Genomic DNA, 57,382 nt, shown 5'->3' with positions numbered 1-57,382 from the left:
GTCCACGACGTTCCGGGCCATCAGCTCGCTGGCGCGCGGCGGATAGGTTCCCGCGCTGTCGACCAGCCTGGCCAGGAGAGGCGCGAGGAGGCTGCCCACAGGAGAATCCGCGCCGAGCGGCGAGGCCGTGACGTGGACCGTGTCGGACTCGCTGAGGCCCAGCACATCCTTCGGTACACGCAGGGACTTGGTCCTGAACGCCTGGGACAGGTGCATCCGGACCGGGCGTGCCAAGTCGTAGATGAAGATGTCCCCCGGCCCGAGGGACGCCGTACGGCCATCCTGCTCCAGCTGCGCGGATCCCCTGTCCAGCAGTTTCACGACCACGTAGTCGTCCGCGCCGCCCTGCGCGACGAGCCGGCGGGTCCGCAGGGCGGAAAGGCGGTCGCCGTCCACGGTGACGGCTTGGAGCCGGCCGAGCGATGCCGTGTGTATCGTGCCCGAACGCACCTCGTCAGGAACGGTCATGTCCACGGCGCCGAACGTCCGGGACAGGGCCTCGCGCCAGTGAGCACGCCTCAGGCCGAGGGGCTGCGACTCGGTGGTGTAGTGGGCGCCCGGGAGCTGTCCGGGCTCCGGTCTCGGGGATTGCGGCAACATGGTCTGTGTCCTTCGCTCGGTGTCTTACGCACACCGTGCCACCGGGCCAGAGCTCAGCACATCGCGTGAATCCGCTAGATCCGCCCATGTGGCCGGGCGAGGAGAGGGCGGTGGGTGCCGCTGTCGTGGACGGCTCCTGGCCGGCCCGTGCGGCCATGGGCCGTCGCGCCGGGTTCCGCCTGCCGGCAGCGCGTGGGAGGTCCGATCAGGAGCGGGTCGCGATCCTCTGCCCACGCTCCAGGGCCTCCTGCGGGGTGTTCTCGCCCGTGAGCGCGAGCTGGATCGCGGTGTATATGCCGGTCGCCGCCGCGGGCCACTTCACCCCCAGTCCGCTGGTCCGGGCCCGCGCCGCTTCGACGCTGTGGACGAAGGCCCTCATCGACGGGACCTGTTCGGCGTAGCGGGCGGCGACCTCGGGGCGTGAGGGCACGGTGAAGTGCTGCTCGGCCAGAGTGAGCATGCCGGCGGAGGTGTTCAGGCAGGCGAGGACCTGGGCGGCCTTCTTCTGCCGTGCCCCGGAATCGCTCCTGGGCACGGTCCACACCTCCCCGCCGAGCGGTGTGACGAGGGTCTTCCCTGCCTGCGGGACGGGGATGGGAGCCACTCCCCAGCGCAGGTCCTCGTCCTCGTGCAGGGCGGGAATGCGCCAGGGGCCATTGATCATCATGGCTGTCCTGCCGGCGGCGAACTGGTCGTGCACGTCCGCCTGCGTCCAGTTCAGCACCGACCGCGACATGGACCCGCTCTTCACCAGGTCGACCCACAACTGGAGTGCCTCCGCGGCCTGCGGGGTGTCCAGCCGCTCCTCGCTCCCGCCGTTCGACCACAGGAAGGGCATGAACTGCCAGCTGCCCTCGAAGGTGGCGTTCGCGTCGACCGCCATGCCGTAGCGCCCGTCACCGGTCAGCTCGGCTGCCGCCGCCTTCAGTTCGTCCCACGTCCTCGGCACGGCGACGCCCGCTTCGGCGAGCATGTCCTCGTTGTAGAAGAGCGCGATCGTGCTGACGTTGGGCGCGAGTCCGTAGACCTCGCCCTCATAGGTTCCCGCCGACAGGATGCCCTTGCCGAAGCCGCTGGAGTCGATGCCGAACCGGTCCAGCGGATTCAGCGCGCCGGACCGGGCGATCTGCTGCAGGTCGGGGTTGTCCAGCATCAGCAGGTCGGGCAGGGTGCCCGACGACGCCTGCCGAAGGACCGTGGGTACGAGCGAAGCCCCTGGAACACTCGTGTGCTCGACCCTCGTGCCGGCCTTCCTGCCGCAGGCGGCGAGCAACTCGCCCCACTGGGCGTGCTCCTCGGCGTCGGTGTAGTAGTCGAGGACGGTGATCGAGGTGACCCTGTCCGTGGAGCCGCCGTCCGTCTCGCCGCCGCATCCGGTGGCGGCCAGTACCAACGCCGCGGTACCGGCCCTCCAGAGGCGGGTGAGCCGCGGGGCGCGCGGGATGACTGGCCGGACCATGGTGATGCCCTTACCGAGTGAGTGAGCTGTCGGATGCCGGCTGCGGGGCCGGCGGATCCGTGACCGCCGTCGCGACCCGAGCATCCTAAGCCTTTGAGACGTTCGCCCGGATCGGGGTGTTCCCCCAGCTCAGGAGGCTCGTCGCGGCCCGTCGCCGTCGCGGTCGTCGGTGGCGGCGCCGTGCGCGGCGGCTTCCCGGATCATTCCCGCCACGGCACCGGGCTGGGACAGAAGGACGGCGTGCGAGCCGTCCAGGAGGTATTCGGCGGCTGCCATGCGCTGTGCCATGAAACGCTGCGCGGTGGGGTTGAGCACCTGGTCGGCGGACGCGATGGCGTACCAGGACGGCTTGACGGCCCATGCGGGCGGACCTGACACGCCGGTCAGCGCGCTCGACGCGATCGGGCGTTGCGTCACGGACAGCACACCGCTGACCCGGGGCGGCAGATCGGCCGCGAACACGTCCGCGAACTGGGTCCTCCGGATGTACAGCTCGCTCTCCGGACCGTTGGGGGACCGGGCGGACAGCGGGGCGGTGACGGTCGCGTGGGCCGAGGGCATCGGGGCGAAACGGCGCGTGATGTCCAGGACGCACTCGCGGGCGTCGAGGCCGAACGCCGCCACGTAGCACAGCGCCACGACGTTGTCGTTGTCGGCGGCGGCGTGCGTGATCACCGCGCCACCGTAGCCGTGTCCGACGAGCACGACGGGGACGGCGATGGCGCGCACCACGCTCCTGACGTAGGCGGCGTCCTGGCGCAGACCGCGCAGCGGGTTCGCCGGGGCGCGCACGCGCAGCCCGGCGCCGTGAAGGAGCCCGACGACTCCCGCCCAGGACGAGGCGTCGGCGAACGCCCCGTGCACGAGCACGACGGTCGGCGGTACGGGGGTGGGCACGTGCATGTCGGTGACCTCTGACTGGAATCGGGCTACCAGCCAAGCGCACCCAGGCGCCGGGTGGCATCGCGTGAACGTACCAACCGGCGCGGACGGACCCTCCCCGCTCAGCTGTCGGGCAGGGACATGACCACGTTCGCGAGCTGGACCCGGGAATTGATCGCCAGCTTGCGGAAGACGGACGTCAGATGCGTGTTGACCGTGTGCGGGGAGACGACGAGCAGGTCGGCGGCCGAACGGTTGGTGTGGCCGGCGGAGACCAGCCGCGCGATCTTCTTCTCCGAGGCCGTGAGGGCCTGCCAGCCCTGGACCGGGCGCTGCGTGGCCGCCGTCCCGCGGCTGCCGCCTCCCGCGCGGTCCAGGTCACGCCGTACGCGTGCGGCGGCGCCAGGGGCACCTGACGCGGTGAACGCGCCATGGGCCCGGGTCAGGGCGGCCACGGCCCGGGGCTTCCGGCCCGCGGCCAGGAGCGCCTGTCCGAGGTCGGCGTGGGCGAAGGCCCGGACCAGCGGGCGAGGGCTCTCGTCGAGCAGTGCCACGGCGCTTTCCAGCAGGGAGAGGTCGTTCCTCACCAGGCCGAGGGCCAGCGCCGCCATGCCTGTGGCGGTGGGGACGGCCGGGTTGCGTTCGGCGTGCGCCGCGGCCTGTACGGCCAGATCCTCGGCGAGCTCGGCGTCCCCGTCGCGCAGGGCCATGCGTATCGCGGAGTCGACCCAGTCGCGCAGCAGCCGCCAGCGCATGAAGGGCCCCGTCCGCTGCACCTCCCGGATCTTGGCGGTGGCCTGCCGTATGTCCCCTTCGGCCTCGGCGTGGAGTGCTTCCAGGAAACGCACCGCGGCGGTGTTGCCCGGGTTCGGTCTGGCTGTCAGCGCTTCCCGCGCCGCGACCAGGTGCTGCCGTGCCGCGTCCCGGTCGTCGCGCAGGAGGGCGATCCGGGAGCGGATCACGCGGGAGTTCACCTTCTGGACGAAGACCTGTACGTCGTCCTCCAGGCGCTCCAGCGTCGTGAATCCGGCGTCGGCGTCGTCGAGCCTGCCGAGCCCCAGATGGTGCTGGGCCTGTGCCCACAGCAGCATCGCGGGGCGCAACGACCCCGCGCCCTCCGCCGCCTGAAGGAGCAGCCGTTTGCTGGAGTCGAAGTCGTCCGTGTGCTGGTGCGCGACGATCTCCTCCGGGAGGAAGACGGCGTCGACGGCGCTGAGCGCGGCGAAGTGCCCCCGTGCGACGGTGTTCTCACCGGCGTTCAGCGCTGTCTCGCCGAGCCCGGACAGGGCCAGGACGTGCGCCTCCCGGTCTCGGGTCGACGTGGCGGCACGCAGCGCCGCCATGCCGGCCTCACGCGCCGCGACGAGATCACGGTCCCGGGAGAGGGCCAGCGCGCGCAGAGCGGCCAGCCGCGCCGCGATCTCCGGGGCGGCGCCCCCGATCGCGAGGGTGGCCTCGACCCGACGGCGCAGTTCGTCGGCGAGATCCATGCTCCACAGCGTCCCCCCGAGCGCGGCCTGCAGTCGGCTGAACGCCTGCAGCGGCGGCCTGCCGGCCAGGAGCCGGTCGCCGGTCGACAGCGCCTCTCTGTGCCTGCCGGCCCGCGTCAGGCAGACGATCGCCTGCTCACCCAGGGCGAGGCGCAACGGCCGTGCGGCCGGAACCATGTCGAGGGCACGGGTCATCAGGTCGGCCGCGAGGTCCGGGGTGACCGGGAGCACGTCGTCAGCGGCTCGCCGCAGGAGCGTCACCGCTTCCTCGTCCCCGACTACGGCACCCTTGAGGAGGTGCGGCACCGCGTCGATCGGTGGGTGGCCCGCGGCGACGAGCCGGCCGGCGGCCTCCCGGTGCAGGGCCTTCCGCGCCGACGGCGGGATGTCGACGTAGACGGCCTGGCGCAGCAGGTCGTGCCGGAACACGAGGTGGTCGCCGTCGTCGTCCAGGATGCCCGCTCGCACCGCCTCCTCCAGCGCCGGTATCAGGGCGGTGGACGGCTGGCCGCACAGCGCGGCGGCCTCGTGGAAGCCGAACCGGCGCCCGCACACCGCTCCCATCTGCAGGAAACGCAGGGTGCCGGGCAGCAGGGAGCGGAGTCTGCCGCGCACGCCCACCACGAGCCCCTGCGGGACGAGCTCACCCGAGGCCGCGTCCACGGTCCGCAGTCCCGCGAGCATCTCGACCGCCAGGAACGGGTTCCCGCCGGCTCCGTCGAGCAGGCTGGTCAGCCGCTCGTCAAGGGCCGTCCCCAGGGCGTCCCCGGCCAGCCGGCCGATGGCCGCACCGGACAGCGGTCCCAACGACACTCTCAGGGCCGGGAGTTCGCCGGTCGCCGCCGCGAGGATCTCTTCCGCGGGACCGGCGGGTTCCAGCCGCCCGGTCAGCGCCCAGAGGACCGGCGAGGTGCGCAGGCGTGCCGGGAGCTGCTTCAGGGCGAACCGGCTCAGCGGGTCGCTCCACTGCACGTCGTCCAGGGCGATCATGACCGGCGTCCCGCCGGCCCTCGCCTCGATCGCCTCCGCCAGGCGCTCGACCAGCCAGATCCGCTGGTCGTGACTGCGCGCGAGATCGGCGAAGGCGTCGCCGGACAACAGCGGCTGATCGCCCCGCATGACGCATGCCGCCAACGACGAGAGCGGCACGAGGTGATGCAGCTCGTCGGCTTTCCCGTGACCGACCGAGAACCCCGCCGCCGTGGCCCGGGTGACGGCTTCGGCGAGCAGCGTGCTCTTACCGATGCCGGGCTCCCCCTGGATCAGGGCCAGCCCGCCGCTCCCGGTGCGGGCCACCGAGGTGATCAGTGAGCTCAGTCGTCCGAGCTCCGCCTCGCGACCGCGCAGGCCGCTACGGGACAGGGGCGCGTCCGTACCCACCATTCACGCCTCTCCCTGACCACGCGCGTCGGCCGGAGCCGGGCCCACACCGTGCGCGGCGCGCGGGGACCGGCTGGGTCGGACCGGGCGGGGAAAGCCACGCGCACGAGCCATGCCGGAAACCTCCCTGTCGCTGCTGTCGCACCGGGCGGACCACCTGCCGCCCTGCGACCGTCGACGGAGTTCAGGCGGGCGCGCCTCCTCCTCCACGGTCCCGTGGAGCGAGCGGGCGACAGTGGCCGGCTGCCGACGACGATGTCGGGGCCGGGCCCTTGATCTCCGAGGCAGGGCCGTCGGCCAGGGCTTCCCGGACGCGAGTGTATCCGCCACCGGCCGTGCCACCCACATCGTGTTTTCAGGGGCTATTGCGGGCACCGGACGTCTCGGGGGTGTTCAGTCGTGGTGACGGTGGAGGGCGATGTGGACGGTGTCGAGGGCCTGGACGAGGGCGGCGCGGGCGGCGTGGGTCTCGCGCAGGGGGTCCAGGACCATGAAGCCGTGGATCGTCCCGTGGTAGCGCATGGAGACCACCGCGACGCCGGCCGCCCGGAGCTTCGCCGCGTAGGCCTCGCCCTCGTCGCGCACCACGTCGGCCTCGCCGGTGACCACGAGTGCCGGGGGCAGCCCGGTCAGCTGTTCCAGCGTCGCGCGCAGAGGCGAGGCGGTGACCTCGCCCCGCCGCCGCGCATCGGGCAGGTACTGGTCCCAGAACCAGCGCATGCTCTCGCGGCTCAGGTAGTAGCCGTGAGCGAACTCACGGTAGGACGGGGTGTCGAAGTCGGCATCGGTCACCGGACACAACAACACCTGCTGCACCAGACGCACCTCTCCGCGCTCCTTCGCCAGCAGCGTCAGCGCGGCCACCAGATTCCCGCCCGCGGAATCACCCACGGCCGCCATCCGGCTGCCGTCCAGACCGATCTCACCACCCCGCTCGCACACCCACTTCGCGACCGCGTAACACTGCTCGACCGCCACCGGATACCGCGCCTCGGGAGCACGCTCGTACTCCACGAACACCACCGCCGCGTCCGCACCCGACGCGAACGCCCGCACCACACGCTCATGCGTCGAGGCATCACCCAGCACCCACCCCAGTCCGTGCAGGAACAGCACCACCGGAATCAGGCCGACACTGCCGACGGGCCTGACCACTTGCACCCGCACATGCCCCGTCGGCCCTCCCGGCAACGCCAGCCACTCGGCCCACGTGGCCCCGTCGTCCTGTGCAGGGACCTCGCCCTGTACCTGGGCCAGCGCCAGTCGTGCCCGCTCCAGGGCATGGCTGGGTTCGTCCCCCGCGGACGGGCAGGCGTGCCCTGCCACGAACACGCTGGACGGGCCGTCCAGGACCGGCTGTCGGTCCGACGACGGAAAGGCGCCGGTCACACGGCCTCCTGAAGAGAAGGCCGGAGCGGCCTGAGTGGAGTGGGGGTCCCACGAAGTGCGGTGTACGGCGGTTACTCGTGCGCGAGGGCTGGGGGAGCGACGGCAGGGACGTCCGGCACCGGCCCCCAGGAGACTTCGGCGGACGTACGCAGGCTGCGCCACTCGCGGGGCGACAGGCCGTAGGCGGTACGGAACGCACGACTGAAGTGAGCCGGACTGACGAAGCCCCAGCGCTGGGCGACGGCGGACACCGTGGGGGCCGTCCTGCCGCGACGGGCCAGTTCACGCGCGCATTCCTCCAGGCGGCGCTGCTGGATGAGCCGTCCGATGGTGATCCCCTCGCCTTCGAAGAGCCGGTGCAGATACCGGACGGAGATGTGATGGGCCTTCGCCACGGCCTCCGGGGAGAGAGCCGGGTCACCGAGCCCGCGGTCGATGTGGGTGCGGATGCGCAGGACGAGTTCGCTCCGGGACGTGTCGGTGTCCACGGGAACGCGCCGGGTGCCCTCGGCCACGAGCGTGGCGACGAGGTCGATGACGCTGTCGGCCAGTGTGTCCCCCACGGCGCCGGAGTACGAGTGCGCCGAGCCGGCCAGAGCGCTCAGGAAAGGCCGCAGCACCGCTCCGAAGCCGTCCCCCGGTCCGATGACCGTGCCGGACGCCTGACGGATGCCGGCTTCCGGAACGCCCAGTGCGCGGTGGGGCAGCTGGAAGACGTGGGCCGAGAACCGTTCCGGATAGTCGAAGGAGTACGGCCGCGCGGTGTCGTACATGACGAGGTCGCCCTCGCCCACCTCGGACCGCCGGTCGTCCTGGATGAGGGTCGCGGAGCCCGACACCTGGATGCCGACCGCGACGAGGGGCTCGGGCGAACGTGCGATGAGTTCGGGCGTACGGCTGACGCGCTGAGCGTCGGCCTCCATGGTGGACACCCGCACACAGCCGAGGCGGTCGGTGGTGATCCGGCCGGAGAAGGGGCGGTCTCCGCGCGGGATGACCGTCATCGGTACGAGCTCCCTCCCCACCGCGTCACGCCAGTAGGCGAGTTTGTCCCGGTCAGGAACCGAAGCGGTCGTCAGGACCACACTCAACTGTTTCTCCCCTCCACCTCGCGGTACCGGCGGACGGGCCGCTCTGCCCCGATCCCCCTCCCCGTACAGCCAAGCGGCTGGGCATCCCGGGCTCCAGGCAGAACACAGGCAGAAAGGTGAGCGTGCGAGGGAACGGTCAGGGAGGTGGCGCGAGGGCGGGGTCCGGAAGCGGAGGGCCGCCGAGGCGGGCGAGCTGCTCCCGGGCCTCGGTGGTGCTCCGAGGATTGGCGTCGGCGAGGGAGAGGCAGCGGAGGAAGGCCTGGCGTGCCTGTTCCCGTTGCCCGGCAGCCAGGTGGGCCTTCCCCAGGGACGTCACGTGGAAACTCTCCAGGGCCGTGTTGCCGCTGTCGCGGCTGAGGTTCACGGCGGTCTGCAGGTGGGCGACCGCGTCGTCCCAGCGCTCCAGGAGGCTGTACGCGTGCCCCAGCCTCGAGTGTTCGCTGGTCCGCGTGAACTCGGCGATGTGCGGCTCCAGGCGGCCTTCGGCTTCGTCCAGGAACGTGAGTGTGCGCGTGATGACGTCGATGGCCTCTTCCGCCCGGCCGGCGTGCAGCAGAGCGAGGCCGTGACCCGACTTCGCCTGGAGCGATCCGACAAGGTCGCCGGCGGCTTCGAACAGCCGGGTCGCCCGGCTGTTGTGGTCGACGGCCGGACCGTACTCGCCGAGCAGGCGCAGGGCCCAGGAGATGTACATGTGGGCCCATCCCTCCTGGACCAGGTCGCCGCAGCGTCGCGCGGCGGCGAGGGCCCGGGTGGAGCGGGCGAGGCTGTCATGGTGGCGGCCTTCGCACACGAGCAGGGCCCAGGCGTGGTAGTTGAGGTGGGTGGCTTCCAGGAGCGGGTCGCCGAGGGCCTCGGCGGAGCTCGCCGCGATGCCGAAGACCTCGGGCCAGTGACCCCAGAAGATCCACTGGTCGGAGAACCAGTGCATGGCCTCGGTGACCTCCACGACGGTCCCGTGCTCGCCGGCACCGGCGGCATGGCGCAGCGCGGCCAGCCACTCGGGTCCCTCGGCCTGCAGCCACCGGCGGGCGTTCTCGGCGCTGGACAGGTCGACGGTGCCCCGCCAGGTGGCCGGGGGAGCGCCGTGGCCGGGCTCGAACCAGCGGCCGGCCACCACCGCGGTCTCCAGCAGCCAGCGGTGCATCGCCTCGCGGGCCCGCGAGGCGTCCGCGACGGGCTCGTCCGCCTCCAGCCGGGCGCGGGCGTACAGCCGCAGCAGATCGTGGAAGCGGTAGCGCTCGCCGTCCGCGCCCAGCAGTCCCGCCTCCACCAGTTCCTCGAGGGTGTCCTCGGTGTCGAACAGCGGCTGTCCGATCAACTGGGCGGCGCAGGCCGCGCCGGCGTCCGGGCCGTGGAGGAGGGAGAGCAGCCGGAACAGGCGGGCCGCTGAGGGGGTGAGCTGGCGGTAGGACAGGTCGAAGGCGGCCGACACTCGCACGTCACCGGCCGTCAGGGCGTCCAGGCGCCGTTCCTCCAGGTCGAGTCGGTCGGCGAGGCGGCGCACGCTCCAGCCGGTGCGGGTGGCGAGCCAGTTGCCCGCGACCCGGAGGGCCAGGGGCAGGTGCCCGCACCGCTGGGCGACCTCGGCGAGCCCCATCGGGTCGCTCCCCGCTCGCTCGGGCCCCACCATGGTGGCCAGGAAGGCGGTGGCCTCCTCCGTGCTCAGCTCGCCCAGGGGCAGGCGGTGCACGCTCTCCAGTCCCGTGAGCATGCGCCGGCTGGTCACCACCACCAGGGCGGCGCCGGTGCCGGGCAGGAGCGGGCGGACCTGCGCCTCGTCACGGGCGTTGTCCAGCACCAGGAGGCACCGCCGGTCGGCCAGCGTCTGCCGGTACAGCTCGGAGTGCCCCGACGGCCCGGCTTTCGCCAGGTCCCGGTCGGCCACGCCGAGGGCCCTGAGCACACCGAGGAGCAGCTCGCTCGGCGCGGGCGGAGAGTCGTCCATGCCCCGCAGGTCCACCATCAGCTGCCCGTCGGGGAACAGGCCGGCCAGCTCCCGGGCGGCGTGCAGCGCGAGCGTGGTCTTGCCGGTGCCCGGTGGCCCGGACACGAGTGCCACCACCGGCCGTCCGGCTGTTTCCTGCGTACGTCCCGCGAGCTCCGCCAGCCGGACGAGCTGCTGCTTGCGTCCCACGAAGTCGTCGATCCCGCGCGGGAAGGCGCGTACCCCCGCCGGGCTGTACCCCGGGCTGCGACCCTCCCGGGCGGCAGCCAGCAGCCGCTCCCGTTCCGCGTCACCCAGTCCAAGTCCGACGGCGAGCGCGGCCACGGTCCGCCGCTGGGGAGCCGCTCGCCGGCCGCGCTCCAGATCGCCGATGCCCCGGACACTCACACCCGATGCCTCGGCCAGAGCCTCGATCGTCAGCGACGCCGCCAGCCGCATCCTTCTCAGCAGCGCACCGAACGCCGCGTCCTCACCGGTCACCCTGGCCCCTCGCGCCCCCGGCTCGTGCGGAATGCCCGAGCACGACCGGAATCATCTCAGGACGCGGGCGGTCCGCCCTCGGGTGAGCGGCGGCAGCCGGCCGGGCACGGACGCCCCGGCCCGGGTGACTGGACCGGATGCCCGGCCCGGGTCTCCCGGCCGGGGGAGTGCTCCCACGGTCAACGCCCTGTGCGCTGGGGACACACCACGTACCGCAGCACGTGCTTACGGTGCACTCGTCCCACACCGGCGCGGGCCGGTTCCGCCGAAGACGCCGCCGCCGAGGGGTGAGCCACGTCACCAGCACGCCCCGACCGGGACAGGACGCGGCCCCCGGTTCCGGCCGGCCCCGCTGCTCGTCCACCGGCCGGTGCCGTCCCGGATTCGCACGCCCTCGACGGTTCGGCACGTTCCCGCCCCTGCCACGCACGGCACAGCACACAGAAGAGGTAGACATGAGCCCCAGTCCGCAGCCGAACCCGAAGCAGGCCGAGCAGGCCGAGCAGGCCGAGCAGGCAGTGCCGGCCGAGCCGGCCGAGCCGGCAGGCCGGCACTTCGAGCCGGACCTGCGCCCGATGACCCGCATCAACCTCCGCCCCATCGCCTCCCCGATGCCGGTCGGATTCTTCGCGGTGGCGATCGCCTCCGTCATCGTCGGCAGCATGCAACTGGGCTTCTTCGGCGACGACGCCCACAGGGCGGTGGCTCTGACCATCCTGCCGGCCTTCGTCCTCCAGCTGATCGTCAGCATCCTGGCCTTCGGAGCGAGGGACGTGCTCGCCGCGTCTCTCATGGCCTGCTTCTCCGGTACCTGGCTGGCCAGTTCGCTGGTGCTCGCCCTCGCACCGCCGTCCGGCTCCGAGGTCCTGGGGGTGCTCAACCTGGTGTTCGCGATATTCGCCCTGCTGATGGCGGCGGTCGCCCACCGCAAGCGCGCGATGTGGCTCGTCCTGTGCGTGGCCGTGCCGCGATTCGCGGTGGGGTCGCTCTTCAACCTCACCGGTGTCACCTGGGTCGGATACGTGTCCGGGGCCCTCGGTCTCCTGCTCGGGTGCGTGGCCATGTACGCGGCGTTCGCCCTCATGCTGGAGGACATGCGGGGCGAGGAGGTCCTGCCGATCGGGCGCAGGGGCCCGGCGCGCACGGCCGTGGAAGGTGACCTGGCCGTCCAGCTGCGCGACATCGAACGGCAGGCGGGGGTGCGGCGTACACTGTGAGCCGCTGAGAGGGCCCGGACGGAACCCATCATTTCGGACGACCGCCATCAGCTCGACACGTCCGCTGCCTCACGGCGCAGCGGCTCGTGCCGGGCGGGTGGCGGTTCCCCGTGTGGCTCCGACCGAGGCGCGCACGCACCGCGGTTCCCCGGTTCCGGCACGACTGCGCCCCCTCGCGGACGCGGCGCGTGGTGCGGCGTCCGTGAGGGGGCGGGCCGGCCCCGGCGCGTTCCGGTCCGGGCTCAGTCGAGGCGCAGGTCGGAGAGCTGCTTGCCGTCAGCGGCATGTCCTTGCGCCGGGCCGGTCGCCCCGGCGGCCAGCGCGGAGGCCATCTCCGCGCCCGCCCGCCGCATGCGTGCGGGCAGACTCTGTGTGTACGTGTCGCTGCCGGATCCCCAGTCCTCGGACGCGGCGTAGACCGCGGTGGGGAGCGTGGCGGCCCGCAGGAAGGCGAAGAGCGGGCGCAGCGCGTGTTCCAGCACCAGCGAGTGGCGGCCCGTGCCCCCCGTCGCCGCGAGCAGAACCGGCTTGCCGGTGAGGGCGTCCGGGTCGATCAGGTCGAAGAAGGACTTGAACAGACCGCTGTACGACGCGGAGAACACCGGGGTCACCGCGATCACGCCGTCGGCCTCCGTGAGGGCGGTGATCGCGGTGGCGAGCGGCGGCGGCGGAAAACCGGTCACCAGGTTGTTGGCGATGGCGACGGCCAGCGTCCGCAGCTCGACGACCTCGACTTCGAGCGTGCGGCTCCGGTCACCGAGCCCTTCGCGGACCGCTTCGGTGAGCCGGTCCGCGAGGAGCCGGGTGGAGGACGGGACACTCAGTCCCGCCGATACGGCGACGAGCTTCATGCGGCGGACACCTCTTCGGACGCCGCGTCGGCGGAGAGCAGGGACCGGTGGGTCGGCGCGTCCGGCACCCCGGCGCGCCGTGCCTGGGCGAACTCGGCGCGCAGCACCGGGACGACCTCCTCGCCGAGGATGTCGAGCTGTTCGAGGACCGTCTTGAGCGGCAGCCCTGCGTGGTCCATCAGGAACAACTGGCGCTGGTAGTCGCCCGCGTACTCGCGGAAGGACAGCGTCCGCTCGATGACCTGCTGCGGGGAACCGACCGTCAGCGGAGTCTGCTCGGTGAAGTCCTCCAGCGAGGGGCCGTGGCCGTAGACGGGAGCGTTGTCGAAGTACGGGCGGAACTCGCGCACCGCGTCCTGGGAGTTCTTCCGCATGAAGACCTGGCCGCCGAGGCCGACGATTGCCTGCTCAGGGGTGCCGTGTCCGTGGTGCGCGTACCGCTCGCGGTACAGCTCGACCATCCGCTTCGTGTGGTCGGGCGGCCAGAAGATGTTGTTGTGGAAGAAGCCGTCACCGTAGAAGGCGGCCTGCTCGGCGATCTCGGGGGAGCGGATGGAGCCGTGCCAGACGAACGGCGGCACCCCGTCCAGGGGGCGGGGCGTGGACGTGAACGCCTGCAAGGGGGTACGGAACGTGCCCTCCCAGTCGACGACGTCCTCTCGCCACAATCGGCGCAGCAAGCCGTAGTTCTCCAGGGCGAGGTCGATGCCGTCCCTGATGTCCTTGCCGAACCACGGGTAGACCGGTCCCGTGTTGCCGCGGCCCATGATGAGGTCCACACGGCCGTCAGCCAGGTGCTGGAGCATCGCGTAGTCCTCGGCGATCTTCACCGGGTCGTTGGTGGTGATCAGCGTGGTGGCCGTGGAGAGGATGAGCCTCTCGGTCCGCGCGGCGATGTAGCCGAGCATGGTGGTCGGCGACGACGGCGCGAACGGCGGGTTGTGGTGCTCTCCGGTCGCGAAGACGTCCAGACCGACCTCCTCGGCCTTCAGCGCGATTTCGACCATGGCCTTGATGCGCTCGTGCTCGGTCGGTGTACGGCCCGTGGTCGGGTCCGGTGTGATGTCGCCGACGCTGAAGATCCCGAACTGCAAGGCTCCTCCATCCCTCAGATGTCCGAGTGGTCCTCGAACGTTCCTCGAACGGTAGGAGTGCACTCCGGGGTCGGAATGACTGTGCGTGCACGGGAAGAGGCTCCACAGTGTCCTGCTCCCGTGCCGTGCCCGACGCTCCCGGGCGGGAGGCGCACCGCCCCCCGGAGGTGCCCCGGAGCAACGCGCAGGGCCCGTCCTCGCCGTCCCGGGGCGGGACGGCGAGGACGGGCCCTGCGGCTTCAGGAACGGACCAGCGGGGTGTCCACCAGGTGTTCGGCGAGGAACCACGCCTGGAGTTCACCGGTCCTGATGACCTGCGAGACCAGCACGTCGTTGGTGCCGTCGTCACCCAGCTCCCCGGTGCGGGTGGCGGCGTCGTGGCTGTCGACGAGGATCGCCTCGTGGGCGGCGAGCAGCCGTGACAGCATCGCCGGCACCTCTTCCACGCCGTCCGGTGGCCGCGGGATCGACGTGATCTCGGCGACGTGCCTGGTGTCACCGACCGCGACACCGCCGAGGGACTGGACGCGTTCGGCGAGGGTGTCGACGAGTTCGAGCTGTTCCTTCGCGTGCTTGTCCAGGACCAGGTGCAGTTGGTAGAACGTGGCACCGCGCATCAGCCAGTGATGCTTCTTGTAGAGGCCGTAGAGGATCTGCGTGTCAGCGAGGACCTTGTTCAGGCGCTGGCAGGAGTACATCCGGGCCTCGTAGGACAGTCCGATCGGGAACTGCTTGACGGTGCCGAACTCCTGGATCACCGCACCCTTCTGGTGGAGCCACGGCTGGCTGCCGGTCCTGGGCGCGGAACGTGTGGTCATGGTTGGCCTCCTGCGGTGCCGGGTGGTGTGTACCCCGGTGACGCTATGCAGCCGTGCGGAGGGCGGTTTGCCCATCGGTGCACCGGATGGTGCCCGTCGGCGCACACCACGCGTCGCCGCGCCGGGCCCGCGGGTCGCCGGGGCCGCGTTCGCCCCCACCTGAGGCTCGGGGCCGCGGGAGGGGGCCGCGGCGGTTACGGCGTGTCCGGTCAGTGACCGTGCAGGGCGGTGCGCAGGGTGGCGACGGCCAGCAGGATGGCGGCCTCGGCCGCACGGGTATCCCGCAGCGCGTTGAGCATGACGAAGTCATGGATGACGCCCTGGAAGCGGACGGCGGTGACCGGAACCCCGGCCTCACGCAGCTTGTTGGCGTAGGCCTCCCCCTCGTCGCGGAGCACGTCCGCCTCGCCCGTGATGACCAACGCCGCCGGCAGGCCGGTGAGCTGCTCGGTGGTGGCCCGCAGCGGGGAGGCGGTGATCTGGGCGCGCTCGGCCTCGTCGGTCGTGTACTGGTCCCAGAACCACTGCATCCCGTCGCGGCGCAGGAAGTAGCCCGTGGCGAACTGGTGGTAGGAGCCGGTGTCGAAGTTCGCGTCGGTCACCGGGTAGAACAGCACCTGCTGGACCAGCGGTACGTCGCCGCGCTCCTTGGCCATCAAGGTGAGCGCCGCGGCCATGTTGCCGCCGACCGAGTCGCCGGCCACTGCCAGCCGGGAGGCGTCCAGGTTCATCGACGCGCCCAGCTGGACGATCCAGCGGGCGACCGCGTAGTTCTGCTCGACGGCCACCGGGTAGCGCGCCTCGGGGGACAGGTCGTACTCCGGGAAGACCACGGCGGCGCCGGCGCCCACGGCCAGTTCGCGTACCAGGCGGTCGTGCGTGTGGGCGTTGCCGAAGACCCAGCCGGCGCCGTGTATGTAGAGGATGACCGGCAGCGTTCCCTCGGCACCGGCGGGCCTGACGATGCGGGCCCTGACACTTCCGGTGGGACCACCGGAGACGGTGATCCATTCCTCGTCGATCTCCGGCCCGGCGATGTCACCGGACTGCACCTCGTCGACGGCCTTGCGCCCCTCGGCGGGCGCCAGGTCGAAGAGGTAGGGCGGGTTGGCGGTCGCTTCGGCGAAGGCGGCTGCCGCCGGCTCCAGGACCGGGGGAACCGGCTCGACGGCATGGGACATGGGAGTCTCCAGGTTTCTTCTTGTGCTGTGCCGGGTTCCTCCGGCGGGGGAGGCGGCCCCCGGCTCGGACGCGGAGATCCGCGCGGGCCGCCGCACACACGTTAGAGGCATTCGGGGAGCGGGAATTGACCGTCAGCGCACAGCAACTGACCTGACAGCGCATGCGAAGTGATCCGCAGTGCACTGTGGGAACGAACGCGGTGCACTGCGGGGAAACATGGACTCCGCGGCTCGAAATAGCGTGGCGACCGAGCAGTTGCGAACCTTCGGGTTCCGGGAAAACACCCGGGAGTCCTCCGGAGAACCACGTCGATCGAATGTGGGCGCGGGAATCATCATGTGTGCCTCTTCAGCTCCCATCGCGACTGTCGTGCCGGTCCTAAGTCGATGCAGACGCATGTCGACGCTTTCCACGCCGTAGGAGGTTGTCAAAGGTGTCCACTATGCCGGTCGGTGGGCTTGTTCCCAGCGCCACCGACCATGCCGCGGACCTCGTGGTCCGCAACGCCAAGATCCACACCGGAGACCCGGGCCGCCCGCAGGCTTCGACGATCGCCATACGCGACGGCGTCATCACGGTCGTCGGTGACGACCAGGACGCGGCCCCGCACATCGGCCCCGCCACCAAGGTCGTCGACGCCCTCGGGCGCCGGATGATCCCGGGCCTCAACGACTCCCATCTGCACGTCATCCGGGGCGGACTCAACTACGTCCTGGAGCTGCGGTGGGACGGCGTTCCCACACTGCGCCAGGGCCTGGCGATGCTGCGTGAGCAGGCGGGCCGCACCCCGAAGGGCCAGTGGGTACGGGTGGTGGGGGGCTGGTCCGCCGAGCAGTTCGCCGAACGGCGGCTGCCGACCGTCGCGGAACTGAACGCCGCGGCGCCGGACACCCCGGTGTTCGTCCTGCACCTGTACCAGTCGGCGGTGCTCAACCGGGCGGCGCTCAAGGCCGCCGGCTTCACCAAGGACAGCCCCGACCCCAAGGGCGGTCAGATCGTGAGGGGCAGGGACGGCGAGCCCACGGGCATGCTCCTGGCCGCCCCCGGCGCCCTGATCCTGTACTCGACCCTGGCCAAGGCCCCGGTGCTGGAGGGCGAGGACAGGAAGACCTCCACCCGTCACTTCCTGCGGGAACTGAACAGGTTCGGGCTCACGTCCGCGATCGACGCGGCCGGCGGATTCCAGAACTTCCCCGACAATTACAGTACGGTCATCGAACTGGCCGAAGCCGGTCAATTGTCCCTGCGTATCGCCTATCATCTCTTTCCGCAGACCGCCGGACAGGAGCTGGACGATCTCGCCCGCTGGGTCGAGACGGCCCGGCCCGAGGACGGTGACGAATGGCTGCGCCTCAACGGCGCGGGTGAGAACCTCACCTGGTCCGCGGCCGACTTCGAGAACTTCACCCAGCCGCGTCCGGAACTCGCACCCTATGAAGCGGAATTCGAAAAGGCCGTACGGCTCCTCATGGAGAACGGCTGGGGATTCCGTCTCCACGCCACCTATGACGAGACCATTCGCAGGGATCTCGCGGTATTCGAGAAGCTGGCCGCGGACGGGCTCTTCCCGGCCGGCAACCGGTGGCTGTTCGACCATGCGGAGACCGTCTCGGCGGACAGCCTCGACCGCATCGCGGCCCTCGGCGGCGCCCTGTCCGTGCAGAACCGGCTGTCCTTCCAGGGCGACGCGTTCGTACGCCGCTACGGTCCCGGCGCGGCGGCGGACGCCCCGCCGGTCCGGGCCATGCTGGAGCGCGGCCTGACGGTCGGCGCCGGCACCGACGCCACCCGGGTCTCCACGTACAACCCGTGGGTCGCCCTGCACTGGCTGGTCTCCGGCCGGACGGTCGGTGACCTGGTCCTCCGCCCGCCGCACAACCGCGTCGACCGGGGCACCGCGCTGGCGATGTTCACCGAGGCGGGCGCCGCGCTGACCGGCGAGGAAGACCTCAAGGGCGTACTGCGCCCTGGCTGCCTCGGCGACCTCGCGGTCCTGTCGGAGGACTACTTCTCCGTCCCCGAGCCTGACATCGCGCACATCGAGTCCCTGCTGACGGTCGTCGGCGGCCGGATCGTCTACGCCGCCGCCGAGTACGAGGGGCTCGACGAGGAGCTGCCCCCCGTGAGCCCTGCCTGGAGCCCGGTCGCGCGCTTCGGCGGGTACCAGGCCGCTCCCCGCACGGGTCTGTCGGGCGCACGCCAGGCCGAACTGCTCGGACAGGCCGCTGCCGAGTCGGAGCAGCACCGCCTGTGGCGTGCCCGACGCGGGCTCGCTCCGGAGACCGGAAGCACGTTCGTCGACCCCTGCTTCCTCTGATCTTCCGGGAGGGGCCCGGTCACGCACCGCCCCTCCCGGGACACCACCCCCCCGCGCGCCGTCCCCGGACGGCCGTTCACACAGCGGACACCCGTCCGCGACCACACCACCGATGGAAAGGCTTTCCCATGGTCAACATCTCCGAGGTCACCGCCGCTCCCAGCCCCGACCTGCTGACTCCCGACAACTGCGCGGTGCTGTTCGTGGACCACCAGCCGCAGATGTTCTTCGGCACCGGCAGCGGCGACCGCACCTCGATCATCAACTCGACCGTGGGCCTGGCGAAGTCCGCCAGGGTCTTCGACGTTCCGGTCGTGCTGAGCACCGTCGCCGCCGAGTCCTTCTCGGGACCGATCATGCCGCAGCTGGCCGATGTCTTCCCCGAGCAGGAGATCATCGACCGCACCACCATGAACGCCTGGGAGGACACCGCCTTCGTCGAGGCGGTGAAGGCCACGGGCCGCAAGAAGCTCGTCATCGCCGGTCTGTGGACCGAGGTCTGCGTCGTCCTGCCGGCGCTCTCCGCCATCTCGCAGGGCTACGAGGTCTATGTGGTCACCGACGCGTCCGGCGGCGTCAGCCCGCAGGCGCACGAGCACGCCATCCATCGCATGGTCCAGGGCGGCGCGATCCCGGTCACCTGGGTGCAGGTGCTGCTCGAACTCCAGCGCGACTGGGCGCGTACCGAGACGTACGTCCCCGTCACGGAGGTCGTGAAGGAGCACGGAGGCGCCTACGGCCTCGGGCTCGTCTACGCCCAGGCGGTCATCGGCGCGCACGCCGCCGGCTGACCCCTCCACGCTCACCGACGGAACGTCAGGGACAGGCAACACTGAATGGATACCGGACTGTTGATCCTCCGGCTGGTGGCGGGTCTCCTCGTCGCCGGGCACGGGGTGCAGAAGGTCAGTTTCCTGCTGGGCGGCAACGGCCTGGCAGGCGGAACCGCGGAGTTCCGGCACGACGGGTTCCGTGGCGGCCGGATCACCGCGCTCGCCGCGGGCGGCAGCCAGATCGGGGCCGGCCTGTTCCTGGCGTCCGGACTGCTCACTCCCCTCGCGGCGATGGCCGCCATGGGAGTGATGACGGTCGCCGGAACCGTCAAGTGGCACAACGGGCTCTGGGTGCAGAACGACGGGTACGAGTACCCCTTGGTCCTCGTCGTCGTCGCAGCGGCGCTGGCCCTGACCGGGCCGGGCCGCTGGTCGGCCGACGGCCTCATCGGGCTGCCCCCCTGGCCGCTGTGGATCTGCCTCGCGGTCATCGTCGTCGGCCCGGCCAGCGGGCTGCTCGCCCGAGCGGTACTGCACCGCCGGCCCGCCGGCGGCACGGAGACCGTCCCCGCTCAGGCCGTGGACTGACGCGGCCCGCACGTCGGCCCGTGGAGGGAGAAACCCCCACGGGCCTACGCCGCCCCGGACGACGCCGGTGCTGCTCGCGGCCACCCGTCGCCTTCGGGGCTCCGGCTGCCGTCCGGACCGGAGCGCAGCCGTGAAGCCGGTGCCGCCCCCCGTCCGCCGGCGTGGACGGGGGGCCGGCGCGCGGCTTCGCCCGTACCCGGCAACCACTGCGTCCACAGATCAGAGACCGTGCGTTCCCGGTCAACGGACGACGTCCGAGCGCGCCTACCGTCGCGTTCGAGCACACCCGAACGGCGCCTGGGGCAGTGCCGGATGCATGGCGCCGTCTCCCGAAGCCGGCATGGATCGATATGAGCACGAAACCGTCATCCCGAGACTCTCGCCGAGGGCCCGACTCCACCTGGGCCCCCCTCGCCGGGCGCGTCTTCCGCGCGTTGTGGATCGCGCAACTGGTCTCCAACATCGGCAGCTGGATGCAGACGGTAGGGGCCCAGTGGCTGCTGGTCGGAGAGAGCGCCGCACTGGTGACGCTCGTGCAGACGGCCTCCAGTCTGCCCGTCGTGCTGCTGGCCCTGCCCTCGGGAGTGCTGGCGGACCGCTACGACCGTCGTGGGGTGCTCCTGACCGCGCAGTGCGCGATGCTCGCGGTCTCCACCGTGCTCGCCGTGCTGGCCTTCTCGGACGCACTCACTCCGCACCTGCTCCTCGGCCTCACCTTCCTGCTGGGCTGCGGCACCGCTCTGATGGGCCCCGCCTGGCAGGCGATCCAGCCGGAACTCGTGGAGCGCCGGCACCTGGGCGAGGCGGCTGCTCTCGGAGCCATGAACATGAACCTGGCGCGCGCCGTCGGCCCGGCCATCGGCGGGGCCGTGGTCGCGGCAGCGGGCGCGGGCTGGGTCTTCGCCTTCAACGCGGTGTCCTACCTCGGCATCGCGGCGGTTCTCATGGTCTGGCGGCGGCCTCCGACGCAGTCGCCCCCGGTTCAGCGCGAGCGGCTCCTGACGGCTCTGCAGGCCGGCCGCCGTTACGTGTGGCACGCGCCCGGCGTCCGCCGGGTCCTGCTGCGGACGCTGCTGTTCATCCCCGGCGGCGCCGCGTTGTGGTCCTTGCTGCCTCTGGTCGCGAGCCGCTCCCTCGGTCTGGGCTCGCAAGGGTACGGCGTGTTGCTCGGGGCGGTCGGCGTCGGCGCGGTGGGCGGAGCCTTCCTGCTCCCGGCAGCGCGCCGTTCCCTCGGCGCCAACGGCGTACTCGCCGCAGGTGCGGCCGTCTATGCCGGCGTGCTGGTGGTCCTGGCCACGGTGCGGGTCCCCTGGCTCGCGGTGGTCGTCCTGCTGCCGGCGGGCCTGGCCTGGATCGGTGTGCTGTCGACCCTCAACGCCGCGCTCCAGACGAGGTTGCCGGGCTGGGTGAGGGCCAGGGGACTGGCCGTCTACCTCCTGGTCTTCCAGGGCGGCCAGGCGCTGGCGGCACCGGTATGGGGTGCGCTGGCCGACGGTCCGGGGCTCACCTTCGCCCTCCTGACAGGCAGCGGGCTGCTGCTGGCCGGCGCGGTGAGCGTGCGCCGGTGGCCCCTGCACGGCATGGAGGGCATCGACCCCAGTCCGTCCGATCACTGGCCCGTTCCGCCCCTGGTGTTCGTGCCCGGCCCGGCGGACGGCCCCGTCCTGGTTTCCGCCGAATACCGGGTCGCCGCCGGGGACAGAACCGCCTTCACGGAGTGCATGGACCGGGTGGCCCGTTCACGCCGGCGGACGGGAGCCCTCACCTGGGGGCTCTATCAGGACGGCAACGATGCGGAGAGGTTCGTCGAGCACTACCTGGTCGCCTCGTGGTCGGAGCACCTCGCCCAGCACCACGGCAGGCTCACGGCGACCGACCGGCGTCATGAGGAGCGCGCCCGCCGCCTGCTCGTGGCGGGCACAGCCCCGGTGGTGACCCACGCCTTCGACACCGTCGGGGGGCCGGTGGTGCCCGGAAGGCAGGAGACGACGGTCGCGGAGCAGGCGACGGGCCGCTGACGCCCGGCGGACCGGCGGGGACGGGACGGCCGCGGGGGCGTTGTCAGACGTCAAACGGGGCAACCCAAGGGCCCGACCGCCCGTGGCCGAGGGACGGCCGGGCGGCCGGGCCGCGGAGAACAGCAGCCGCCCCACGTCGGCGGACCAGGAGGATCCGGGGCGACGAGGACGGCTGCCGTCCCGGTGGGCAGTGCCTGACCCTGACGAGCGTCAGGCGGCGTCAGCTCAAGCGGCGGTCGCCCGGACAGCCTCCTCGATCAGGTCGATGACGCGCTCGGGGTGGGCGAGCATCACCAGGTGCGAGGAGTCGACCTCGACGGTGGTCATGCCGGCCCGCTGGTAGCCGAAGCGCTCGACCTCCGGGTTGATGGTGTGGTCGGCCGAGGCGACCAGACCCCAGGAAGGCTTGGTCCTCCATGCGGCGGCCGGGGCCTTCTCCCCGAAGGCCTGTGCGGCCAGCGGACGCTGGGAGACGGCAAGGACGGAGGCGAGGCGGGGGTCGACATCGGCGGCGAAGATCGCGGGGAACGCGTCGGCCCGGACCGACACGTCGGTCCCCGGGGTGGTGGATCCCTCGACCGGGAAGGGGGTGTAGACCAGCGCGCCGGCGAGGTCGGAGTCGGGGAAGCCACCCTGGAGCTCGCCCAGGCTCTCGCCCTCCTCAAGGGCGTAACCGGCCAGATAGACCAGAGCTCTGACGTTGTCCTCCACGCCGGCGACGGTGATGACGGCACCGCCGTAGGAGTGTCCGACCAGCACCACCGGTCCGGGTATCTGGCGGACGACCGAGGCGATGTAGGCCGAGTCACCGAGCAGGCTGCGGTTCGGCACGGCCGGGGCCACGACGTCCAGGCCGCGGGCGGTCAGTTCGGGGATGATCCGGGAGAAGCTGGACGCGTCGGCGAAGGCGCCGTGGACCAGAACGACGGTCGGGCTGTCGGGGCGGGACATGGGACAACTCCTGGTTGAGGTGATGGTGACCGGCCGACGGGCGGCCGGGCAGGCGGGGGGACACACCCCCCTCTGCGGGGGAGGCGGAGCGGCACCCGGAGACACAGACGGCCCCCTGGGGGCGGTTCGTCCGGTGGTGCGCGTGCGCGCGCTCCGGACGGCGATCGGCCGGGTCGCCTCTGCCGGACGGACGACGCAAGCATTTCCGTCCGGCGAGTGGCGTGCTCCGCACACTAGGGCCGCCCAGTGAGGGCACCTTGACTGTCGGTGCACCACGTGTGGCCTGTCCGTGCTTCCGGGGCGGGGACCCCTGCCCGGCGAGCGGCACGCGAGGACCGGCCCCCTCCCGGCACTTGCGGACAACGAGCGGTGCGCGGAGGGTCAACGGGCGACGGGACGCCGCCCTAGCGTGAGGGCATCGCGTGCCATGCGTGCCGCGGATGCCTCGGCGTTCGATGCCGGGGCGCCGAGCCCTGCCTTTCGGCCGGCCCTCGTCGAGAGGGCTGCGGTCACGCGTGTGCCAGTCACTTCCAGTGAAGGAACGAAACCTTGCCGTACATCACCGTGGGTCAGGAAAACTCCACCGCCATCGATCTCTACTACGAGGACCACGGAACCGGGCAGCCGGTCGTCCTGATCCATGGCTTCCCGCTCGACGGCCACTCCTGGGAGCGGCAGAGCGCCGTGCTGCTCGAGGCGGGCTACCGCGTCATCACCTATGACCGCAGGGGCTTCGGGCAGTCCGGCCAGCCGACGGCCGGCTACGACTACGACACCTTCGCGGCGGACCTGAACTCCGTGATGGAGACGCTCGACCTGAACGACGCCGTGCTGGTCGGGTTCTCGATGGGCACCGGTGAGGTCGCCCGGTACGTGTCCGCCTACGGCTCCGCCCGGGTGGCCAAGGTCGCCTTCCTCGCCTCGCTCGAGCCCTGCCTGCTCAAGAGCGACGACAACCCGGACGGCGTCGCGCCCAAGGAGTTCTTCGACGGGGTCGTCGCCGCGGTCAAGGCGGACCGCTACGCCTACTACACCGCGTTCTTCCAGGACTTCTACAACCTCGACGAGAACCTCGGCAGCAGGATCAGCGAGGAAGCGGTCCGCAACAGCTGGGACGTCGCAGCGGGCGGCGGTTTCTTCGCCGCCGCCGCCGCGCCGGCGACCTGGTACACCGACTTCCGGCCCGACATCCGGGCCATCGACGTACCGGCCCTGATCCTGCACGGCACGGCGGACCGTATCCTGCCCGCCGAGGGGACGGCGCGGCCGTTCCACAAGGCACTCCCGTCCGCCGACTACGTGGAGATCGAGGGCGCCCCGCACGGCCTGCTATGGACCCACGCCGAGGAGGTCAACGCGGCACTCCTCGCCTTCCTGGAGAAGTGACGCCGTAGGACCGGATGAGCGCGGGCAGCGCAGCGCGCGGCGGACGCGTCGGCCCCGCTGTGCACCTGCCCGCGGTCCGCGGGGACTCGCCGGGGAAGGGCGGCCTCACGAATCGCCGAGGTCGGTGAACGCCCAGTTCACGTCGTACGGGGCGAGTTGGGTCGTGATTTGGCGGCGCCGGCCGGGACCGGCGGTGGGAGGCAGGGAAACCATTGGGCGGCCGTCTGCCAGTTCGCATCGGATCTGTTCGCAGGCGACGCCTAGGCGGGCCAGGGCTGTGGAGATCCCACGCCGCGTGGAGTCGAGACGCAGAGGGACCTCGGAAGGTTTGCCCACGTCGGTCACAGGCAGCGCCGGCAGAACGATGACGTCCTTGAGGGCCGCGGCTCGCTCGGGTACGTGCTGCGCGGCGTGGGTTGCCTCGGTGCACACCGTGTCCCGAGGACGGGAATCTGATGCCCGCTCACGTCATCGTCCACGTTGATGTGCTCGACGAGGAGGCCGCCCTGGCCTACGTACCCGTGGCCCAGGAGTCCATCCCCAGCCATGGCGGCCGATACCCCACAGGCACTGGCGGCGGGTGCACCCCGGTCCGGGAAAGGACTGTGGACGCGACACGCCACCGTGTTGGATGGGCTTCATGGTGTCCACCGACCGTCTACTGGCTTTCGCGGCCATGTCGTTCCTTCTGATCGTGGTACCCGGTCCCAGTGTGCTGTTCGTGATCGGGCGGGCCCTGTCCCAGGGCCGCCGTGCCGCGTTGGCCACCGTGGCGGGGAACGCGCTGGGTGCCCTGGTACTCGTCGTGGCCGTGGCTCTCGGGGTCGGGGCCGTGGTGGAGCGTTCAGTCCTCGCCTTCACAGCGCTGAAGCTCGTGGGCGCCGCGTACCTGATTCACCTCGGAGTCAAGGCGGTGCGACAACGTGGAGCGCTGTACGCCGAGTTGACAGGTGATCGTCCTGCGCCGGGTGACCTGCGCACGTTCTGGGAGGGGTTCGCGGTCGGTGTGGCCAATCCCAAGACCATCGTGTTCTTCGCCGCCGTACTGCCTCAGTTCGTCGACCGTGGCCAGGGCCATGTGATGCTGCAGATGTTGTTGCTCGGCTTGGTCTTCAACCTCATTGCCGTGGCTTCCGACAGCGTGTGGGGGCTGGCCGCGGCCACCGCGCGGGGCTGGTTCACCGGCTCACCGCGGCGGCTCGCCATGGTCGGCGGCGCCGGTGGGCTCACCATGATCGGCCTCGGCGTGACCGTTGCCGCGACAGGCCGCAAGGATTAGAGACTCGTCCGGACCGGGTTCCCAGCACGACCGCGGGTGGGGTCGTGTACGTGCTCCGGCGAGTGCCGGTCCCAGGTCACCGGAGAGCCCGGATCACTCCCTGGACCCCGGCCGGCGCACGACCGCGGATGCCGCTGAGGGACGTATGCTGCGCGCGGTGATCGCGATGTGAGGAGGACCGTACGCCATGGTGACGGAAGCGGAAATGCCCTACCTGCGCCGCTGCGTGGAGCTGGCAGCCGAGGCGCTGGCGAAGGGGGACGAGCCGTTCGGTTCGGTGCTTGTGAGCGCGGATGGCTCGGTGCTTGCAGAGGGCCACAACGAGGTGGCCTCCGGAGACCACACACGGCACCCCGAGTTCGAGCTCGCCCGATGGTCGGCCGCCCACCTGACGCCCGAGCAGCGGACGGCCGCGACCGTCTACACCTCCGGAGAACACTGCCCGATGTGTGCGGCCGCACATGCCTGGGTCGGTCTCGGCCGCATCGTGTACGTGGCCTCGTCCGCGCAACTCGTGACCTGGTGTGACGAGCTGGGGGTCCCTGAATCCCCGGTACGCGCCTTGCGGGTCAACGAGGTCGCTCCTGGGGTAGTCGTGGAGGGGCCTGTCCCGGAACTGGTCACGGACGTCCGTGACCTGCACCGCAGATTCCACGACGCGAGGCAGCGCGACTAGTGCCGCGTCAGGCAGGGTTTGCCCGGACGACGACTGCGCGCAGGCGCTCGTCCTTGACGTGCTTGGTCCGCCCGATGATGTAGCGGCGGATCATGCTGCCCTGCTCCTTGTGGCCGGCATGGTCGGTGCCGGCCAGCGTGAAGTAGCGCAAGGCGGTGAACCGGGCCTCGGGCTGAGCGACAGCGCGAATAGAAACGCTCGGTGCCGAAGTCGTGATTACGTCCCGGATCCGGTCCGCGCTGGTGGACGTGACCTCGGCGATCTTCGCCAAGGCATGCCCTGGGCGGACAGCAGCACCATCTGGGCCCCGCCGCCAGGTCACCACCGACCCGGTTCCCCTGCGGATGATCCGCAGCAGCCGTCCGCCCTCGGCGTCACCGATCTCGCGGACCCGCACTCACTGTGCCATCGGCCCAGCCTGGCGCACGCGCGCCGTCCGAAGGGGCACCCGGACGGCGCGTCACATCTGCGACCGAGCAACAGGATCTGCCTGCTCCGGTCAGCCTGGCGCCTCGACGTCGTGGGTGAAGGCGCGCAGCAGATGCTGTGCCGGCAGCGCCAGGCCGCCGAGTACGCCGAGGTGCCACGGGCCCAGCCCGTTCACGGGGCGCGCCTTAGCTCACCGCCTGCTTCACGAGCGCACCGATCCGCGCCTCCACCTCGGCCGTCACCTCGGTCATGGCGAAACCGGCCGCCCACATCGTGCCCTCGTCCAGCTTCGCCTGGTCGCTGAACCCGAGCGTCGCGTAGCGCGCCTTGAACTTCTCCGCGCTCTGGAAGAAGCACACGACCTTCCCGTCCAGCGCGTAGGCGGGCATCCCGTACCAGAGCTTCGGTGCGAGGGCCGGGGCGCTGGCTGTGATGACTGCATGGACCCGCTCAGCCATGATCCGGTCCGAGTCCCGCATCTCGGTGATCTTCGCGAGCACGTCCCGCTCCGCCTCCGCCGCCTTGTCAGCGCGCGAGCTGCGGCGGGCCGCCGTCTTCAGCTCTTGGGCGTGGTCCTTCATCGCGGCCCGCTCCTCGGCCGTGAATCCTTCGTGCGTGCTGCTTTCGGTGCTGCTCATGGCAGATCTCCCTTTGAGGGTCTGATGTTCTGGATCTTGGGCGCGTGGGTGGCGACGTGCCGCCACATCCGGCATCGGCACGCGGCGTGCCGATCTAGGCTGAATGCTGCGCGCAGCCCTCGACATTGTCAACGGCACGCCATGTGCCGTTAGGATGGCGGCATGACCGACACGCCCGCCACGCCGAGGCGCCGAGGCGCCGCGCGCACCGAAGAGCTGCTGCAGGTAACCCTCGATCTGGCTGCGGAGGTCGGATACGCGGGCCTGAGTATCGAGGCGGTCGGCCGAAGGGCCGGGGTCGGAAAGCACACGATCTACCGGCGCTGGCCGTCCATGTCGGCGCTGCTGCTCGACGCGCTCAGCCGCGTGTGGACCAGCGACCTGGACTACCGCGACACCGGGGACGTCCGCGCAGATTTGCGCGAGCAGTTCCTACGCTCGGGCATCGCCCTCTCCAGCCCGCCGATCGGCCCCGTCTACCGCGCAGTCATCGCCGAGGCGCAGGCCGATTCAACGCTGCGGGCGACCCTCCACGAGCGATTCCTGGTCACCGTCGAGCGGAGCACCCTCGACCGAATCACCCGCGCCCAGCGCACCGGTGAACTGACCGCGGAAGTGAATCTGGAATTCGCCACCGAGGTGCTGTGCGGCACGCTGTACTACCGCAGCCTGCTGTCAACCCGCCCCATCGACGAGCACGCGGTCGACGGACTGCTGGACATGTTCATGGCCGCCTACGGAACCAGTAGTCAGGACTCGGCCGCCCAAGTCGGACCTACCCTCCCAGGTGCGGACGCCGGACCCCTGTGGTTGTTCGACTGACCGGAGTCGGACGGCAGTGGCTGCGACCGTGCCGTGGACGAGGTACGCGCTCTTGTCGTGGCGCCTCGCCACAGCGTGGAAGCCCTTCAGTCTGTTGATCATCCGCCCGACTTCGTTTCGGCGTTCGTACGCGATGCGGTCCCCGGCCCGGGCCGGAAGCCGGTCCAGCGGTTCGGGAGAGTCGCAGTGCGAGGGCAGACAGTCAGGCGGCACAGCGGCCGCGGTCCGGGGGGCCGGCAGCAGGCGCGTCGACCACCCCGATCTCCCGACCTCCGTCAGGCCCCAGGCGTTCGGCGTCACTCGACGTACGCCGGCTGCGGCGCAGGCAGTGGTCGACGGGCGTTGCGTCAGGAGGGGACGGTCGTTGTACGGGTGGACGACTGGCGAGACGGAATCACAGTCGGCTGGGAACCGGCTGTCGGCGAGGAGTGAACCATGGCGAGTGCAAGACCCTCGGACGGGGGAAGTCCCGTTGCTCTCGCAGCCGATGTCGCCGATCCACCTCCTGTCTTCCCCTGGCTGCGTCACTTGGCCGTCATTCCCGACGGCAACCGGCGCTGGGCCGAGGACAGAGGGCTGCCGAGCCTGGAGGGCCATCGGCGCGGCTGTGAGCGGACGCTGGAACTACTCGACCGATGCCGTACGGGCACCGGGATCGAAGTCCTCACGCTGTGGACGACGTCCGTCGAGAACCTCAGCCGGTCCCGCGCGGAGGTGGACCAGGGGCTTCCCGTAATCGCCGAGTTCGTCGGGCACATCGCCTCTTCGAGGCATTGGCGTATCGGGTTCATCGGCGATCTCGACCTCCTGCCGCCCCTCGTGGCGGCAGAACTGCGCGACCACGCGCACCGCAGCAGTGCTGTGCAGGGTCCGCTGGTGAACTTCGCCATCGCCTACAGCGGACAGGACGAGATCACTCGTGCCGTGCGCAGGCTTCTGGACAGCCGGGCCGCGGACGATCACCTCCGTCCAGGCCAGGAGCCGTTGCGTGCTGCGGAACTGGCTCGGCACCTCGACACCGCCGGCCTGCCCGATCCGGATCTGGTGATCCGCACGTCCGGGGAGACCCGGCTGTCGGGCTTCATGCCGTGGCAGACGCTGCACTCCGAGCTGTACTTCTCACCCGTCCTGTGGCCGGACTTCGGTGCGTCTGCCCTGGAGGAGGCGTTGGAGGAGTACCGGGGCCGTCGACAGCGCAGAGGGCTGTGACGTGCCGACCGCCGCGCGAGCCGCTCCAGGGCGTGACGATGATCGAGCAGACGGGACGCGTGTGAAGCGAACGGCCGGTCACCAGGCGGCGCGTGCGCCGTATCGGGATGCCACGGCCGAGGGCCGGCCGAGCCTGCGCATGAGAGAGGTGTGCAAGAACTATCGGAGCCGTCCCGTCCTGCGGGGGGTCTCTCTGGACTTGTACCCGGGGCAGCTGGTGGGCGTGGTGGGCGAGAACGGCGCCGGGAAGAGCACCCTCCTGCGGATCCTCACGGGTGACCTGGCCGCGGACAGCGGAGTGGCGGAGTGCCGGGGGTCGGTGGGCAGCTGCCCGCAGGACGCGGTGCTCCACGGAGCGTTCACCGTCGAGCAGCATCTGCGGTTCTTTCGGACGGCCTACGGCCTGAACCGTCTCGACCGGGCCTTCGAACTGCTGGAACAGCTGAACTGCACCGGCTACCGGAAACAGCGCGTGGAGACGCTGAGCGGGGGGACCCGGCAGAAGCTCAACCTCGTGCTGGCCTTGATGCACGATCCGCAGGTGCTGCTCCTGGACGAGCCGTACCAGGGCTTCGACTGGGACACCTACCTGCGCTTCTGGGACCTGGCCCGCACCCTGTGCGACCGGGGGTGCGCGGTGCTGGTGGTCTCCCACCTCGCCTACGACGCCTCCCGCCTCGACGCCCTGTACCGCCTGGACGCAGGCGAGCTACGCGAAGCGGAACAGACCGCCACGGGCGGGTGGGGCTCGTGAACCGGTGGTGGTCCTGCCTCTGGACCGCGCTGCGCTTCGCACTCGTCGAACAGGCCCGCAACCGGCTGGCGCTGCTCATCGTGCTGCTGTTCGTGCCGCTGTGGACGACCCTGGCGTTCGAGGTGGTGGCCCGGACACCACTGCGTTTCCACGTGCGCCCGGTGAACCGCCGGCTGGTCATGGACGCCAACGTCCTCACCCAGATCACCGGGGCGCTGCAAGCTCTGACCTTGGTCATCGCCTTCATGATGTTCATCGCCACCGCCCGCTCCGCCCTGTTCGACCGGCGCCTGGTGCAGGCCGGCTACCCACGGTCCTGTCTGGCGGCTGCGAAATGCGCCACGCTGGTGCTCGTGGCCGCAGTGGTCGCCGTCTACGCCACCGCCTGGACCCACCTGCTGTGGCAGCCGGCGCAGCCCATGGTGTTCGCCGCCGGCATGTTCGCCGGCGCCCTCGTCTACGGAGCGTTCGGCATCGTCCTCGCGGCCGTGCTGCGCAGCGAGCTGGCCGGGATGTTCCTGGCCATCATGACCAGCTCCATCGATCTGCTCCTGCAGAACCCGATGATCAACCCGAACGCCGACAGCCCCGTCGTGCGCTACCTCCCCGCTCACGGCGCGGTGCAGGCCTCCGTAGCGGCCGGCGGCCTGGACACCGTGCCCTGGAGCTCCTTGCTGCTGGGGGCCGGGTGGGCTCTGGGCATGGCCGCGCTGGGCATGACGGCCTTCGCCGTACGCACCCGCACGCAGCGTCTGCCGGCCGGCCAGGCGGCTGATCAGCACACCACCGGGGACGCCACCGCCTCTGTCCGGGCAACGTGAGTACTGCCGTCCGCTCGCAGGCGGCCAGGTACGGGACCGCCCGCACGCACAGGGCATCGCCGCCGGTGTCCGGTGGGCGCTACCGGACCCGTTCCATGGCCCACCGCGGCAGGTACTCGAAGAACGCGACCGCCTCCGGGCGCCACCTCGAGCGCCAGTCGGCCGCCTCGGCCGTGGCCAGTTCCGCGTAGCGCCGCATTTCGCTGCGCATCCTCGCCGGGACCTGGCGACGCTCGGCGATCTCGCGGACGGCTCCGATGGTGGCTTCGGTGCAGTCCGGGTCACCGAGCGCGGACTCCACCACGGTCTTCTCGGCCTCCGTGGCGGCCGCGAGAATGGCATGGACGGTGTAGTTGCGCCGCCCGCCCCGGATGTCGGCCCCCATGGGCTTGCCCATGACCTGTGCGTCTCCGAACAGGTCGAGGTAGTCGTCGCGCATCTGGCCGCCGATCCCCACCAGCCGGGCGTAGCTGCGCAGTTCCTCCTCGAAGGAGGCGGGTTGCTCGCCCGCGGCGAGCAACCCCAACTGCATGGGGGCCAGCACCGAGTAGCGAGCGGTCTTGTAGTCGGCCACACAGTGCAGCGCTTCCTCGTCCGTGTGCGGGGAGAAGTCGCGCTCGAGGTCGATGATCTGGCCCACGAAGGTGTCTGAAGCCGCCCTGGTCTGCGCTTCGACCATGGCCTGCCGGATCGCAGTGGGTGCTTCGGACTCCAGGAGGACCCGTAGAGACAGGGCGAGCGCGAGGTCGCCCGCAAGGATGGCGAGTCCGATGGCGGCCTGCGGATGGTCGGGGAACTTGTGCCGATAGGCGTAATAGGTGGAGGGACCGTTCCGGCGGGTGGGGCTGTCGTCGATGATGTCGTCGTGGATCAGCCCGTGCGTCTGCAGCAGTTCGACGCTCAGCGCGGCGTCGTCCACTGCCTCGGCCGACTCGGTGGTCACCAGGCCGGCGGCTTCGTACACCAGCGCCACGCGCATCCGTTTCCCCCCGCGCAACGACAGGTCCCGCAGCAGGTTCAGGCATTCGGGCGTGAACCTGCTGAACGAGGGCACCTCGAGATCAGTGCCGAGAGTGTGGAAGTACTCCTCGAACAGCGTGCTGAAGTGGCTCTCGTATCCGGCCAGGCGTGCCCGGATCCGGGTGGTCATGACAGCGGCGTCAGTCACAGGGAAGACCTCCTGATCGAGTGGACTGGGCACAGGCACCTACCGGCCGACGACGGCCCGGAGTGAAGCACGGGTGCGCTTCACCGCCTGGCCGGCAGAGGGTTGCCGGGACGGGGGAGCCGAGGTCTCAGGAACTGTAGGAAACCGCGGCGACGGCCAGCCTGCGCAACGCGCGGTCGGCGGCGGGCGGGAACGCAGCCGTCTCAAGCACCCGTACGACGTGATCGTAGCGGGCAGTGATCATGGCCTCGGTGCGTTCCCGCGCTCCGGTCGACTCCAGGATGGCCCTCACGTCGCCCGCCCCACCCTCGCCCAGGTCCGCCCGGCCCACCAGGGCACCGAGACGCTGCCGCTGCTCGGGACCGGCGGCCCGCATGCCCAGAGCCAGCAGCACCGTGCGCTTTCCCTCCCGCAGATCACCCAGACCCGGAGCACCCGCGCCGTCCGCGCTGCCGAACACATCCAGCAGATCGTCCCGTAGCTGGAAAGCCTCACCCAGCGGGAGCCCGAGGTCCGTGAACCTCTCCAGGACCTCCGCGCCGGCCCCGGCAACAGCGGCACCCAGCTGCAGAGGGCGCTCAACCGTCGCGGTAGCGGTCTTGTAGCGGACGATCCGCAACGCCGCCTCGACATCATCCGCGTCCCGGCCGGTGCCCATCACGTCCAGATACTGGCCGTACATCACCTCTTCCAGCATCGCGTCGAACAACGCGTGCACCGCTTGCCGCCTTTCGCAGGCCAGCTGAGCGGTGTGCAGCAGCTCCTGCGCCCAGATCAGGGCAAGGTTGCCCACCAGCAGAGCGCCACCCGCCCCGAGCCGCTCCGCGCGCTGCGAAGGAACCAGGCGGGTGCGCAGGGCGCGATGAACGGCAGGGCGGCCACGGCGGCTGACCGAGTCGTCCATGATGTCGTCGTGGATGAGGGCGAAGGCCACGAACAGTTCCAACGACGCGGCCACCCGCACGACGGTCTCCGTGTCCCCACGCCCGCCGGCGGCATGCCAGCCCACCACACACAGCAGGGCACGGATGCGTTTGCCGCCGGCGGTCAGGAAGGACCGCAGCGTGTCCACGACCTCGGGTGGAAGGCCCCGCCTGCCGGCCGAGCGGACCTTGCCGTCCAGAAAGTCCCGCAGCACCGCATCGACTCGCTCGCGCACCGCCGACAGATCGACTTCATCCTGGACCGCGGTGGCAGCCGACGTCACGGGCCCACCTCTTCGACCCGGGCCCCGATCTGGTGGGCATGGCTCGTGGAAAGCGGCACCCGGCAGCTCGGCCCGGCCGGTACGCCTGGTTTCCGCGACAGCCCGCGCCGCCCGCAACGCCATGTCACGCATTTGATCCGCATGCATCATCAACGACAGGAGAGGCGCTGAATCACGCCCGCTCCACAGTGGACCAGCGCTCCTGGACCAGCAGACGCAGGCATGCCACCGGCTGGTCCCGCAAGGGACCGCGCACGACACCGGCACCCCGCGAAGTGATGGCCCGAAGCCGCTGATGGTGCAGACGCAATACACAGCGCACCAACGGACGATGAGGCTCCGCGACTTCGTCGACGATTCGGCCGGCCTCGTCGAGCGTGGCATGCGCGGTGTCGGCAGTCGCCGAGATCAGTGCGCGGACACCAGGAGTGTCCCGGCCCTGCTCGAGGTCGCCACGCGTCACGCCGTGCCGCTGCAGGTCCTCGGTAGGCAGGTAGAGGTTTCCGCCCCGCAGATCCTCCGCCAGATCGGCGAGGAAATCGGTGCGCTGGCACCCGTCGGCGAGCAGCCGACAGGAACGGGCGAACTCCTCGTCACCACCACCCGGTTGCACCAGGCCGGTGGTGAGCATGGCGAACGGCCAGGTGAGTTGGTCGACGTATGCCTGGTAGTCCGATTCGTCGGCGAAGCCGGGGAAGCCCAGATCGATCCGCGTACCCTCCAGGTAGGACTCGACCCATCGCCGCGGCAGGCCACACTCCGCGGACGTATGCAGGAAAGCCCGGAGCAGCGGGTGCTCCACCCGGCCGGTGTCCAACCCGGTCCGCACAAGGCCCACCCACCGGTCGAAGCGTCGCCTGCGCTCATCGAGGGCGCCCGAATCACACACGTCGTCGGTGAAGGACGCGAACGCGAAACCGGCGAGCAGATGCGGCTGGGACGCCGTCGGCGCCAGGACCCGAGCAGCCGCGTAGGCCGCCGGATCACTCCGCACGAGGAACCGCGCCACGTGGCCGTAGTCGGCCCGCAGCCGTCCCCCTTCCACTCCTGCCGCATCCAGACACCGCCGCCACGACCGCACTGGCTTCCCTCGCTCACATGTAGAGGTGTGCAGGCAGAACTGCGTACGCACCGACACTGATCCATCAGACAAACGAATGGAGCACGTCATCTGTCACGCCGCTCGGGCCCCCTCTTCCCCCGGGGCGAACCAGGCGCGTACCGCGCCTCCGTACGTCCGACGACACCGGCGGGGGCGGCTGAGTCGGACGCGGGAGGCTGGGTGCCGAGCGGTGGACGATCCACCTGATGGACGGTTCCGGCCGCGCTGCGCGGCGCGGCGGGCGATCAGGGATGGTGCGGGGCGAAAGGGCCGTCCAGGGCCGCCCATTGCAGGAGCAGGACGGTCTTGCCGTCGGCGATGCGTCCGTCACGCGTCATGGCGAGGGCTTCGGCGAAGGGCAGTTCGAGGACTTCGATGTCCTCGCCTTCCTCTTCCACCCCGCCGCCGATCCCGGCGCGGTCGGCGGGAGTATAGGGGGCGGCGAAGAAGTGGAGGCGTTCGGTGACGGAGCCGGGACTCATGTAGGCGTCGAGGACGTGGATGAGCGGGCCGAGGGTGACGCCGAGTTCTTCGGCCGCCTCGCGGCGGATCGCGGTGTGCGGGTCGTCCGAGTCGAGCAGTCCGGCCGCGGCTTCGACGAGCATGCCGTCGGGGTGGTCGTTGACGTAGGCCGGGTAGCGGAACTGGCGGGTGAGCAGGACGCGGCCGCGTGCGGTGTCGTAGGGCAGGACGACGGCGCCGTTGCCGCGGTCGTACGTCTCGCGCACCTGCGTTTCCCGGCGGCCGTCGCGGCGGCGGTAGTCGAAGGTGGTACGGCGCAGAACGTGCCAGCCCTGGGAGGTGAGCTCGACGTCACGGACCCGGACGTCGGGGTTGCGGTCGAGATCGCGCCCTGCTCGGTCGAGACCTGTCCGGCCGCGATGGTCCGGGGTGTCCACACCGGGGCGTGGCTTCACGCGGCCCCCTGCTGGTCGAGGGCCGGGATCTCCGCGATGTCGTGGTAGACGGGCAGGCCGCGGCGGCGCGCGAGGGCGACGTCCTGGTCGGCGCCGTCGGAATCGCCGGGCAGCCGCAGCACGGCGTCGCAGCGGGCCAGCAGGCGCTCGGCGGTCGGGTACAGCACCTGGTCGGCGAGCGGGTCGGTGGGGCCCGCGCCGGCCGAGTGCAGGACAGGCAGGGCGATCCACTCCCCGATGACGGGGAGGTGCCCGGCGGCGAACACGGGCCAGGCAGCCGCTTCGAGACGCTCGAGGTTGGCGGCCATGGCCTGCGGGTCTCCACCGGTGCCCGAGCGGTAGGGGCCGGCGACGAGGATGAGCATGGGCTTGTCGGTCATGGACGCTACGATACATGCAGAAACGTGCAACAACGGGAGAGAACAAGAATGCTGGCTGCTGAACGGCGCGATCACCTGCTGGACCTGCTGGCCCGGCGGGGCAAGATCGTCGCCAAGGAGGTCGCCGCCGAGCTGCGGATCTCGGAGGACTCCGTACGGCGTGATCTGCGCGACCTGGCGAGTGAGGGGCTGTGCCAGCGGGTCTACGGCGGGGCCCTGCCGGTTTCGCCGGCCGTGGTGGACTACGGCGCCCGGCAGACGGTGGCCCCGGACGGCAAACGGAAGGTCGCCTCGGTGGCCGCCGGTCTGGTGCGGCCCGGCGGTGTGGTGATCCTCGACGGCGGCACCACCGCCCTGGCCGTCGCCCGCGCGCTCCCGCGGGAGCTGGCCTGCACCGTGATCACCCACAGCCCACCCGTCGCCGTCGCTCTGCTCGACCATCCACAGGCCGAGGTCTTCATGCTGGGAGGCCGCCTCTTCAAGCATTCGGCGGTCGCCTGCGGCGCGGCCGCGGTCGAGGCCGCGCGGAACGTCTCCGCCGACCTCTTCCTCCTCGGCGTCACCGGGGTGCACCCCGAGGCGGGGCTCACCACCGGCGACGCCGAGGAAGCGGCGATGAAGCGCGCCCTCGCGGCACGGGCCGCGGACACCTACGTCCTCGCCTCGTCCGAGAAGATCGGCACCGCTTCCCGGTTCCGCGTCCTGCCCTGGGAAGAGATCAGCGGACTCATCACGGACAGGACCCCGCACGACCCGGTGATCGAGCAGCTCACGGAGGGCGGAGTCGACGTACTGCCGGCCGGCTGACGGCGGCGGGGCCCGACCAGGGGGTCGGTCTGTGAACGACCGGGCCGATGTCCACGCACGTCGCGACGCGCGCTCACGGGACGCTGCGGGAGTGCATAGCGCAGGGCGAGGTCCCGGCTGTCGACGAGGACCCGCGTGGCGCGGTGCAGGCAGGCGCCGTCGAGCTATCGCTCGGCGGGGTCGTCGGCACCGAGGGCGGTGATGTGCAGGTCCCGGCCGAGGCGGTCGGCGAGGGCGAGCGCCCGGCGGTGGGCACGACCCGAACGCGAGGTGCTAGCGGTGAGGGTGGCCGTGCAGGCGGGCGCGCAGGAGGTTGGGGTCCTTCTTCGTGGTGTAGGCGGCGCTGAGGACGTACACCTCCTTGCCGCGCAGGGCGACGGAGGTGGGGTTCTGGAGTCCGTCACCGGCGTCCAGGACCGTGGTGCCGGCGCCGCCGCCGGGCTGAACGCGCACGACCTCATTGGGGCCGTTGAGGGTGGCGAGGACCTCACTGCCCCGGCCGGTGAAGGCGAAATCGTCGATACCTGCCAGGCCCGTTGCCTCCACCTGCGGCACCCCCGCCCGGTCTCCGTGGCGTATCGGGATGCGCAGGAGTGTGCCCTTGTCGAGGTTGGACACCCACAGCGCCCCGTCGTGCACCTTCGCGCCGTTGGCTCCCAGGAAGCCGGCCGACGCGAGTTCGGGCGCGGTCGACCAGGCGGCCGGCCGGCCACCGGAGAGCGGGACGGTCCAGACGACGCCGAGCACCGAGTCGGTGATGTAGAGCCGCTTGCCGTGCCGGTCCAGGGCCAGACCGTTGGGCAGGCCGTTCGCGGGCAGGGCGGCGACGCGCTCGGGAGCCTTGCCCGGGGCCAGCCGCCACAGGCCCGTCAGATCGGCGGTGCCGGTCGCGTACAGCACATACGTGGTGCCGTCCGGGGCGTGGACGATGCCGGTGGTCAGGGGGAACCCCAGGGCGGGCGTGTCGACTCCGCCGTCAGCGGGCTCGGGCAGGGTCGCCAGGATGCGGAGGGTGCCCCGAGGGGTGATCCGCGCGACCTGGCGGCCGGCGGCGAACGTGACGTCCGCCGTGCCGTCGGGCAGCAGAGCGATGTTCTCCGGCATCTGGCGGGCGTCCAGGTCGAAGTGGGAGGTGATCCGTACGTCGCTCAGGCGCACCGCAGACGCCGCGGCGCTGTGGGAGGGCGGTGTGGCATGAGCCGTCGCCGGTGCCGCATGGGCGGGCAGGGCCACTGCGGAAGCGGTGGCGGCCATCAGGGCGGTCGCCGCGATGATCTTGCTGTTTCGTCGGCTGATTCGCTGGGACATGGGTTCCTTCACTGTTTTCGGGCAGGCGACAGCCGCGATGCGGCGGTGTCGGGGTGCCGGTGTTCGCGGAGGTCGGTTCAGACGGTGTCGGTGCTCGCGTCGGCGTCCGTGCGCGGGCGGAACGCTTCCCGTGACGCGGTGCCGTGGGCGAGCAGCTTCAGAGCCGTCTCGGAAGGGGAGCCGGGGACGGCTGTGGCGACCACAAGGGCCGGCCCGCTCCCCTGGGGGCTCTGGAGCGTCTGCTGAGTGACGGTCAGGGTCCCGACCGTGGGGTGGCGCATCTCGTAATCGGCGACATCACAGCCCAGAACCCGGTGATCCGCCCACATGGTGGCGAACTCCGGGCTGCGCATGACCAGTTCGCCGACGAGCCCGGCCAGCAGAGGGTCCTGCGGGTACCGGCCGACGGTCAGGCGCAGGTTACCGACCACGGCCTTGGCCTTGGCGGGCCAATCGGCATAGAGGTCGCGGGTGTGTGCGTCGAGGAACACCAATCTGGCCATGTTCGGCCGACGACCCGGTTCAGCAGGGCTGTCCGGATCGAGGTGGCCGGCGAACAACGCGTGACCCTGCGCGTTCCAGGCCAGCACGTCGCTGCGGCTGCCCATGACGATGGCCGGGGTTCCTCCCAGAGCTGCCAGCAACGCGCTGGTAGCCGGAGTGATGTGCTCAGGGCGGGGACGGCGTGCGGCCTTCCCCCGCTTCGGTGCGTGGGCGAGCTCGTGCAGATGGGCCCGCTCGGACTCATCCAGACGCAGGGCGGACGCGATGGCGTCGAGTACCTCGCGGGAGGCGTTGCGCGACTGGCCCTGCTCGAGCCGGGCGTAGTACGGCGCGCTGATGCCCGCGAGCATCGCCAGCTCCTCCCTGCGCAGCCCCGGTACCCGGCGCCGCTCGCCGTAGGTCCGCAACCCGACATCGTCGGGACGCAGAAGGCTCCGGCGTGCGTGGAGGAAGTCGGCGAGCTGCCCTTGCTTGTCCATGGGAACGAGTATGCGCGGCACCTCCGAGCCGCGCCTCACCCTGCTGGGGTGCGGATCAGCAGGGTCTGGCTGCCCCCCGCACCGCCCCCCAGGATGAGCCCGCAACACGCTCGTCCGCCGACGGGCCAGGGGGATCGCGGCCCTACCCGGCCCTCCCCGGACCACCTGACAACGTACGGAGCAGCCATGAGCGCCACCACGTCCGACAGCGTCACCCCCGGCCCGGCGAATCCGCCGGCCGGCCCCGATCTGACGCCCTTCACCTTCGCCAGACGGTGCTGGGTCGCCTTGCCGCCGGACTCCGTCTACCGCCTGATCAGCGACGTCTCAATGATCGGGACGTGGAGCCCGAGCGCCGGCGCTGTGCGCTACGAGCCAGGAGACGGTCCCTGGGTCGGCGCACGCTTCAGTGGCAGCAACCGCCGGGACGGGCGCGAATGGGTCACCCGTTCCGAGGTGGTGCGAGCCGATCCGGGTTCCGCGTTCGCCTTCGTCGTCGGCGGAGCCGAGCACGGCATCGTGCGCTGGGACTGGCGCTTCCACGAGCAGGGCACCGGCAGCGTCGTCGAGCAGACCTGGCGACTGCTGCGTACCGACCCGGTACTGGGTGACACTCCAGGGGATCTCCTGGCCCTGCGGGACCACATGGCGGAGAGCGCGGAGTCCACATTGGTCGCCCTGGCGGAGTGGATCGCGGGCCACGGTACTCCGTAGCAGAGCCGGTGGTCCGGCAAGGAGGTGCGGCTCTTCCGAGTCGGGCCGCACCTCCTGGAGCTGACGACCGGCCGCCGAAGTGGCGGACGGTGGACCCGAAGCCGCCCTCCGGCGCGCGTGGCCGACGGGGGCGGTGCGCGTCATCACGGGTGGGCCCGGCCGAAAGGCGGACACGCGGGGGTTGCGGAACAATGACCGGGGAGAGCCGACGCGCACGGTCCCGGGAGAGATGCCGATACGCAGAGGACGCAGCCGGTGTGACCGCAGCCCGGGAGTGATCGACGAGTGAGCGCAGGCGAGCAGACTCCAGGCCCGGGCCCCGGGCGTCCGGATGACACCGCTGTGCTCGTGGTCGACCAGGACGGGAAGATCCAGGGGTGTACCGCCGATGCCGCCGAACTGATCGGGGCGCGTGCCGAGGAGTTGCGTGGCGCGAGCGCGGACGGTCTCTTCGTCGAGCCGGGTGTCTGCGGAGAGCTGCGCGAGCGCGCGACGGAGACGTCCTGCACCTCAGTCCGAGCCGGACTCCGGCGCGGGTCCGGGGAGCCGCTGGCCGTGCGTCTGGACCTGTTGACGTTGAAGGCCTCGCCACGGCCGGCTTTCCTCGTGCGGATCATGCCGCTGGCCTTCGCCGATCGTCGTGACGAGGACGAAGCACTGGTGCGGGCCATGTTCACCCAGAGCGGGATGGGCATGGCCATTCACGACGCCGACCTCCGTATGACCAGGGCGAATACCGTCCTGGGGCTCTCGCAGGCGGAGGGGGGCCCTCTGGGGCAGAGCCTGAGCAGTCTGCTCGTACCCGAGGACGGTGCCCGTATCGAAGGGCGCCTTCGACGGGTCGCTGAAACCGGCGAAGCCCTCACCGACTTCGTGAGCAGCGCCCGGTTCGCCGAGAGTCCGTACCGTGAGCGGAGCGTGTCCGTCTCGGGGCTGCCGCTGCGGAGCAGGGACGGGGCGCTGCACGGTGTCGCGGTCACGTTCACCGACGTGACGGAGCAGGAGCGCTCACGCCGGCGCTCGGCTCTGGTGGCCGCGGCGGCCTCCGGCCTCGGCCAGTCCCTGGACGTGCGGCGCAACGCGGAGGCGCTGACCGACCTGCTCGTCCCCGAGTTCGCGGATCTCGCCGCGGTGGACGTGACGGAGACGGTCCTGGTGGGAAAGGAGCCGGGCGATCTGCTGGCCGGCGCGTCGCTGCTGCGCGTGGCGGCGGCCGCTCGGGACGGACACTGGCCCACTGCGCTGTACCCCCTCGACTCGGTCGTCCGGGTCCAGGAGCCGGAGAGCGAGACGCTGCGTGCGGGCTCCGTGCGTTTCGCCCGGGACGTCTCCGAGCTCGGGGCACGGATCGGGGACGACGAGAGTCGCAGGCGGCTGTTGCTGGCTCCGGGTGCCACGTCGTTCATGGTCGTGCCCCTGCACGCCAGGGGCCGGGTGCTCGGTGCGGTCGGACTCTGGCGTACCGGGGGACGGGCGCCGTTCGACGACGAAGCCGCCCTGCTCGCCGAGGACATCGGCTCCCGGGCGGGCCTGGCGATCGACAACGCCCGTCGCTACACCCGGGAGCGCCGCATGGCCGAGGCGCTGCAGCGCAGCCTCCTCCCACAGCCGGTGCTGACGGTGACCGCGGCGGACACCGCGGGTTTCTACGTGCCGGGCCGCACGGCCGCCGGTACCGGCGGGAGCTGGTTCGACGTCATCACCCTGTCCTCCACCCAGGTGGCGTTCGTGGTCGGCACCGTCGTCGGTCACGGCCTGAACGCCGCCGCTGCCATGGGGCGCCTCCAGACCGCCGTACGCACCCTCGCCGACCTCGACCCGGCCCCCGACGAGCTGCTGACCCACCTCGACGACCTGGTCGTACGGCTCGCCGATCAGCAGCTGCCGGAGGCAAGGGACGGCTCGGTTCGGGGCGCCACCTGTCTCTACGCGGTGTACGACCCCGTCGGTGGCCGCTGCTCGATGGCGAGCGCCGGGCACCCGGCCCCGTTGCTGCTCGCGGAGGGGGGCGCCGCCGGGCCGGTGAAGCTTCCCGCCGGGGCCGCCCTCGGGCTCGGCGGCGCCCCGTTCGATCCCGTCGAACTGGACATCGCGCCCGGAGACGTACTCGCGTTCCTGGCCGGCTCGCTCGCTCTGGACGGCGCGCGGGATGCCGTCGCCGATCGGCTCGGGACCGCGTCGGCGCCCGGGGGACGGCACGCGGTCCCGGTGCAGGATCTGGGGCAGGCCCTCATCGCTCCCCTCCTCGGCGAGCCGCCGGACGACGACGCGGCACTGCTGGTGGCACGCGTACGGGTGCCGGCCGGAGGGGCGGTGGCCGCGTGGGAGTATCCCGCGGACATGGAGCGGGTCGCGGACGCCCGGGCAGAGACGGCCGGCCAGTTGACCCGGTGGGGACTCGACGAGCTGGTGTTCACGACGGAACTGATCGTCAGTGAACTGGTCACCAACGCCATGCGCTACGCCGGCGGGCCGGTGCTGCTCCGCCTCATCAAGGACCGACGGCTGATCTGCGAGGTGTCCGACTCCAGCCAGACGCAACCCCACCTGCGCAGGGCTCGCCTCACCGACGAGGGCGGCCGGGGGCTGTTCCTCGTCGCCCAGCTCACGCACCGCTGGGGCAGCCGGTACACCGCCTCCGGCAAGACCATCTGGACGGAGCAGCTCATCGAGGGCCCGGAGTTGTGACCAGGGGCCGACCGGGCCCCGTCCCGCCGGCGGTCCGTCCCGCCGGCGGCCCGATGCTCAGGGGACCTTCACCCAGTCGAGAGTGCGTTCCACGGCCATCTTCCAGCCCGCGTAGCCGTCCGCGCGCTGTTCGTCGGACCACTGGGGCTCCCACCGTTCGGACTCGTGCCAGTGGGTGCGCAGTTCGTCGGTGTCCCGCCAGAATCCCGTTGCCAGCCCTGCCGCGTAGGCGGCGCCGAGCGCGGTCGTCTCCGCGACGGCGGGACGGCTGACGGGGACGCCGAGGACGTCAGCCTGGATCTGCATGCAGAGGTGGTTGGCGGTGACACCGCCGTCGACCCTGAGCACGTCGAGGTGGACGCCTGAGTCCTGTTCCATGGCCTCGACCACATCGCGGCTCTGGTAGCAGATGGCTTCCAGGGTGGCTCGTGCCAGGTGCGCGTTGTCGTTGTACCTGGCCAGACCGACGATCGCTCCTCGGGCGTCGGAGCGCCAGTAGGGGGCGAACAGGCCCGAGAAGGCGGGGACGAAGTACACCCCGCCGTTGTCGTCGACCGTACGGGCGAGATCCTCGCTCTCGGCCGCGGTCTTGATGATCTTCATCTGGTCGCGCAGCCACTGCACCGCCGAGCCGGTCACAGCGATGGATCCTTCCAGCGCGTAGACCACGGGGTCCGCACCGAACTGGTAGGCCACGGTGGTGAGGAGACCGTGCTGGGAGCGGACCAGCTCGGTGCCGGTGTTCAGCACCAGGAAGTTGCCCGTACCGTACGTGTTCTTGGCCTCGCCGGGTGAGAAGCAGACCTGTCCGACCGTCGCCGCCTGCTGGTCGCCGAGGACTCCGCCGATGGGGACGGCGGCGCGCAGCGGCCGGGAGGTGCGAGTCGAGCCGAAGGCTTCGGGGTGCGACGACGGGTTGATCGTGGGCAGCATCGCCCGGGGGATGCCGAAGAAGCCCAACAGTTCTTCGTCCCAGTCGAGGGTTTCCAGGTTCATCAGCATGGTGCGGCTCGCGTTGGTCACGTCGGTGGCGTGGATGCCACCGTCGGGACCGCCTGTCAGGTTCCACAGAACCCAGGCGTCCGTGTTGCCGAAGAGGGCGTGGCCCGCCTCCGCCGCTTCCCTCACGCCGTCGACGTTCTCCAGGATCCACTGGATCTTGCCGGCGGAGAAGTAGGTGGCCGGCGGCAGTCCGGCCTTGCGGCGGATGACCTCGCCCCGGCCCGTGCGTTCGAGGTTCGCCGCGATGGCGTCGGTCCGGGTGTCCTGCCAGACGATCGCGTTGTAGTAGGGCCGGCCGTTGCGCGGGTCCCAGACCACCGTGGTCTCACGCTGGTTGGTGATCCCGATCGCCGCCAGGTCCTGTGCGGCCAGGCCGCCGTAGCGCAGGGCGTTCTGCATCACCGAGTTGGTGCGCTCCCAGATCTCCACCGGGTCGTGCTCCACCCAGCCGGAGCGGGGGAGGATCTGGGCGTGCTCCAGCTGGTGCTTGGCGACCTCGTTGCCGCCGTGGTCGAAGATCATGAATCGGGTGCTTGTGGTTCCCTGATCCACCGCGCCGATGAAATCCGCCATGATGTACCACCTCTCGAACCGCTGTCAGCGGTCCTCGCTCGCCGGGACCCGCCCCGTCGGTTCGGGTTCCGCGGAAGGCAGGAACCTGCTGATCAACCCCTTGTACAGACCCGCGCCGAGCAGTCCGCCGACCAGAGGACCCAGGATGGGGACCCAGAAGTAGAGATTTCCGTACTGGTCCCGCCACGCTCCGCCGTACCCGGTGATGAAGCTCGCCAGCCGGGGGCCGAAGTCACGGGCCGGGTTGATCGCGTAGCCCGCGTTGGTCCCGAACGCCATGCCGATGGCGACCACGACCAGGCCGATGACGAACGGGGCCAGATTCGCCCCCGGCGGTGTGTTCAGCATGTCGGTGATGGCCATGATCAGCAGCAGCAGGATGGCGGTGCCGATGACCTGGTCGCGGAAGGCGCCCCATTCGTGCACCGGCAGAGCGGGGTTGCCGTTCGCCGGGAGTGTGGAGAAGACGGTCTGTGTCTTGACGGTGTGCCCGGGGTCGGCCTTCGCCAGCGCCTCGCTGTAGTTCCAGCGCACGAGGAGGGCGGCCACGAACGCTCCGGCCGTCTGGGCGAGCGCGTACGGAGCGACCTTGCTCCAGGGGAAGTCCTTGAAGGCGGCGAGTGAGAGGGTCACCGCGGGATTGAGATGGGCGCCGCTCAGCCGTGCCGCCACGTAGACGCCCAGGGTGACGCCCAGGCCCCAGGCCCAGGCGATGCTGTCGTGGTCCCCGAGGCCGCCGGGTGGATCGGTCAGTGCTCCGCCTGCCGCCACCTGGGCCACCACGCCGCACCCGAAGAGAATGAGGATCATCGTGCCCGCGAACTCGGCCGACAACTCGCCCAGCAGACCGGACCCTGTACGGCGCTCAGCCATGGAAGCTCGCCCTCCGCCGGCCGGACCGGCTGTCGAATATCACCCGGCAATACGAGCAGGCTAAGGCGACTCGCATAAAGGTGCATACCGGGCTGAACCGACTGTGGCGGTTATGCGCTTCCTTGTCGGGGTGTGCGGTCCTCGGTCCCGCGGTAGCCGGGCCGGGCGGGACGGAGGCCGGGGCGGGCCGGTGGAGAGGGCCGTGCTGCGCCCGGTGGGAGGGCTCACGCGTCGGCGGTGTCCAGGTGCGCGAGTGTGGTGATGATGCGGTCCTCGATGTCTTCGGGCCAGGGGAAGGCGCGGGTCATGGCGCGCTGGTGCGCGAGTCCGTGCAGGCCGAGCCAGAGCGCCACCGCGTCGGCGGAGGGGTCCGAGCTGGTGGAGTATCCGCCGGCGACGCAGTCGCCGAGGGTGTCGACCAGGATCTGCATGGTCTCCATGCCGAGTGAGGCCAGGTCCTGCGCGGTCGGCGAGCTGTCGCCCAGGTCCGGAACCCAGAGCCCGCCGAACATCGTGCGGTAGCGCTCGGGGTGGAGCCGGGCGAATTCGAGATAGGTGTTGCACACGGCGTACAGGCGCTGCCGTGGGTCGTCGTCGGTCTCGCCCAGTATGGAGCGCAGCTTGTTCTCCAGTCCGGTGAACTCTTTCTGCACGACGGCGAGCATGATGGCTGGCTGGTCGGGGAAGTGCGGGTAGATCGACGGGGCGGCGATCCCCACTTTGCGTGCGACCGACCGCAGCGTGATGGCGCGCTCGTCGCCGGCCTCGTCGAGCAGCTCCACCGCGGCGGTGATGATGTCGTCGCGCAGGCGACCGCCCTCCCCGCGACGGTTGCGCGCGCGTGCCGGTCCCGGTGTCGACGAGGCGGTTGTTCCGGTGCGTTCCATCCTGTCACCTTACACAGTGAAGCTTATTGCGGCAGCCCCTTGCCACTCACCATTTACGGCTGTAGCGTTACGACTGTAAGTGAACGGGCGATGCATCGAGGTGGGTGGGCTCATGCGCGTGATGACAGGCACTGTCATCAACTGTTACTCTGATGTCAGTCACTGGCATTACTCGGGGTTTTCGTACCGCTCGGCGGTACAAGGAGGTCGTTTCACATGCGTGTTTTCGTTACCGGGGCGTCCGGCTGGATCGGCTCCGCCGTCGTCCCCGACCTGATCGGAGCAGGGCATCAGGTCGTCGGACTCGCCCGCTCGGACGCGTCCGCCGACGCTCTGACCGCGGCCGGAGTCACGGTGGTTCGCGGCAGCCTCGACGATCTGGATGTCCTGAGCAGCGCGTCCGCGGCTGCGGACGGCGTGATCCACCTCGCGTTCGATCACGAGGTCGCCTTCCTGGGAGGGGACTTCAAGGGAGCGGCCGAGAGGGACCGGCGCGCAGTCGAGGCGATGGGGGAGGCGCTGACCGGCTCGGACAAGCCGTTCGTCCTCACCTCCGGCACGCCCGCGGTGCCCGGGCGGGTGGCGACCGAGCTCGACGGGCACGAAATTCCTCCGGGCGCCGCCGACGATCCGGTGCTCGCGGGACCGGCGGCCCGGATGGCCACCGCCGAGTGGGTGCTCTCACTCGCTTCTCGCGGCGTACGCTCGTCCGTCGTGCGCCTGCCGCGGACCAATCACGGAGAAGGTGACCAGGGCTTCGTCGCGACCCTGGTCCGCACGGCCCGCGAAAAGGGTGTGGCGGGCTACTACGGCGATGGGAGCAACCGCTGGCCCGCTGTCCACCGCCTGGACTCCGCGCGCATGTTCCGCGTCGCGCTGGAGAAGGCCCCGGCGGCATCGACGCTGCACGCCGTCGCCGACGAGGCTGTGTCTCTCCGCGACATCGCCGAGGTCATCGGCCGGCACCTGGACGTGCCGGTGGCCTCTGTCCCGCCGGAGGCGGCCGACGAGCACTTCGGCTGGCTCACCATGGTGCTCTCGGCCGACCAGCCGGCCTCCAGCGCCGTGACGCGCGAGCTGACGGGATGGCTGCCGGCGCAGCCGGGGCTCATCGACGATCTCGACAAGGGCCATTACTTCCGCACCGTTCCTGGTCAGTGAGCAGGAGTGAGTCCTGGTCCCCATCCCGATCGCCGCGGACATCCCGTCCGCAATCCGGCCGGCTCCGCGTTCCGCGTCCTGCTGTCCCCGCCGGCGGTCGCGGGCGGTGTCACCACGGGCCGCGCCGCCCTTCCGCCTGGTTCCCGCAGACGGCCGCCCCCGTAGCGCCCATCTGGGGGGATCGGTTGCCCGATGCGTCGGCCACCCCCGGTCCTGCGGCCTTTCGTCCTCAGCCGATGGTTACCACCCGCGCCCACTCGGGTGGCCCGCCCGGGGTGTATCCGGGATCGGACTCGTCGTAGGACGAGCGGCGGCTGTCGCGGCCGAACAGCCCCACGACCGTCCGGCACGGCGGGCGCCGGGACGGCCAGGGTGTCTGGCCGTCCGTCAGCATCACCACGACGTCCGGGCGCGGTCGGGACTCCAGGGCGCGGGCGAACCCCGCCCGCAGGTCGGTTCCGCCGCCGCCGAGCAGCTCGACGCCCTCCGTGCCGCCGCACAAGGGGCGGACCCGGCCGGCCGCGGCGTCGCACGGCAGTACGCCGACGAGGTCGCGGCGGCCGCCCACGGCCCGGGAGATCGCCGCCACCTCCAGCAGCGCGCTGCCCAGCTCCGCGTCACTGACCGAGCCCGAGGTGTCGATCACCACCACGACCCGCGTCGGTCTGCGCCGCAGGCTCGGCAGGATCGCGCCCGGGACGGCCGCCGAACGGCGCGCCGGTCTGCCGTACACATAGTCCTCGCCCGTGCCCGGTGCGGAGGCCGCCGACCGTACAGCCGCCCCGAGCAACTCCCGCCAGGGCTGCGGCGGATGGAACGCCTCCTCCGCCCACCGCCGCCACCCGGCGGGCGCGTTCCCCGGACGGCCGACGATGCCCTGCGCCACCCGGAAGCGGACCGCGTCCTGTTCCTGCGTGCTGAGTCCATGGGCCCCGTCCGGCCCCTGATCCCACGGGCGCGGCAGGCCGTCGGCGCCGCTGCCGCACTCCAGCCACGCCAGGTGGGCGGTGTGCGGCCCGAGCCGGAACTGGCGGAGGTAGTCCTCCATCAGTTCGCCGTCCTTCAGCCCGAGTGACCCCGGGCGGACCGCTCCTTCGGGCGCCACCAGCCCTTCGCCGAAGATGTCGTCGTTGATCTCGCAGTCGGCCGCGATGTTCATGCGCAGTCGCTCCGCCGGGCCGCTCAGCCGGTGACGGTGCGCATAGCGGTCGCTGCGCCCGTGGTGGTCGCGCAGCAGGTGCGACACCTCGTGCACCCAGACACCGGCCAGCTCCTCCACCGGTGTGCGGTCGACGAAGGCGGGGGACACGTAGCACCGCCAGTACGGATCGACCGCCATCGTCGGAACGACACGGGACTCCACAGGGTGCAGGGCGAAGAGTGCCGTCGCCAGGTACGGCCTCACCCGTGCTGCCTGGAGGCGGGCCGCGAACAGCTTCCCGGTGTCCAGCCCACTGCCGGGAACGCGGACGGAGCGCGGGACGGCCCCGCCGGGGGCGGGCGCGGTCACCGGCCCGCCCGCACGGCATCGAGGGCACGGACCTTCGCCCGGTCGGCCCGCTGCGATACGGACACCGCGCCGGCGAGTCCCTCGATCGACACCGGCACCTCCCAGTCGTCGCGGCGCAGGGTCGCGAGCGTCGTCGCGGGAACGACCAGCAGGTCCGGAGCGCCGGTCTCCGCCGCCCTCGCCAGCAGAGCCCAGGCGGCGTCCCACCGGGCCCGCTCGGGGCGCGTGCGGACCGCGGCGACAACCGCGTCCAGGGTCGCCTGTCGCAGGTCCCCGCGCTCCGGCAGCTCCGCACCTCCCGGATCGGCCAGAAGGTCCTCCGGATCAGGCAGGTCCATCCTGTCCAGGAAGGCCAGGAACTCCAGCCCGGGCCCGTCTCCCACCGTCCCCCTGACCAGCATCGACAGCACATCGCGTGAGGCACCGGCGGCGGTCGCGAAGGCCGTCAGGCACAGCGCCATGTCCCAGCTGCGCGGCGACGGCCACGCCCCGCCGCGCCGCGCCTCGCCCGAGGGCAGCCGGTGCACCAGGGCAGGCCGGGCCCCCAGCAGCCCGCACACCGCGCGCCGGGCGAACGCCACGGACCCGGCCAGCCTGCCGGCGTCGAGCACCGGCAGCGTGGCCCGGGGCCAGACCCCGCCGAGTCCCCGCACCACCACGTCGGTGTCGTGGACCCACTGCAGATGGACGAACCGGTTGGCGAGCGGCGGGCTCAGCTCCCAGCCGTCGGCGGCGGAGGACCGGGGATTGGCGGCGGCGACGATCCGTACGCCCGGCGGCAGGCGCAGGGCGCCGACCCGGCGTTCGAGTACGAGTCGCAGGAGTGCCGCCTGCACGGCGGGCGGTGCGGTGGACAGTTCGTCGAGGAACAGCAGGCCGCGGCCCGCCCGCACAAGGCTCACCGCCCAGTCCGGGGGCGCCATCGGAACCCCGTTCTCAGCCGGGTCGTCCCCGATGACGGGGAGACCGGAGAAGTCCGAGGGCTCGTGGACGCTGGCGATCACCGTGGTCAGCGGCAGGTCCAGGGTGGTGGCGAGCTGGGTGAGCGCCGCCGTCTTGCCGATGCCGGGCTCGCCCCACAGCAGCACCGGCAGATCCGCGGAGACGGCCAGGGTGAGTGCCTCCAGCTGCGGGTCCGGCCGGGGCGCGGTGGTCGTGTCACGCAGCAGAGCCAGGAGTTCGCCGGACAGGTCGAGGCGGGAGGCCGGGGCGGAGGGAGCGAGAGTGTGGGACCGATCCGGCGTTCGCGAGGTTTCGGAAAGCGGGGTCTCGGAAAGCGGGGTCTCGGCGAGCGGGTATCCGGGGAGCGGGGCGTTCGTGGTCATGAGGCATCACCTGTGGGGTCGTCGAAGGCGGTCGGCGCCCCGGTGGTGCGGGCGCGCGAGGACACGGCAGGGACGACGGCGGTCCTGCGGAACCGCCGTCGGGGGGTCAGAGAGAGGCCGCCTGGCGCGGCCGGGAGCGGTGGGTCGTGGTCCGGGAAGGCTGCTGCCCGGGCGGTTCCCGACCGGGGCCGGTGAGACCGGCCCTGAACAAGCCATGGGTCACCCGCTGCCGGGCGGCATCGTGAAGGGCGTCGCGCAGGTCCCCGTCCCGCAGACGTGCCCCGGCGCCGAGCACGCTTTCGACATGGGCCAGGGCTCCTGCCGCGTCCCCATGGGCGAGCCGGTCACGGACCTCGGTGAGGCAGTCCGGCCGGCGATGCGCCACGTCGATGACCCGGAGGCAGGGGAGGGGCGTCCCGGTGAGTGCGGCGAGCAGTTCCTCCCGCCGGATCTCGGCGGAGTCGTGGTCCAGCGGAACCAGCACCCCGTCGACCAGGCCGATCCGGTGCCGGGCGCCCCGGCAGTCCACCGACCACGGTGCGGTCCGGCCGCCCCCGTCCCCGTTCTCGTCCGCGGAGGGTCCGGGGACGGAGGACCCTGGTGGGCCGGGCTCCAGGGCCGCCGCCACCAGCGGATGCAGCCGCTCGGCGCCGATCCAGCCGCCGCGGAGCAGTACGAGGTCGGGCAGGACCCAGGTGGCGGCGTCGGGCAGGACCGGAAGTCCGGCGCAGGCACCCGCCCGCGCGAACTCGGCCGAGCGCACCTCGGGCGTCGCTCCGTCTCCCCCCGAAGCCGAAGCCGAAGCCGAAGCCGAAGCCGAGGACGAGGACGAGGCCGAAGCCCTCGCTGAGGCGCGGACGTCCAGGAGAAGACGTCTTCGGGCGCCGAGCCGGACCGCGACCCGGCCCCCTTCCGGACTGCTCTCCGCCGCCGTCAACAGGGCCGCCTCGGCTGCCCACCGGCCGGACGCGAACCGCTCCGCACCCGGCAGGGACCCGGCCCAACGTGGCGCCGGCCCACCGGCCACGGAACGATCGCGCAGTTCACCGCTGCGGTTCGCGTCCCACAGATGGCGGTGCAGATCCAGACGGAACCGCCGGTCGGGCGGCCGGTAGCCGCGTGGTCCGGGCGACGCGGGGCCGTCCCACAGCGCCAGGCTGATCCGCTGTCCGGCGTCCGCCCACGCGGGCGCCGTACGCACGACGAGGTGGACCGGACGTGCGCGCCCCGGATCGTCGTACCGGACGAGCGTGAGGGAAGTGCCGGGCCGCAGGAAACCGTCAGGTGCGGTCCTGGGCATGTGCCAGCGCAGCAGATCGGGTGCGAGCCGACGCAGGTCCGCCCGGAGTCGGGCAGCCAGTTCGCTGCCGTGGAGGCGTCCGACGGTACGCAGGTCGAGGTCGACGTCGAATCCGGCGGCGGCACACGCCCCCGCCCAGTCGCCGGCGGCACGCCGGGCCGTCGCGGTCCTGATCATGGGGGGCGGCACGGCGATCTCGCGCACGCGCAGCCAGAAGGAGAGGCGGGAATCCTCGAACGCGGTCCTGGTGAGCATCAGCACTCACCTTGCGCGGACGGGACCCCCAATCTGCGAACACATCGTGTAGTCATCGGCGGGAGCGTAACCCGGACCCGCGCGGCGGGCCACACCTTTTCCGCACGGCGCCGCCCCAGGTACCCGAGTGACTGACCCGGCACCGGGCTCGGGCCCGCCACTCGACGGATCTGAGGCTCTGGCCGGTGCTGGTCCCGGCGCCCGGGACGCCGGATGTCACGTGGTGGCGGGCTCGGCCGAATGCCGAGCCCGCCGTGCCGGCTCCGTAGCGGAACCGGGCCCGTTACACGCCGTCAGCGCTGCAGTGTCAGCAGACCCGGACGGTAGGGCAGGAGGCCGTAGTCGCCCCCGGAGCCGGGGTTGCGCCCCTGGTAGAGCAACCGCAGATTGCAGGGGTCGACGGTCATGGTCTGATCGGGGCTGGTGCGGAGCAGTTCGCCATGGCTGATGTCGTTGGTCCAGGTGGCCCCGCTGTTGGCCTTGCCGGCGAAGGGATTGCTCTCGGTCGCGGCCTGGGGTGTCCATGAGCCGTTCAGACTGGTGGCCGTGAACGAGCGGAAGTAGCGGCCCTGGGAGCCGATCGCCTCCACGATCATGAGGTAGCGGTTCTGGCCCTGCAGCTTGTAGACCTGCGGGGCTTCGAACAGGTTGTTCGTCGTGTCGCTCATGACCACTGTCGAGGTCGCGCCGAAGCTGCCCGGGAAGTTCCCGATCGGCATGCCGGCCCGGTAGATCTTGCCGTTGTCACCGGCGAAGAACAGGTACATGTTCGTCCCGTCGCCGATGAGCGTCTGGTCGATGGGTCCCGTTCCGGAGTCGGGGATGCTCCCGGAGAAGAGTACCTGCGGGGCTGACCAGCCGTTCGGATCGGTGGGGTCGCTCGACGTCCGGTAGGAGAAGGCCGTCCCGCCCCACTGGTAGGCGAGCACCCAGATGTCCTTGGGCGCGAAGTGGAAGAGCGTGGGCGCGACCGTGGAATTCGACATCGCGTTCTGGCCGGCCGATGCCATTTCCGGCCAGTCGCTGAACAGGCTGAAGTTCATGGAACCCCAACTCGTCCCCGTGTCGTGCGTCGTCGCATAGACGAGTTGCCTGCCGCCGTAGGGGACGACGGTGAAGTCCTTGAGCGAGACCCACCCCGCCTTGGGCTGCGCCAGCGCACCCGTCGATGTCCAGCGGTACGTCGAGGGAAGATCGCACGGGCCGGAGCTGTCACCGCCGACCTTGACCAGCTGCCATTGCTGGTTGGCGCCACCCCAGTCGTCGTACTGGACGATATTCGCGTTGTCGGCAGCGGAGGCGCCCTGCACTTCGAGGGCCTTGTCGCTGTGGCGCGAGATGAGCCTCACGTAGCCGTCCGAGCTGTCGGCCAGTCGCCACTGCTGGTTCGTGCCGTTCAGATCGGCCCACTGGACGATCGAACCGCCGTTCGCGGTCGACCAGTTGTGGACGTCCAGCACCTTGCCCGAATGCCGGGACCTGATGCGGTAGTAGCCGCCTCCGGAATCGACGAACTGCCACTGCTGCTGCGCTTGGTCGTTCCTGGTCCACTGGGTGATGCGGGCGCCGTCACCGGTCGCCATGTTGTAGACGTCCAGGGCCTTGCCGCTGCTGCGGTTGACCAGCACGTACGAGGCATCGGAGTCCACGGTCGCCGCGCCGGCGGGCTGGGCGCCGAGGAAGGTGGCCAGGAGCAGCAAGGGTGCGAGGACGGCGAGTAATCGCCGTGCCCGGACCGGGGAAGGGTGACGGAACCACATCGGAGGGCCTCCTTGGTGGGGGGCGGGGTGAGGCGACCCCCGGCGAGCCGCGTGTCGGCCGTGCCAGGGGGCGGAAGATTCCGAAATCTTTCGAAGAACTTCCGGATTCTTTGACGGCTCAAGCTAGGAATGCAGAGCCCTCGGGTCAAGACCTGGCGCCGATCTGCTCGCAAACAGATTCGCTCCTGCGGGTGTGGCAAGCTGCTGCGTCTGCCAGGAACGCCCTGTTCTCGGTACTCAGACATCCGTCGGCGGCGGCGTCGGAGGTCTGAGGCCCGGCTCGCCGGGAGCTCTGAAAGTTTCGACATACAAACAGAAACTTTTTCTGTGAAGAGTATTGACGATCCACCGTCAACACCTCAGCATCCCTGTCTGAGACACCGGCCGTTGTCCGACATCCCGCACACCATTCGGCTCCGGGCAATCCGCGCCGCACAGCGATCCACGCACAGCCGCACGACAGATCCGCACACCGAAGCACCCACACCGCCGCTTCTCCGCTCCGGTGAGGTCCCGGCTCGCCCCGCCCGTCCGAGAAGGAGCGGACGACGCACCGCCCCGCGCTTCAGTCCTTCCGTGATTTCTACCTTGGAGGCACAGTCATGGGCTCGTTCGCCCTTCCCCGACCCGGTATCCGCCGGAGATCCCGCGGCCTGCTGATGGCGCTGGTCGTCGGCGCTCTCGGTGCGGCCGGCACTCTGGCCGCACCGCCGGACGTGCACGCGGCCGAGAGCACGCTCGGCGCCGCGGCCGCGCAGAGTGGTCGCTATTTCGGCACCGCCATCGCCTCGGGCAAGCTCGGTGACGGCGCGTACACGACGATCGCGGGCCGTGAGTTCAACTCGGTGACGGCCGAGAACGAGATGAAGATCGACGCCACCGAACCGCAGCGGGGCCAGTTCAACTTCACCTCTGCCGACCGTGTCTACAACTGGGCGGTGCAGAACGGCAAGGAGGTGCGCGGTCACACCCTGGCCTGGCACTCCCAGCAGCCCGGCTGGATGCAGAGCCTCGGCGGCAACGATCTGCGCCAGGCGATGATCGGCCACATCAACGGCGTGATGGCCCACTACAAGGGCAAGATCGCGCAGTGGGACGTCGTGAACGAGGCGTTCGCCGACGGCAGTTCAGGAGCCAGGCGCGACTCGAACCTGCAGCGCAGCGGCAACGACTGGATCGAGCTCGCCTTCCGCACCGCGCGCGCCGCCGACCCGTCCGCCAAGCTCTGCTACAACGACTACAACGTCGAGGACTGGACCTGGGCCAAGACCCAGGCCATGTACTCCATGGTCCGGGACTTCAAGCAGCGTGGCGTGCCGATCGACTGCGTCGGCTTCCAGTCGCACTTCAACAGCGGCAGCCCCTACAACAGCAACTTCCGCACCACCCTGCAGAACTTCGCCGCCCTCGGCGTCGACGTGGCCGTCACCGAACTGGACATCCAGGGCGCCTCGCCCACGACCTACGCCAACGTGGTCAACGACTGTCTGGCCGTCGAGCGCTGCCTCGGCATCACCGTCTGGGGTGTCCGCGACAGCGATTCCTGGCGAGCGGAGCACACGCCGCTGCTGTTCAACAACGACGGCAGCAAGAAGTCGGCCTACACCGCCGTCCTCAACGCACTCAATGAGGGCGACTCCACGGAGCCTCCCGCGGATTCCGGACAGATCAAGAGCGTCGGTTCGGGCCGCTGCCTTGACGTGCCCGGCACCAGTACCACCGACGGCACCCAGCTCCAGCTGTGGGACTGCCACAGCGGCACCAACCAGCAGTGGGCGTTCACCGATGCGGGCGAGCTGAGGGTCTACGGCAACAAGTGCCTGGACGCGGGCGGCACCGGCAACGGTACGAAGGTCCAGATCTACAGCTGCTGGGGCGGCGACAACCAGAAGTGGCGCCTCAACTCCGACGGATCCATCGTCGGCGTCCAGTCCGGCCTCTGCCTCGACTCCGTCTCGGGCGGCACCGCCAACGGCACGAAGATCCAGCTCTACTCCTGCTCGAGCGGCGGCAACCAGCGCTGGACCCTGACCTGACGGGGCCGGCCGGCGGTCCCGCCGGGCAGACCCCGACGCGGGCGACGTCCGGCTGAGCAACCGCGCCGGCAGCAAGGCGGTGGAGGCGCAGCACGCCTCCACCGCCGACGGCGTGGCAACGCCGTCCGGTAACACCGACCGGAGAGGCGCGCCGACCCCCGTGCCACAGTCTCGGTGCCGGACGCCTGCCCATGGTCACCCTTCCGGATGCGGAAGTGGCGCGGCGAAGGCGCGTCCGGGCACCCTCATATCGCGCCCGGCGCTCTTCGTCGTGCCCTTTCCGGTGGGACGCCTCGCCGCTCTCGCGGTGTTCCACGCCCCCGGTCAGCCGAGGAACTCGCGGACCAGGGCCCCGGCCGTCTCCCGGCACTCCTCGAAGTAGGCGTGCCGGGCGCCGGGGAGGAGACGGGCGGTGGCGTCCGGGATACGGGCCGCGAGGAGCGAGGCGTTCTCCGGCGGGGTGAGCCGGTCCTGGTCGCCGTGGAGGATCAGTGCGGGGGCCGCGACGGAGGGGAGCGCGTCCCACGCGTCGTGCCGGTTGCTCGCGGTCAGGTGCCCGCGCCGGGCGTGCGGCTGCATGTGGGGGTCGCCGAGGGTCCCGTACGGACCGGGGTGCCGGGCGATCCAGCCGGGACTGTACATCAGCTCGGTCAGGGTCTGCCGTACGGCGTCCGGGTCGGGCAGGGCCAGGGCCCGGCGTACCGTGGCATCGCGTTCGACGGCGGCCGGCCCGCCGGGCGAGGTGCAGCCGAGGACGAGGCGCCGGACCCGGCCGGGGTGGCGGGCGGCGACCCACTGGGCGACCCGGCCGCCCATCGAGGTGCCGTAGACATCGGCCCGCTCGATGCCCAGCGCGTCGAGGACGGTCACCACGTCCTCCGCGAAGCGGCGCGTGGAGTAGCCCTCCCGGGGCGCGTCGCTCGCGCCGGTGCCGCGGTAGTCCATCGTGAGCGTGGAGTGGGTGCCGTGGAAGTCCTCGCGTACGCCGTCCCACCAGTGGTGGTTGTTCGCCTGCCCTGCCAGGAGGACCAGCGGCAGGCCCGTGCCACGGCGTTGGTAGGCCACCGACACCCCGTCGTCGGTCCGTGCGAAGGCGTCGGGGTGTTCGTCGGCGTCGGTCACAGGAGTTCCTTCCGGAGGTGTGGGTGCCCAGGCTCATCTGCCGCCGGGAACCGTCCAGTCGTCGGCCACGGGAGCCACCGCCCACAGATGCTCCCGCACCAGGAGCGGCGCTGAGGAAGGGGGCCGTCGTCACCAGAAAGGTTCCCAGCCGGGTCGGCCGGGGTCAGCGGCTCGGCGAGCAGACCGCTCGTGCTCTCCGGGAGCCCGCGCCGGCGTCGCCCGTCACGTCTCCGGGTGGGTCGCACGCACATGAACGCAGATGATGGTACTCCCGCTCGGGTCACCGACATCTCCGGAGGACAACGCATGGCCGAGAACGCAGCGCCCGCCGACGACCTGCCGCTGTCCGGCATCACGGTCGTGAGCGTCGAGCAGGCGGTGGCCGCACCCTTCGCCACCCGCCAGCTCGCCGACCTCGGAGCTCGGGTGATCAAGGTGGAGCGCCCGGGTGAGGGCGACTTCGCGCGCCGTTACGACACCACGGTGCACGGTCAGTCCAGCTACTTCGTGTGGCTGAACCGCTGCAAGGAATCGGTGACCCTGGACCTCAAGTCCGAACAGGGACGGGAGGTCCTGGAGGAACTCCTGGCACAGGCGGACGTGTTCGTGCAGAACCTGGCGCCCGGCGCCGCCGCCCGCATGGGCCTGGGTGCCGACGCGCTGGCGAAGCGCTTCCCGTCGCTGATCCCGTGTTCGGTGACCGGTTACGGATCGAGCGGACCGTGGGCGGACCGTAAGGCCTACGACCTGCTGGTGCAGTGTCAGACCGGTCTGGTCTCGCTGACCGGCAGCGCCGAGGAGGCCGCGCGCGTCGGGGTGTCCGTCGCCGACATCGCCGCCGGCATGTATGCCTACAGCGGCATCCTCACCGCGCTGTTCACGCGGGCGACCCGTGGTTCCGTACGTGCCGTCGAGGTCTCCCTCTTCGAGGCGCTGGCCGAATGGATGAGCCAGCCCGCCTACTACACGGCGTACAGCGGGGCGCAGCCGCCCCGGGCCGGTACCCGGCACGCCACCATCGCCCCGTACGGCACCTACACCGCGGCCGACGGCAAGGACGTACTGCTCTCCGTGCAGAACGAACGTGAATGGGCGGCCCTCTGCGAGAGGTTCCTCGGCGACCCCGGCCTCACCGACGACCCGCGCTTCGCCGGCGGGCCCGCGCGGGTGAGCCACCGTGAGGAGGTCGAGGCGCTCCTCGCCGGGCGGATCGCCGCGTCGGACAGCGGCGAGGTGATGGCACTGCTCGACGCCATCGGCATCGCCAACGCCCCCGTCAACGACGTGAAGCAGTTCCTGGAACACCCCGTGCTGACCGGCCGTAACCGCTGGCGGGAGGTGCCCGTACCCGGTGGGGAGACGATGGCGGCCCTGCTGCCGCCCGTCGACCTGGCCGGCACCTCCCCGCGCATGGGCGCGGTGCCCGCAGTGGGCGAGCACACCGAGCCGATTCTGGCCGAGCTGGGCCACACGCCCGCAGACATCGACGCCCTGCGGGCCGCCGGCGCCATCTGACCGCCGCGAACACCGCCGGTCCCCAGGCTCCTCGCAGTCGTGCGCCGAGGCCGAGCCGGATTCCGTACGTGTCATGAACCTTGTCAGTTGACGGTGGGCGCCCTATTGTCGCGGGCAGAAAGCGCTTTCCCCTCCTGGTTCCGTCCGGTGGAAGCGTCCGCGGCGACGGCCGTCGCGACGGACGCGCACGAGCCGCCACCGGTCCGGCGAAGGGCTCACGCACCACCGCCGACGAGGCTGCCCGGTG

The 57,382-nt window shown here is 71.2% G+C and carries 46 protein-coding genes and 1 pseudogene (1 of these 47 only partly in view); 18 read left to right on the top strand and 29 right to left on the bottom strand.

The window, feature by feature from the left end:
• The 7 genes from ACZ32T_RS30155 to ACZ32T_RS30125 all read right to left on the bottom strand — a co-directional run.
• On the bottom strand, window positions 1-600 hold the 5' portion of the coding sequence (locus tag ACZ32T_RS30155; RefSeq protein ID WP_467370150.1) for an AraC-like ligand-binding domain-containing protein. Its footprint begins 426 nt before the window's first position; 600 of the gene's 1,026 nt are visible here — the first part of the coding sequence; it begins with the start codon at window positions 598-600; its stop codon lies off the left edge, out of view.
• 205 nt (window positions 601-805) lie between these two features.
• Window positions 806-2,059, bottom strand: coding sequence for an ABC transporter substrate-binding protein (locus tag ACZ32T_RS30150; protein WP_467370148.1), 1,254 nt, complete (start codon window positions 2,057-2,059; stop codon window positions 806-808).
• Window positions 2,060-2,188: 129 nt separating this feature from the next.
• Window positions 2,189-2,962: an alpha/beta fold hydrolase gene (locus ACZ32T_RS30145; RefSeq protein ID WP_467370146.1), complete on the bottom strand. Its 774-nt coding sequence runs from the start codon at window positions 2,960-2,962 to the stop codon at window positions 2,189-2,191.
• 101 nt (window positions 2,963-3,063) lie between these two features.
• Complete coding sequence (locus tag ACZ32T_RS30140) at window positions 3,064-5,814, bottom strand: helix-turn-helix transcriptional regulator (protein WP_467370144.1); 2,751 nt, start codon at window positions 5,812-5,814, stop codon at window positions 3,064-3,066.
• 390 nt (window positions 5,815-6,204) lie between these two features.
• Window positions 6,205-7,200: an alpha/beta hydrolase gene (locus ACZ32T_RS30135; protein WP_467370141.1), complete on the bottom strand. Its 996-nt coding sequence runs from the start codon at window positions 7,198-7,200 to the stop codon at window positions 6,205-6,207.
• Window positions 7,201-7,271: 71 nt separating this feature from the next.
• Window positions 7,272-8,291: an AraC-like ligand-binding domain-containing protein gene (locus tag ACZ32T_RS30130; RefSeq protein WP_467370139.1), complete on the bottom strand. Its 1,020-nt coding sequence runs from the start codon at window positions 8,289-8,291 to the stop codon at window positions 7,272-7,274.
• 136 nt (window positions 8,292-8,427) lie between these two features.
• Entirely contained in the window at window positions 8,428-10,719 is a 2,292-nt protein-coding gene (locus tag ACZ32T_RS30125; RefSeq protein ID WP_467370135.1) for an ATP-binding protein, read from the bottom strand.
• A 455-nt stretch (window positions 10,720-11,174) separates the two neighbouring features.
• On the opposite strand from ACZ32T_RS30125, the gene ACZ32T_RS30120 reads away from it, so the two are divergent.
• Complete coding sequence (locus ACZ32T_RS30120; protein WP_467370132.1) at window positions 11,175-11,936, top strand: acetate uptake transporter family protein; 762 nt, start codon at window positions 11,175-11,177, stop codon at window positions 11,934-11,936.
• Window positions 11,937-12,178: 242 nt separating this feature from the next.
• Here ACZ32T_RS30120 and ACZ32T_RS30115 read toward each other — a convergent pair whose 3' ends face one another.
• The 4 genes from ACZ32T_RS30115 to ACZ32T_RS30100 form a co-directional block, all read right to left on the bottom strand.
• Complete coding sequence (locus ACZ32T_RS30115; protein ID WP_467370130.1) at window positions 12,179-12,787, bottom strand: FMN reductase; 609 nt, start codon at window positions 12,785-12,787, stop codon at window positions 12,179-12,181.
• A complete protein-coding gene (locus ACZ32T_RS30110) occupies window positions 12,784-13,881 on the bottom strand; it encodes an LLM class flavin-dependent oxidoreductase (protein WP_467273464.1) in 1,098 nt (365 codons plus the stop codon). Before ACZ32T_RS30110 ends, ACZ32T_RS30115 begins: the two co-directional genes overlap by 4 nt.
• Window positions 13,882-14,120: 239 nt before the next feature.
• Complete coding sequence (locus ACZ32T_RS30105) at window positions 14,121-14,699, bottom strand: Dps family protein (protein ID WP_467273463.1); 579 nt, start codon at window positions 14,697-14,699, stop codon at window positions 14,121-14,123.
• A 209-nt stretch (window positions 14,700-14,908) separates the two neighbouring features.
• Window positions 14,909-15,880, bottom strand: coding sequence for an alpha/beta hydrolase (locus tag ACZ32T_RS30100; RefSeq protein WP_467370128.1), 972 nt, complete (start codon window positions 15,878-15,880; stop codon window positions 14,909-14,911).
• Window positions 15,881-16,323: 443 nt separating this feature from the next.
• On the opposite strand from ACZ32T_RS30100, the gene ACZ32T_RS30095 reads away from it, so the two are divergent.
• The 4 genes from ACZ32T_RS30095 to ACZ32T_RS30080 all read left to right on the top strand — a co-directional run bounded on the left by ACZ32T_RS30095 (window position 16,324) and on the right by ACZ32T_RS30080 (window position 21,577).
• Window positions 16,324-18,198: an amidohydrolase gene (locus ACZ32T_RS30095; protein ID WP_467370300.1), complete on the top strand. Its 1,875-nt coding sequence runs from the start codon at window positions 16,324-16,326 to the stop codon at window positions 18,196-18,198.
• 128 nt (window positions 18,199-18,326) lie between these two features.
• On the top strand, window positions 18,327-18,989 hold the full coding sequence (locus ACZ32T_RS30090; RefSeq protein WP_467370125.1) for a hydrolase: 663 nt from the start codon (window positions 18,327-18,329) through the stop codon (window positions 18,987-18,989).
• A 45-nt stretch (window positions 18,990-19,034) separates the two neighbouring features.
• Complete coding sequence (locus tag ACZ32T_RS30085) at window positions 19,035-19,559, top strand: DoxX family protein (protein WP_467370123.1); 525 nt, start codon at window positions 19,035-19,037, stop codon at window positions 19,557-19,559.
• 350 nt (window positions 19,560-19,909) lie between these two features.
• Entirely contained in the window at window positions 19,910-21,577 is a 1,668-nt protein-coding gene (locus tag ACZ32T_RS30080) for an MFS transporter (RefSeq protein WP_467370121.1), read from the top strand.
• Between the two features lie 225 nt (window positions 21,578-21,802).
• Here the strand turns inward: ACZ32T_RS30080 and ACZ32T_RS30075 are convergent, their stop codons facing one another.
• The gene (locus ACZ32T_RS30075) at window positions 21,803-22,528 is read right to left on the bottom strand and encodes an alpha/beta fold hydrolase (protein WP_467370118.1); all 726 of its coding nucleotides are present in this window, start codon (window positions 22,526-22,528) and stop codon (window positions 21,803-21,805) included.
• 549 nt (window positions 22,529-23,077) lie between these two features.
• On the opposite strand from ACZ32T_RS30075, the gene ACZ32T_RS30070 reads away from it, so the two are divergent.
• The 3 genes from ACZ32T_RS30070 (at window position 23,078) to ACZ32T_RS30060 (ending at window position 25,869) form a co-directional block, all read left to right on the top strand.
• Complete coding sequence (locus tag ACZ32T_RS30070) at window positions 23,078-23,914, top strand: alpha/beta fold hydrolase (RefSeq protein ID WP_467273457.1); 837 nt, start codon at window positions 23,078-23,080, stop codon at window positions 23,912-23,914.
• A 631-nt stretch (window positions 23,915-24,545) separates the two neighbouring features.
• Window positions 24,546-25,193: a LysE family translocator gene (locus ACZ32T_RS30065; protein ID WP_467370115.1), complete on the top strand. Its 648-nt coding sequence runs from the start codon at window positions 24,546-24,548 to the stop codon at window positions 25,191-25,193.
• A 187-nt stretch (window positions 25,194-25,380) separates the two neighbouring features.
• The gene (locus tag ACZ32T_RS30060) at window positions 25,381-25,869 is read left to right on the top strand and encodes a nucleoside deaminase (RefSeq protein WP_467273456.1); all 489 of its coding nucleotides are present in this window, start codon (window positions 25,381-25,383) and stop codon (window positions 25,867-25,869) included.
• A 214-nt stretch (window positions 25,870-26,083) separates the two neighbouring features.
• Here the strand turns inward: ACZ32T_RS30060 and ACZ32T_RS30055 are convergent.
• Both ACZ32T_RS30055 and ACZ32T_RS30050 read right to left on the bottom strand, forming a co-directional pair.
• Window positions 26,084-26,266 (bottom strand): annotated as a pseudogene (locus tag ACZ32T_RS30055) (hypothetical protein); the annotation flags it as partial.
• A 217-nt stretch (window positions 26,267-26,483) separates the two neighbouring features.
• The gene (locus tag ACZ32T_RS30050) at window positions 26,484-26,936 is read right to left on the bottom strand and encodes an iron chaperone (RefSeq protein WP_467273455.1); all 453 of its coding nucleotides are present in this window, start codon (window positions 26,934-26,936) and stop codon (window positions 26,484-26,486) included.
• Between the two features lie 162 nt (window positions 26,937-27,098).
• Between ACZ32T_RS30050 and ACZ32T_RS30045 the strand changes: the two genes are divergently transcribed.
• The 4 genes from ACZ32T_RS30045 (at window position 27,099) to ACZ32T_RS30030 (ending at window position 30,542) form a co-directional block, all read left to right on the top strand.
• The gene (locus ACZ32T_RS30045; RefSeq protein WP_467370113.1) at window positions 27,099-27,758 is read left to right on the top strand and encodes a TetR/AcrR family transcriptional regulator; all 660 of its coding nucleotides are present in this window, start codon (window positions 27,099-27,101) and stop codon (window positions 27,756-27,758) included.
• Window positions 27,759-28,193: 435 nt separating this feature from the next.
• Window positions 28,194-28,967, top strand: coding sequence for a polyprenyl diphosphate synthase (gene uppS / locus ACZ32T_RS30040; protein ID WP_467370111.1), 774 nt, complete (start codon window positions 28,194-28,196; stop codon window positions 28,965-28,967).
• A gap of 139 nt (window positions 28,968-29,106) precedes the next feature.
• Complete coding sequence (locus tag ACZ32T_RS30035; protein ID WP_467273452.1) at window positions 29,107-29,721, top strand: ABC transporter ATP-binding protein; 615 nt, start codon at window positions 29,107-29,109, stop codon at window positions 29,719-29,721.
• Window positions 29,718-30,542, top strand: coding sequence for an ABC transporter permease (locus tag ACZ32T_RS30030; protein ID WP_467370109.1), 825 nt, complete (start codon window positions 29,718-29,720; stop codon window positions 30,540-30,542). Before ACZ32T_RS30035 ends, ACZ32T_RS30030 begins: the two co-directional genes overlap by 4 nt.
• 79 nt (window positions 30,543-30,621) lie before the next feature.
• On the opposite strand, the gene ACZ32T_RS30025 is transcribed toward ACZ32T_RS30030, so the two are convergent.
• The 5 genes from ACZ32T_RS30025 to ACZ32T_RS30005 form a co-directional block, all read right to left on the bottom strand.
• Window positions 30,622-31,692 carry a polyprenyl synthetase family protein gene (locus ACZ32T_RS30025; RefSeq protein WP_467370298.1) on the bottom strand — a complete coding sequence of 357 codons (1,071 nt, stop codon included), beginning with the start codon at window positions 31,690-31,692 and terminating at the stop codon, window positions 30,622-30,624.
• 145 nt (window positions 31,693-31,837) lie between these two features.
• Window positions 31,838-32,917: a polyprenyl synthetase family protein gene (locus ACZ32T_RS30020; RefSeq protein ID WP_467370106.1), complete on the bottom strand. Its 1,080-nt coding sequence runs from the start codon at window positions 32,915-32,917 to the stop codon at window positions 31,838-31,840.
• A 172-nt stretch (window positions 32,918-33,089) separates the two neighbouring features.
• Window positions 33,090-33,962 carry a squalene/phytoene synthase family protein gene (locus ACZ32T_RS30015; protein ID WP_467370103.1) on the bottom strand — a complete coding sequence of 291 codons (873 nt, stop codon included), beginning with the start codon at window positions 33,960-33,962 and terminating at the stop codon, window positions 33,090-33,092.
• 302 nt (window positions 33,963-34,264) lie between these two features.
• Complete coding sequence (locus ACZ32T_RS30010) at window positions 34,265-34,936, bottom strand: NUDIX domain-containing protein (RefSeq protein ID WP_467273448.1); 672 nt, start codon at window positions 34,934-34,936, stop codon at window positions 34,265-34,267.
• On the bottom strand, window positions 34,933-35,316 hold the full coding sequence (locus tag ACZ32T_RS30005) for a DUF4406 domain-containing protein (RefSeq protein ID WP_467273447.1): 384 nt from the start codon (window positions 35,314-35,316) through the stop codon (window positions 34,933-34,935). Before ACZ32T_RS30005 ends, ACZ32T_RS30010 begins: the two co-directional genes overlap by 4 nt.
• A 48-nt stretch (window positions 35,317-35,364) precedes the next feature.
• On the opposite strand from ACZ32T_RS30005, the gene ACZ32T_RS30000 reads away from it, so the two are divergent.
• Window positions 35,365-36,123 carry a DeoR/GlpR family DNA-binding transcription regulator gene (locus ACZ32T_RS30000; RefSeq protein WP_467273446.1) on the top strand — a complete coding sequence of 253 codons (759 nt, stop codon included), beginning with the start codon at window positions 35,365-35,367 and terminating at the stop codon, window positions 36,121-36,123.
• Window positions 36,124-36,396: 273 nt separating this feature from the next.
• Here the strand turns inward: ACZ32T_RS30000 and ACZ32T_RS29995 are convergent, their stop codons facing one another.
• Together ACZ32T_RS29995 and ACZ32T_RS29990 are read right to left on the bottom strand one after the other, a co-directional pair.
• Entirely contained in the window at window positions 36,397-37,431 is a 1,035-nt protein-coding gene (locus ACZ32T_RS29995) for an SMP-30/gluconolactonase/LRE family protein (RefSeq protein WP_467370099.1), read from the bottom strand.
• A gap of 77 nt (window positions 37,432-37,508) precedes the next feature.
• Entirely contained in the window at window positions 37,509-38,414 is a 906-nt protein-coding gene (locus tag ACZ32T_RS29990) for a helix-turn-helix domain-containing protein (protein ID WP_467273444.1), read from the bottom strand.
• Window positions 38,415-38,600: 186 nt separating this feature from the next.
• Here ACZ32T_RS29990 and ACZ32T_RS29985 point away from each other — a divergent pair, with 186 nt between their 5' ends.
• Window positions 38,601-39,128 (top strand): SRPBCC family protein, encoded by a 528-nt coding sequence (locus ACZ32T_RS29985; RefSeq protein WP_467273443.1) that lies wholly within the window; start codon window positions 38,601-38,603, stop codon window positions 39,126-39,128.
• Window positions 39,129-39,476: 348 nt separating this feature from the next.
• On the top strand, window positions 39,477-41,816 hold the full coding sequence (locus tag ACZ32T_RS29980) for a SpoIIE family protein phosphatase (RefSeq protein ID WP_467273442.1): 2,340 nt from the start codon (window positions 39,477-39,479) through the stop codon (window positions 41,814-41,816).
• Window positions 41,817-41,873: 57 nt separating this feature from the next.
• Here ACZ32T_RS29980 and glpK read toward each other — a convergent pair whose 3' ends face one another.
• The 3 genes from glpK to ACZ32T_RS29965 all read right to left on the bottom strand — a co-directional run bounded on the left by glpK (window position 41,874) and on the right by ACZ32T_RS29965 (window position 45,151).
• Window positions 41,874-43,391, bottom strand: coding sequence for a glycerol kinase GlpK (gene glpK, locus ACZ32T_RS29975; RefSeq protein WP_467273441.1), 1,518 nt, complete (start codon window positions 43,389-43,391; stop codon window positions 41,874-41,876).
• Window positions 43,392-43,415: 24 nt separating this feature from the next.
• Window positions 43,416-44,264 (bottom strand): MIP/aquaporin family protein, encoded by an 849-nt coding sequence (locus ACZ32T_RS29970; protein ID WP_467273440.1) that lies wholly within the window; start codon window positions 44,262-44,264, stop codon window positions 43,416-43,418.
• A gap of 224 nt (window positions 44,265-44,488) precedes the next feature.
• Window positions 44,489-45,151: a TetR/AcrR family transcriptional regulator gene (locus tag ACZ32T_RS29965; RefSeq protein ID WP_467370097.1), complete on the bottom strand. Its 663-nt coding sequence runs from the start codon at window positions 45,149-45,151 to the stop codon at window positions 44,489-44,491.
• 216 nt (window positions 45,152-45,367) lie between these two features.
• On the opposite strand from ACZ32T_RS29965, the gene ACZ32T_RS29960 reads away from it, so the two are divergent.
• Window positions 45,368-46,312, top strand: a complete 945-nt coding sequence (locus ACZ32T_RS29960; RefSeq protein ID WP_467370095.1) for an SDR family oxidoreductase — start codon at window positions 45,368-45,370, stop codon at window positions 46,310-46,312.
• 229 nt (window positions 46,313-46,541) lie between these two features.
• Here the strand turns inward: ACZ32T_RS29960 and ACZ32T_RS29955 are convergent, their stop codons facing one another.
• From ACZ32T_RS29955 to ACZ32T_RS29940, 4 genes are all read right to left on the bottom strand, one after another.
• On the bottom strand, window positions 46,542-47,822 hold the full coding sequence (locus ACZ32T_RS29955) for a vWA domain-containing protein (RefSeq protein ID WP_467370093.1): 1,281 nt from the start codon (window positions 47,820-47,822) through the stop codon (window positions 46,542-46,544).
• Entirely contained in the window at window positions 47,819-49,147 is a 1,329-nt protein-coding gene (locus tag ACZ32T_RS29950; RefSeq protein ID WP_467370091.1) for an AAA family ATPase, read from the bottom strand. Before ACZ32T_RS29950 ends, ACZ32T_RS29955 begins: the two co-directional genes overlap by 4 nt.
• A 106-nt stretch (window positions 49,148-49,253) precedes the next feature.
• A complete protein-coding gene (locus tag ACZ32T_RS29945; RefSeq protein ID WP_467370089.1) occupies window positions 49,254-50,702 on the bottom strand; it encodes a hypothetical protein in 1,449 nt (482 codons plus the stop codon).
• Window positions 50,703-50,995: 293 nt separating this feature from the next.
• Window positions 50,996-52,462 carry a non-reducing end alpha-L-arabinofuranosidase family hydrolase gene (locus tag ACZ32T_RS29940; RefSeq protein WP_467267961.1) on the bottom strand — a complete coding sequence of 489 codons (1,467 nt, stop codon included), beginning with the start codon at window positions 52,460-52,462 and terminating at the stop codon, window positions 50,996-50,998.
• A 602-nt stretch (window positions 52,463-53,064) separates the two neighbouring features.
• Between ACZ32T_RS29940 and ACZ32T_RS29935 the strand changes: the two genes are divergently transcribed.
• Window positions 53,065-54,498, top strand: coding sequence for an endo-1,4-beta-xylanase (locus ACZ32T_RS29935; RefSeq protein ID WP_467267959.1), 1,434 nt, complete (start codon window positions 53,065-53,067; stop codon window positions 54,496-54,498).
• 324 nt (window positions 54,499-54,822) lie between these two features.
• Here the strand turns inward: ACZ32T_RS29935 and ACZ32T_RS29930 are convergent, their stop codons facing one another.
• On the bottom strand, window positions 54,823-55,620 hold the full coding sequence (locus ACZ32T_RS29930) for an alpha/beta fold hydrolase (RefSeq protein ID WP_467267958.1): 798 nt from the start codon (window positions 55,618-55,620) through the stop codon (window positions 54,823-54,825).
• A 306-nt stretch (window positions 55,621-55,926) separates the two neighbouring features.
• On the opposite strand from ACZ32T_RS29930, the gene ACZ32T_RS29925 reads away from it, so the two are divergent.
• On the top strand, window positions 55,927-57,135 hold the full coding sequence (locus ACZ32T_RS29925; RefSeq protein ID WP_467370087.1) for a CaiB/BaiF CoA transferase family protein: 1,209 nt from the start codon (window positions 55,927-55,929) through the stop codon (window positions 57,133-57,135).
• Window positions 57,136-57,382 lie beyond the last annotated feature (247 nt).

It is taken from the genome of Streptomyces sp. NPDC023573, assembly GCF_055559735.1.
Note: the sequence above shows the minus strand (reverse complement) of the source record. Positions and strands in the feature narration are given on the sequence as shown.

Bases quoted from the DNA above. Each gene is read 5' to 3' on its own strand.
- ACZ32T_RS30035 (WP_467273452.1), top strand. From the start codon at position 29,107: ATGAGAGAGGTGTGCAAGAACTATCGGAGCCGTCCCGTCCTGCGGGGG.
- ACZ32T_RS30095 (WP_467370300.1), top strand. From the start codon at position 16,324: ATGCCGGTCGGTGGGCTTGTTCCCAGCGCCACCGACCATGCCGCGGAC.
- ACZ32T_RS29970 (WP_467273440.1), bottom strand. From the start codon at position 44,264: ATGGCTGAGCGCCGTACAGGGTCCGGTCTGCTGGGCGAGTTGTCGGCC.
- ACZ32T_RS30140 (WP_467370144.1), bottom strand. From the start codon at position 5,814: ATGGTGGGTACGGACGCGCCCCTGTCCCGTAGCGGCCTGCGCGGTCGC.
- ACZ32T_RS30150 (WP_467370148.1), bottom strand. From the start codon at position 2,059: ATGGTCCGGCCAGTCATCCCGCGCGCCCCGCGGCTCACCCGCCTCTGG.
- ACZ32T_RS30045 (WP_467370113.1), top strand. From the start codon at position 27,099: ATGACCGACACGCCCGCCACGCCGAGGCGCCGAGGCGCCGCGCGCACC.
- ACZ32T_RS30025 (WP_467370298.1), bottom strand. From the start codon at position 31,692: ATGACCACCCGGATCCGGGCACGCCTGGCCGGATACGAGAGCCACTTC.
- ACZ32T_RS30005 (WP_467273447.1), bottom strand. From the start codon at position 35,316: ATGACCGACAAGCCCATGCTCATCCTCGTCGCCGGCCCCTACCGCTCG.
- ACZ32T_RS30120 (WP_467370132.1), top strand. From the start codon at position 11,175: ATGAGCCCCAGTCCGCAGCCGAACCCGAAGCAGGCCGAGCAGGCCGAG.
- glpK (WP_467273441.1), bottom strand. From the start codon at position 43,391: ATGGCGGATTTCATCGGCGCGGTGGATCAGGGAACCACAAGCACCCGA.
- ACZ32T_RS30050 (WP_467273455.1), bottom strand. From the start codon at position 26,936: ATGAGCAGCACCGAAAGCAGCACGCACGAAGGATTCACGGCCGAGGAG.
- ACZ32T_RS30065 (WP_467370115.1), top strand. From the start codon at position 24,546: ATGGGCTTCATGGTGTCCACCGACCGTCTACTGGCTTTCGCGGCCATG.
- ACZ32T_RS30100 (WP_467370128.1), bottom strand. From the start codon at position 15,880: ATGTCCCATGCCGTCGAGCCGGTTCCCCCGGTCCTGGAGCCGGCGGCA.
- ACZ32T_RS30105 (WP_467273463.1), bottom strand. From the start codon at position 14,699: ATGACCACACGTTCCGCGCCCAGGACCGGCAGCCAGCCGTGGCTCCAC.
- ACZ32T_RS30115 (WP_467370130.1), bottom strand. From the start codon at position 12,787: ATGAAGCTCGTCGCCGTATCGGCGGGACTGAGTGTCCCGTCCTCCACC.
- ACZ32T_RS29950 (WP_467370091.1), bottom strand. From the start codon at position 49,147: ATGACCACGAACGCCCCGCTCCCCGGATACCCGCTCGCCGAGACCCCG.
- ACZ32T_RS29990 (WP_467273444.1), bottom strand. From the start codon at position 38,414: ATGGACAAGCAAGGGCAGCTCGCCGACTTCCTCCACGCACGCCGGAGC.
- ACZ32T_RS30080 (WP_467370121.1), top strand. From the start codon at position 19,910: ATGAGCACGAAACCGTCATCCCGAGACTCTCGCCGAGGGCCCGACTCC.
- ACZ32T_RS29935 (WP_467267959.1), top strand. From the start codon at position 53,065: ATGGGCTCGTTCGCCCTTCCCCGACCCGGTATCCGCCGGAGATCCCGC.
- ACZ32T_RS29940 (WP_467267961.1), bottom strand. From the start codon at position 52,462: ATGTGGTTCCGTCACCCTTCCCCGGTCCGGGCACGGCGATTACTCGCC.
- ACZ32T_RS29945 (WP_467370089.1), bottom strand. From the start codon at position 50,702: ATGCTCACCAGGACCGCGTTCGAGGATTCCCGCCTCTCCTTCTGGCTG.
- uppS (WP_467370111.1), top strand. From the start codon at position 28,194: ATGGCGAGTGCAAGACCCTCGGACGGGGGAAGTCCCGTTGCTCTCGCA.
- ACZ32T_RS29960 (WP_467370095.1), top strand. From the start codon at position 45,368: ATGCGTGTTTTCGTTACCGGGGCGTCCGGCTGGATCGGCTCCGCCGTC.
- ACZ32T_RS30145 (WP_467370146.1), bottom strand. From the start codon at position 2,962: ATGCACGTGCCCACCCCCGTACCGCCGACCGTCGTGCTCGTGCACGGG.
- ACZ32T_RS29985 (WP_467273443.1), top strand. From the start codon at position 38,601: ATGAGCGCCACCACGTCCGACAGCGTCACCCCCGGCCCGGCGAATCCG.
- ACZ32T_RS30085 (WP_467370123.1), top strand. From the start codon at position 19,035: ATGGATACCGGACTGTTGATCCTCCGGCTGGTGGCGGGTCTCCTCGTC.
- ACZ32T_RS29995 (WP_467370099.1), bottom strand. From the start codon at position 37,431: ATGTCCCAGCGAATCAGCCGACGAAACAGCAAGATCATCGCGGCGACC.
- ACZ32T_RS29965 (WP_467370097.1), bottom strand. From the start codon at position 45,151: ATGGAACGCACCGGAACAACCGCCTCGTCGACACCGGGACCGGCACGC.
- ACZ32T_RS29925 (WP_467370087.1), top strand. From the start codon at position 55,927: ATGGCCGAGAACGCAGCGCCCGCCGACGACCTGCCGCTGTCCGGCATC.
- ACZ32T_RS30000 (WP_467273446.1), top strand. From the start codon at position 35,365: ATGCTGGCTGCTGAACGGCGCGATCACCTGCTGGACCTGCTGGCCCGG.
- ACZ32T_RS30075 (WP_467370118.1), bottom strand. From the start codon at position 22,528: ATGTCCCGCCCCGACAGCCCGACCGTCGTTCTGGTCCACGGCGCCTTC.
- ACZ32T_RS30090 (WP_467370125.1), top strand. From the start codon at position 18,327: ATGGTCAACATCTCCGAGGTCACCGCCGCTCCCAGCCCCGACCTGCTG.
- ACZ32T_RS30060 (WP_467273456.1), top strand. From the start codon at position 25,381: ATGGTGACGGAAGCGGAAATGCCCTACCTGCGCCGCTGCGTGGAGCTG.